The sequence below is a fragment of the Pseudomonas sp. YuFO8 genome (assembly GCF_035065025.1).
GTDB lineage: Bacteria > Pseudomonadota > Gammaproteobacteria > Pseudomonadales > Pseudomonadaceae > Aquipseudomonas > Aquipseudomonas putida_AE.
The window spans coordinates 1-56,885 of sequence record NZ_JAXDEQ010000003.1 but is presented as its reverse complement, the minus strand read 5'-3'; the positions used below and the strand labels follow the sequence as shown (position 1 = coordinate 56,885).

At 59.3% G+C, this 56,885-nt stretch carries 55 protein-coding genes and 1 pseudogene (1 of these 56 running past the window's edge); 26 read left to right on the top strand and 30 right to left on the bottom strand.

All coding sequences use genetic code 11. The annotated features are described in order from the left end of the window. The 10 genes from SOP95_RS03740 to SOP95_RS03695 all read left to right on the top strand — a co-directional run. Positions 1–899, top strand: the 3' portion of a protein-coding gene (locus SOP95_RS03740) for an AMP-binding protein (RefSeq protein ID WP_323606186.1). The gene continues 706 nt to the left of window position 1, outside the view; only the last 899 of its 1,605 coding nucleotides appear in the window; its start codon lies off the left edge, out of view; it ends in the stop codon at positions 897–899. A gap of 32 nt (positions 900–931) precedes the next feature. After that, positions 932–2,053: a saccharopine dehydrogenase family protein gene (locus SOP95_RS03735; RefSeq protein WP_323606185.1), complete on the top strand. Its 1,122-nt coding sequence runs from the start codon at positions 932–934 to the stop codon at positions 2,051–2,053. 47 nt (positions 2,054–2,100) lie between these two features. Continuing rightward, positions 2,101–2,544, top strand: coding sequence for a hypothetical protein (locus SOP95_RS03730; RefSeq protein WP_323606183.1), 444 nt, complete (start codon positions 2,101–2,103; stop codon positions 2,542–2,544). Positions 2,545–2,567: 23 nt separating this feature from the next. Further along, entirely contained in the window at positions 2,568–3,383 is an 816-nt protein-coding gene (locus SOP95_RS03725) for an SDR family NAD(P)-dependent oxidoreductase (protein WP_323606182.1), read from the top strand. A gap of 23 nt (positions 3,384–3,406) precedes the next feature. Beyond that, complete coding sequence (locus tag SOP95_RS03720; RefSeq protein ID WP_323606181.1) at positions 3,407–4,183, top strand: glucose 1-dehydrogenase; 777 nt, start codon at positions 3,407–3,409, stop codon at positions 4,181–4,183. Between the two features lie 297 nt (positions 4,184–4,480). Next, the gene (locus tag SOP95_RS03715) at positions 4,481–4,657 is read left to right on the top strand and encodes a hypothetical protein (protein WP_323606179.1); all 177 of its coding nucleotides are present in this window, start codon (positions 4,481–4,483) and stop codon (positions 4,655–4,657) included. Between the two features lie 54 nt (positions 4,658–4,711). Beyond that, entirely contained in the window at positions 4,712–6,163 is a 1,452-nt protein-coding gene (locus tag SOP95_RS03710; protein ID WP_323606178.1) for a DUF1254 domain-containing protein, read from the top strand. Positions 6,164–6,344: 181 nt separating this feature from the next. Beyond that, complete coding sequence (locus SOP95_RS03705) at positions 6,345–6,761, top strand: hypothetical protein (protein WP_274075985.1); 417 nt, start codon at positions 6,345–6,347, stop codon at positions 6,759–6,761. Positions 6,762–6,770: 9 nt separating this feature from the next. After that, a complete protein-coding gene (locus tag SOP95_RS03700) occupies positions 6,771–7,289 on the top strand; it encodes a GNAT family N-acetyltransferase (RefSeq protein ID WP_323606176.1) in 519 nt (172 codons plus the stop codon). Positions 7,290–7,495: 206 nt separating this feature from the next. Beyond that, positions 7,496–8,269: a ParA family protein gene (locus SOP95_RS03695; RefSeq protein ID WP_323606175.1), complete on the top strand. Its 774-nt coding sequence runs from the start codon at positions 7,496–7,498 to the stop codon at positions 8,267–8,269. An 87-nt stretch (positions 8,270–8,356) separates the two neighbouring features. Here SOP95_RS03695 and SOP95_RS03690 read toward each other — a convergent pair whose 3' ends face one another. Both SOP95_RS03690 and SOP95_RS03685 read right to left on the bottom strand, forming a co-directional pair. Continuing rightward, on the bottom strand, positions 8,357–8,566 hold the full coding sequence (locus tag SOP95_RS03690; protein ID WP_274075988.1) for a hypothetical protein: 210 nt from the start codon (positions 8,564–8,566) through the stop codon (positions 8,357–8,359). A 93-nt stretch (positions 8,567–8,659) separates the two neighbouring features. Continuing rightward, positions 8,660–9,496 (bottom strand): NAD(P)H-binding protein, encoded by an 837-nt coding sequence (locus SOP95_RS03685; RefSeq protein WP_323606174.1) that lies wholly within the window; start codon positions 9,494–9,496, stop codon positions 8,660–8,662. Positions 9,497–9,663: 167 nt separating this feature from the next. Here SOP95_RS03685 and SOP95_RS03680 point away from each other — a divergent pair, with 167 nt between their 5' ends. After that, on the top strand, positions 9,664–10,305 hold the full coding sequence (locus tag SOP95_RS03680) for a TetR/AcrR family transcriptional regulator (protein ID WP_274075990.1): 642 nt from the start codon (positions 9,664–9,666) through the stop codon (positions 10,303–10,305). A gap of 46 nt (positions 10,306–10,351) precedes the next feature. Here the strand turns inward: SOP95_RS03680 and SOP95_RS03675 are convergent, their stop codons facing one another. From SOP95_RS03675 to SOP95_RS03640, 8 genes are all read right to left on the bottom strand, one after another. Continuing rightward, positions 10,352–10,636, bottom strand: coding sequence for a hypothetical protein (locus SOP95_RS03675; protein ID WP_323606172.1), 285 nt, complete (start codon positions 10,634–10,636; stop codon positions 10,352–10,354). Between the two features lie 200 nt (positions 10,637–10,836). Beyond that, the gene (locus SOP95_RS03670; RefSeq protein WP_274075992.1) at positions 10,837–11,067 is read right to left on the bottom strand and encodes a hypothetical protein; all 231 of its coding nucleotides are present in this window, start codon (positions 11,065–11,067) and stop codon (positions 10,837–10,839) included. A gap of 129 nt (positions 11,068–11,196) precedes the next feature. Beyond that, positions 11,197–11,418 carry a hypothetical protein gene (locus tag SOP95_RS03665; protein WP_323606170.1) on the bottom strand — a complete coding sequence of 74 codons (222 nt, stop codon included), beginning with the start codon at positions 11,416–11,418 and terminating at the stop codon, positions 11,197–11,199. Between the two features lie 72 nt (positions 11,419–11,490). Then, a complete protein-coding gene (locus SOP95_RS03660) occupies positions 11,491–12,510 on the bottom strand; it encodes a DNA topoisomerase IB (protein WP_274075994.1) in 1,020 nt (339 codons plus the stop codon). Positions 12,511–12,586: 76 nt separating this feature from the next. Further along, a complete protein-coding gene (modC, locus tag SOP95_RS03655) occupies positions 12,587–13,666 on the bottom strand; it encodes a molybdenum ABC transporter ATP-binding protein (RefSeq protein ID WP_323606169.1) in 1,080 nt (359 codons plus the stop codon). A gap of 3 nt (positions 13,667–13,669) precedes the next feature. Continuing rightward, positions 13,670–14,350 (bottom strand): molybdate ABC transporter permease subunit, encoded by a 681-nt coding sequence (gene modB, locus SOP95_RS03650; RefSeq protein ID WP_323606167.1) that lies wholly within the window; start codon positions 14,348–14,350, stop codon positions 13,670–13,672. After that, a complete protein-coding gene (gene modA, locus SOP95_RS03645; protein ID WP_323606165.1) occupies positions 14,351–15,118 on the bottom strand; it encodes a molybdate ABC transporter substrate-binding protein in 768 nt (255 codons plus the stop codon). 132 nt (positions 15,119–15,250) lie between these two features. Beyond that, positions 15,251–16,315: an NAD(P)H-dependent flavin oxidoreductase gene (locus SOP95_RS03640; RefSeq protein WP_323606164.1), complete on the bottom strand. Its 1,065-nt coding sequence runs from the start codon at positions 16,313–16,315 to the stop codon at positions 15,251–15,253. A 121-nt stretch (positions 16,316–16,436) separates the two neighbouring features. On the opposite strand from SOP95_RS03640, the gene acuI reads away from it, so the two are divergent. Continuing rightward, complete coding sequence (acuI, locus tag SOP95_RS03635) at positions 16,437–17,420, top strand: acrylyl-CoA reductase (NADPH) (RefSeq protein ID WP_323606163.1); 984 nt, start codon at positions 16,437–16,439, stop codon at positions 17,418–17,420. Positions 17,421–17,558: 138 nt separating this feature from the next. Here acuI and ada read toward each other — a convergent pair whose 3' ends face one another. The 5 genes from ada to SOP95_RS03610 form a co-directional block, all read right to left on the bottom strand. Then, a complete protein-coding gene (gene ada / locus SOP95_RS03630; RefSeq protein ID WP_323606162.1) occupies positions 17,559–18,623 on the bottom strand; it encodes a bifunctional DNA-binding transcriptional regulator/O6-methylguanine-DNA methyltransferase Ada in 1,065 nt (354 codons plus the stop codon). An 87-nt stretch (positions 18,624–18,710) separates the two neighbouring features. Continuing rightward, entirely contained in the window at positions 18,711–19,376 is a 666-nt protein-coding gene (gene alkB / locus SOP95_RS03625; RefSeq protein WP_323606427.1) for a DNA oxidative demethylase AlkB, read from the bottom strand. A gap of 5 nt (positions 19,377–19,381) precedes the next feature. Beyond that, positions 19,382–20,086 carry a 2OG-Fe(II) oxygenase gene (locus tag SOP95_RS03620; RefSeq protein WP_323606160.1) on the bottom strand — a complete coding sequence of 235 codons (705 nt, stop codon included), beginning with the start codon at positions 20,084–20,086 and terminating at the stop codon, positions 19,382–19,384. Between the two features lie 119 nt (positions 20,087–20,205). Beyond that, a complete protein-coding gene (locus SOP95_RS03615; RefSeq protein ID WP_274077159.1) occupies positions 20,206–20,373 on the bottom strand; it encodes a hypothetical protein in 168 nt (55 codons plus the stop codon). Between the two features lie 35 nt (positions 20,374–20,408). After that, complete coding sequence (locus SOP95_RS03610) at positions 20,409–20,711, bottom strand: DUF1883 domain-containing protein (RefSeq protein WP_008065357.1); 303 nt, start codon at positions 20,709–20,711, stop codon at positions 20,409–20,411. Between the two features lie 211 nt (positions 20,712–20,922). Here SOP95_RS03610 and SOP95_RS03605 point away from each other — a divergent pair, with 211 nt between their 5' ends. Then, the gene (locus SOP95_RS03605; RefSeq protein ID WP_323606158.1) at positions 20,923–21,276 is read left to right on the top strand and encodes a hypothetical protein; all 354 of its coding nucleotides are present in this window, start codon (positions 20,923–20,925) and stop codon (positions 21,274–21,276) included. A gap of 73 nt (positions 21,277–21,349) precedes the next feature. Further along, the gene (locus SOP95_RS03600) at positions 21,350–21,580 is read left to right on the top strand and encodes a hypothetical protein (RefSeq protein ID WP_274077152.1); all 231 of its coding nucleotides are present in this window, start codon (positions 21,350–21,352) and stop codon (positions 21,578–21,580) included. A gap of 11 nt (positions 21,581–21,591) precedes the next feature. Here SOP95_RS03600 and SOP95_RS03595 read toward each other — a convergent pair whose 3' ends face one another. Continuing rightward, positions 21,592–21,873, bottom strand: coding sequence for a hypothetical protein (locus tag SOP95_RS03595; RefSeq protein WP_274077151.1), 282 nt, complete (start codon positions 21,871–21,873; stop codon positions 21,592–21,594). A gap of 129 nt (positions 21,874–22,002) precedes the next feature. Then, positions 22,003–22,191: a hypothetical protein gene (locus tag SOP95_RS03590; protein ID WP_110747774.1), complete on the bottom strand. Its 189-nt coding sequence runs from the start codon at positions 22,189–22,191 to the stop codon at positions 22,003–22,005. 292 nt (positions 22,192–22,483) lie between these two features. On the opposite strand from SOP95_RS03590, the gene galU reads away from it, so the two are divergent. Further along, positions 22,484–23,323 carry a UTP--glucose-1-phosphate uridylyltransferase GalU gene (gene galU / locus SOP95_RS03585; RefSeq protein ID WP_274077150.1) on the top strand — a complete coding sequence of 280 codons (840 nt, stop codon included), beginning with the start codon at positions 22,484–22,486 and terminating at the stop codon, positions 23,321–23,323. A 527-nt stretch (positions 23,324–23,850) separates the two neighbouring features. On the opposite strand, the gene SOP95_RS03575 is transcribed toward galU, so the two are convergent. Both SOP95_RS03575 and SOP95_RS03570 read right to left on the bottom strand, forming a co-directional pair. Beyond that, the gene (locus SOP95_RS03575; RefSeq protein WP_323606156.1) at positions 23,851–24,396 is read right to left on the bottom strand and encodes an AAA family ATPase; all 546 of its coding nucleotides are present in this window, start codon (positions 24,394–24,396) and stop codon (positions 23,851–23,853) included. A gap of 16 nt (positions 24,397–24,412) precedes the next feature. Beyond that, positions 24,413–24,724, bottom strand: a pseudogene (locus tag SOP95_RS03570) (IS66 family transposase); the annotation flags it as partial. A gap of 293 nt (positions 24,725–25,017) precedes the next feature. Between SOP95_RS03570 and gorA the strand changes: the two are divergent. Continuing rightward, entirely contained in the window at positions 25,018–26,376 is a 1,359-nt protein-coding gene (gene gorA, locus SOP95_RS03565) for a glutathione-disulfide reductase (RefSeq protein ID WP_323606154.1), read from the top strand. Here gorA and SOP95_RS03560 read toward each other — a convergent pair. After that, positions 26,373–27,386, bottom strand: coding sequence for a DNA-binding protein (locus SOP95_RS03560; RefSeq protein ID WP_323606152.1), 1,014 nt, complete (start codon positions 27,384–27,386; stop codon positions 26,373–26,375). The two genes, gorA and SOP95_RS03560, sit on opposite strands and share 4 nt — an antisense overlap. Before the next feature lie 254 nt (positions 27,387–27,640). Here SOP95_RS03560 and SOP95_RS03555 point away from each other — a divergent pair, with 254 nt between their 5' ends. The 3 genes from SOP95_RS03555 to ahpF all read left to right on the top strand — a co-directional run bounded on the left by SOP95_RS03555 (position 27,641) and on the right by ahpF (position 30,970). Then, a complete protein-coding gene (locus tag SOP95_RS03555; RefSeq protein WP_323606150.1) occupies positions 27,641–28,579 on the top strand; it encodes a site-specific integrase in 939 nt (312 codons plus the stop codon). Between the two features lie 137 nt (positions 28,580–28,716). Continuing rightward, entirely contained in the window at positions 28,717–29,280 is a 564-nt protein-coding gene (ahpC, locus tag SOP95_RS03550; RefSeq protein WP_007975937.1) for an alkyl hydroperoxide reductase subunit C, read from the top strand. Positions 29,281–29,407: 127 nt separating this feature from the next. Then, entirely contained in the window at positions 29,408–30,970 is a 1,563-nt protein-coding gene (gene ahpF, locus SOP95_RS03545; RefSeq protein ID WP_323606141.1) for an alkyl hydroperoxide reductase subunit F, read from the top strand. Positions 30,971–31,148: 178 nt separating this feature from the next. Here ahpF and gloA read toward each other — a convergent pair whose 3' ends face one another. Then, the gene (gene gloA, locus SOP95_RS03540; protein ID WP_274077143.1) at positions 31,149–31,670 is read right to left on the bottom strand and encodes a lactoylglutathione lyase; all 522 of its coding nucleotides are present in this window, start codon (positions 31,668–31,670) and stop codon (positions 31,149–31,151) included. A 145-nt stretch (positions 31,671–31,815) separates the two neighbouring features. On the opposite strand from gloA, the gene SOP95_RS03535 reads away from it, so the two are divergent. Beyond that, positions 31,816–32,340 carry a DUF4946 domain-containing protein gene (locus tag SOP95_RS03535; protein WP_323606138.1) on the top strand — a complete coding sequence of 175 codons (525 nt, stop codon included), beginning with the start codon at positions 31,816–31,818 and terminating at the stop codon, positions 32,338–32,340. Between the two features lie 178 nt (positions 32,341–32,518). Here the strand turns inward: SOP95_RS03535 and SOP95_RS03530 are convergent, their stop codons facing one another. Further along, positions 32,519–32,881, bottom strand: a complete 363-nt coding sequence (locus SOP95_RS03530) for a histone-like nucleoid-structuring protein, MvaT/MvaU family (protein ID WP_008065377.1) — start codon at positions 32,879–32,881, stop codon at positions 32,519–32,521. A gap of 227 nt (positions 32,882–33,108) precedes the next feature. Then, positions 33,109–34,641, bottom strand: a complete 1,533-nt coding sequence (locus SOP95_RS03525; RefSeq protein ID WP_323606134.1) for a cyclic diguanylate phosphodiesterase — start codon at positions 34,639–34,641, stop codon at positions 33,109–33,111. A gap of 444 nt (positions 34,642–35,085) precedes the next feature. Here SOP95_RS03525 and hppD point away from each other — a divergent pair, with 444 nt between their 5' ends. Continuing rightward, positions 35,086–36,162, top strand: coding sequence for a 4-hydroxyphenylpyruvate dioxygenase (gene hppD / locus SOP95_RS03520; protein WP_274077140.1), 1,077 nt, complete (start codon positions 35,086–35,088; stop codon positions 36,160–36,162). A 120-nt stretch (positions 36,163–36,282) separates the two neighbouring features. On the opposite strand, the gene rarD is transcribed toward hppD, so the two are convergent. Beyond that, positions 36,283–37,164, bottom strand: coding sequence for an EamA family transporter RarD (gene rarD, locus SOP95_RS03515; protein WP_274077139.1), 882 nt, complete (start codon positions 37,162–37,164; stop codon positions 36,283–36,285). A 201-nt stretch (positions 37,165–37,365) separates the two neighbouring features. Then, the gene (locus SOP95_RS03510; RefSeq protein WP_274077138.1) at positions 37,366–38,376 is read right to left on the bottom strand and encodes an aldo/keto reductase; all 1,011 of its coding nucleotides are present in this window, start codon (positions 38,374–38,376) and stop codon (positions 37,366–37,368) included. Positions 38,377–38,522: 146 nt separating this feature from the next. On the opposite strand from SOP95_RS03510, the gene SOP95_RS03505 reads away from it, so the two are divergent. The 5 genes from SOP95_RS03505 (at position 38,523) to SOP95_RS03485 (ending at position 47,328) form a co-directional block, all read left to right on the top strand. After that, complete coding sequence (locus SOP95_RS03505; protein WP_323606132.1) at positions 38,523–39,644, top strand: sugar diacid recognition domain-containing protein; 1,122 nt, start codon at positions 38,523–38,525, stop codon at positions 39,642–39,644. A 231-nt stretch (positions 39,645–39,875) separates the two neighbouring features. Further along, complete coding sequence (locus tag SOP95_RS03500; RefSeq protein ID WP_323606131.1) at positions 39,876–41,018, top strand: glycerate kinase; 1,143 nt, start codon at positions 39,876–39,878, stop codon at positions 41,016–41,018. 264 nt (positions 41,019–41,282) lie between these two features. Beyond that, positions 41,283–43,289, top strand: a complete 2,007-nt coding sequence (locus tag SOP95_RS03495; protein WP_323606129.1) for a hypothetical protein — start codon at positions 41,283–41,285, stop codon at positions 43,287–43,289. A 230-nt stretch (positions 43,290–43,519) separates the two neighbouring features. Beyond that, positions 43,520–45,730 (top strand): autotransporter outer membrane beta-barrel domain-containing protein, encoded by a 2,211-nt coding sequence (locus SOP95_RS03490; protein WP_323606128.1) that lies wholly within the window; start codon positions 43,520–43,522, stop codon positions 45,728–45,730. 125 nt (positions 45,731–45,855) lie between these two features. Further along, the gene (locus SOP95_RS03485; protein ID WP_323606126.1) at positions 45,856–47,328 is read left to right on the top strand and encodes a hypothetical protein; all 1,473 of its coding nucleotides are present in this window, start codon (positions 45,856–45,858) and stop codon (positions 47,326–47,328) included. 51 nt (positions 47,329–47,379) lie between these two features. Here the strand turns inward: SOP95_RS03485 and SOP95_RS03480 are convergent, their stop codons facing one another. The 5 genes from SOP95_RS03480 to SOP95_RS03460 all read right to left on the bottom strand — a co-directional run. Next, the gene (locus SOP95_RS03480) at positions 47,380–48,561 is read right to left on the bottom strand and encodes a fimbrial protein (protein WP_323606125.1); all 1,182 of its coding nucleotides are present in this window, start codon (positions 48,559–48,561) and stop codon (positions 47,380–47,382) included. Further along, positions 48,552–51,065, bottom strand: coding sequence for a fimbria/pilus outer membrane usher protein (locus SOP95_RS03475; RefSeq protein ID WP_323606123.1), 2,514 nt, complete (start codon positions 51,063–51,065; stop codon positions 48,552–48,554). The genes SOP95_RS03480 and SOP95_RS03475 overlap by 10 nt, the downstream gene beginning before the upstream one ends. A gap of 19 nt (positions 51,066–51,084) precedes the next feature. After that, positions 51,085–51,840, bottom strand: a complete 756-nt coding sequence (locus tag SOP95_RS03470; RefSeq protein WP_323606121.1) for a fimbrial biogenesis chaperone — start codon at positions 51,838–51,840, stop codon at positions 51,085–51,087. Between the two features lie 79 nt (positions 51,841–51,919). Continuing rightward, positions 51,920–52,471 (bottom strand): fimbrial protein, encoded by a 552-nt coding sequence (locus tag SOP95_RS03465; protein ID WP_323606120.1) that lies wholly within the window; start codon positions 52,469–52,471, stop codon positions 51,920–51,922. Between the two features lie 283 nt (positions 52,472–52,754). Beyond that, positions 52,755–56,885, bottom strand: a 4,131-nt coding sequence (locus SOP95_RS03460; RefSeq protein ID WP_323606118.1) for an RHS repeat-associated core domain-containing protein, incomplete at its 5' end; no start/stop codon positions are given.

Below are 56,885 nucleotides of genomic sequence, written 5' to 3'. Positions count from 1 at the left end.
CCCTCGGTGCGTCGCTGGCATTGGGCATGCGCTGCGTGCTGTCGCGCAAGTTCACCAAATCTCGGCTGTGGGACATCACCCGCCAGTACGGCTGCACCAGTTTCACCCTGCTGGGCGGCATGACCACGGCGCTGTATGCCGAGGCGGCCCGCCCAGACGACGCCGACAATCCGGTGCGTTTCGTGATTTCCGCCGGCATGCCCAAGGCGATCTGGAATGACTTCGAGCAACGCTTCGGCGTCCAGGTCCTGGAGTTCTACGGCGCTGCCGAGGGTGGGCTGAGCATCAAGCCGATCGGCGTGGGCCCCGTCGGCAGTATCGGCAAGCCGGCGCCGAATCTACGCCATCGCATCGTCGACGAGGCCGGCCATGACTGCGCGCCGGGCGAGCCAGGCGAGCTGCTGTTCCAGCCGGTCGATGGCAGCCCCTACAAGGTCGAGTACTTCAACAACCCCGAAGCCTCGGCAAAGAAGTGCGCGGCCGGCTGGTTGCACATGGGCGATGTGGTGACCCAGGACGCCGAGGGCTGGCTGTTCTTCCAGTACCGCAAAGGCAGCGGCATTCGCCGCAACGGTGAGTTCATCAGCAGCGCCTTCATCGAAAAAGCCATCGCCGAGTGCCCGGAGGTCGACGACGTGTACGTCTATGGCATCCCGGCCAGCAGCGGTGTCCCCGGCGAAAAAGACGTGGTTGCGGCGGTGGTGCCCAAAGACCTGGCGGGCTTCGACCCACAGCGAATCTTCCGGGTCTGCCGCGAGCAGCTTGAGTCCAACTTTGTACCGAGCTACCTGCAGGTGTTGGCGCAGATCCCCAAGACCGCCTCGGAAAAACCCCAGGATCGTTTCCTGCTCGAAGCCCTCGAGCGCGATCGAGCCAACGTGCATCTCGAAGTCCGCTGACAGTCAATTCAAACAACAAGAGGAAAATTCACATGTCCCAAGCACGCAAAGTCCTGATCTATGGCGCCAGCGGCTACACCGGCAAACTGGTAGCCGAATCCCTGGCCCAGCGCGGCATACCGTTCTACATGGCAGGGCGCACCCAGGCCCGTCTGGAAGCGGCGTTGCAGGTAGTCGAAGAACGTCATGGCCAAGCGGTCGATGCGCAAATCGTCGTCGCCAGCAACGATCTGGAATCCTTGCTGCCGCTGTTCGCCGAGGTGGACGTGGTGATCAACGTGGCCGGTCCTTTCATGCAGATCGCCTGGCCGGTGGTCGAGGCTTGCCTGGAAGCGGGCTGCCATTACCTGGATACCACTGGCGAGCAGGACTGGACCGCCACCATCGGCGAGAAATTCGGTGCCGCCTTCGCCGCCAAGGGCCTGTTGCTGTGCCCGGCCAACTCCTTCATGTGGGCCGCCGGCTCCCTGGCCGCCGAAGTGGTGCTGGAGAATCCGCTGATCGACAGCCTGGACATCTGCTACCAGATCGACAACGGCCTGCCCTCGGAAGCCTCGACCAAGTCGTTCCTGCGCATGGTCTGCAACGACGTGTCCCAGTATTACCTGGAGCAGGGTGAGTACAAATCCTGGCCCAATGACGTGGCCTACCAGGTGTCCGTGCCTTACCGCAATGCGCTGCTCAGTGCTCACCCCTGGGGTGGCGCCTGCGAGCCGGTGTGGTTCAAGAACGATCCGCGCGTGCGTAACTGCAAGGTACTGACGGCGGTCGGCGAACACATGATCGGCCCGGTCATCCAGGCGATCAAGGCCTTCAACGCGGTCGCGCCGGGCCTGACCCAGCAGCAGCGTGAAGAGTGGACCAACCACATGGGCGACCAGATGGACACGGGCGAGCCGCCGAAGGATTCGCTGGACGTGCAACGCGGTGTGATCGTGGTGCACGGGCAGGGCCGGCAGATCACCACGTCCTACGTAATGAACCTGTCCGCGGCCTACACCTGGACCGGCGACCTCTGTGCCGAAGGAGCCCTGCGCCTGCTTGAGAACCGGCAGAAGAATGTCGGCTTCCAGTCGCCTGCCAAGGCCTTTGGTCATCGCGAGCTGATCCAGTTCTTCCACGAGCGCGGCTATTGCAGCGCATTGCCGGCCTGAACAGCCAGTTGCCCAGCCTGAACGGTTCATCGCAAGCGGAGAAAGATATGCCCCCAGTCGTCCTGGATAAACCAGCCCGTACGGTTCACGCCCCGCGCGCGGCAGCACGCGATGTGCGGCTTCACGCCCGCTGGCTGTTCGGCATCGCGGCCGCCTTCAATGTGGCCGTGGCCTCGGGCCTGCTGTTTTGCCAATCCTGGCTGGCACCCCTGTTGGGGCTGACGCCGGCCTACGGCAGCAATGCCTTGTTCCTCGACCTGACGGCGATGCTGATTGCGGTGTTCGGCTACGCCTATGCGCGAGTCGCCGGCCATCCGCAGCGTTTTCGCCCTTACATCGCCTTGGGCGTGCTGGGCAAGACGCTGGTGGTGCTGCTGGTGTTCGGTCATTGGCTGCTGGGAGACATTGGCTGGCAACTGCCGCTGCTGGCCAGCGCCGACGCACTGTTCAGCCTGCTGTTCCTGGCTTTCCTGCGCCGTTTACCGGCGTGAGCAAACACGAGAGAAAAATCACGATGAATACTGTATTCGAACGATTCGCCCTGGCCGGCAAGGTCGCCCTGGTCACTGGCGCCGCGCAAGGCCTGGGTGCCGAAACTGCGCACACCCTGGCCATGGCGGGCGCCAAAGTGATGGTCAGCGACCTGCAACTCGAGCAGGCGCAAGCCACCGCCGAACGTATCCGTGCGGCAGGCGGCGAAGCCCTGGCCATGGTGCATGACGTGACCGACGAAGCCCAATGGCAGCAGGTGGTCGCCGCAACGGTCGAGGCCTTCGGCGGGCTCGACGTGCTGGTCAACAACGCGGGCATCGAGAAGATGGCGCTGTTTACCGAAGCCTGCGTCGAGGACTTCCGCCTGATGCACGAGATCAACGTCACCGGCGTGTTCCTCGGCATCAAGCACGCCGCCCGGGTCATGCGCCCGGGCGCCGCCGCGGGCAAGGGCGGTTCGATCATCAACCTGTCGTCGGTGGCCGGCCTGGTGGGTATGCCGGCGCTTGGCGGTTATTGCTCCTCCAAAGGTGCGGTGCGCCTGATGAGCAAGGCAGCGGCCGTGGAGTTCGCTCGCCTGGGCTATGGCGTTCGCGTCAACTCGATCCACCCGGCAATCATCAAGACCGACATGGGCGTCAATGTGGTGCGTGGTTTTGTCGCCATTGGCCTGGCGCCCGACGAAGCCAGCGCCGACGCGTACGCCGAGTCTCTGCACCCGCTCGGCTACGGCCAGCCGCAGGATGTTTCCAGCGCCGTGCTGTTCCTCGCGTCCGAGGCGTCGCGCTGGAGCACCGGCAGCGAAATCGTCATCGACGGCGGCGCTTGCGCCTGCTGACTGTCTGAAGAAAGGAGAAACTCATGAGTCGTCTGCACAACAAGGTTTGCCTGGTGACTGGCGCCGCGAGCGGTATCGGCCTGGCGATCGCCGAAGCCTTCCTGCGCGAAGGCGCAAAGGTCCTGTTGACCGATATCGATGTGGCGAATGGCGAAAGCGCCGTTGCCCGCTTGCAGGAAGAAGGCCTGGCGGCAGACTTCCATGTTCATGACGCCAGTTCGCAGGAGCAATGGCAGCAGGTCATGGACGCCGTCCAGCAACGCTGGGGACGCCTCGACGTATTGGTCAACAACGCGGGCATCGCCATCATCGCCGACGTGGAAACCCTGACCCTGGCGCAGTGGCGCAAGACCAACGCGGTCAACCTCGACGGTGTATTCCTTGGCACCCAACAGGCCATCGCGGCCATGAAGGGGCAGGGCAGCGGGGCGATCATCAACATCGCGTCCATCGAAGGCATCATCGGCGAGCCACTGGTGCCGTCCTACAACGCCAGCAAGGGCGGTGTGCGCATCTTCACACGCGCAGCCGCCGCCCATTGCGCGCGCCTGGGCTATGGCATCCGCATCAACAACCTATGCCCGGGTTTCATCTCGACCGCGATGTTCACTGGCGGCCTGGGCACCATCAGCGCGGAACAGGCGCAACAGTTCCAGGGTTTCCTGCAGCAGCGCATCCCCATGGGCCGCGTAGGCGCCCCTGAGGAAATCGCCAAGGCCGCGCTCTTCCTGGCATCGGACGATGCCAGCTATGTAACGGGTACTGACCTGGTGGTCGACGGAGGTTATCTGGCGCAGTGACTGCGGGTCGCTGTGCTGTGTTTTTGGGGCGGAGCCTGGGTAATCCTCGGGGTTCGCCCTTTTTTTTTGCCGCCCGGTTCCCCCCATGTGGGGGATCAATGCGCGCCGGGGGAATTTGCATAGTCCTCCTGCCTCTCGACTGCCCAGAGTCGAGCCGCCCGATAACAACAATCACAACAATCGAGGACCTGCGCATGCGCTATCCGCTTCATTCCTGGCCACGGACCCGGCGATCTTCCGCGGTGACCGTGTGTCGCCAGCCATCCGCCGTGTCAACTGAACGCGGGGGACTCAATCATGGCTTCTGAATGGATGGGCAAGGTTGCGCGTGCCCTCGAACTGATACTGCCTTCGCTAGTGATCGCCGGGGCCATCGCCTTCGCCTCATACCCGCCCGCCTGGTACGCCGTACAGGACCAACTGCGCAGCCAGTCAACCAGCTGCGTCTGGTTTTGCTGGTTCTGGTCATTCTGACCCGAACACCCTCACAGAAAGGGAAGGCCCCTCCAATACAAGGAAAACACGCTAATGTTCTCGCTCCGATTTTCACCTATTGCGGCCGCCGTCGGCCTGGCCTTGTCGATAAACCTGGGGGCCGTGGCCCAGGAAAAAACGCCGCTCAACGCTGCTGAGTCGACTCAGGTTTACCAGAAGGCCCAGGAAGATTACGCCTACCTCATCGGCAAACAGGCTTACATCTGGGGCTGGCCGGCGGTCAACCTGCATAACCGCCGCGCCGCCATGCAGCCGGTGCCACGTCCGGGGCTGGTCGGCGGCATCATTCCGGTGGCCCCGGTCAATCAGTTGAGCATGTTGACCGACTACCTCGATGCCGGGCAGCGCTTTGTGCTGACCCCTAACCAGGACGTGATCTACGGCCAGATGTTCACCGACCTCGGCAAGGGCCCGGTGGTGTTCCAGATCCCCGACTTTGGCGCACGCTACTGGGTGCTGCATTGCATGGACGCCTATACCGAAGTGTTCGCGGCCCCCGGCTCGCGGATCAAGTCCAAACCTGGTTTCTACATGATCGTCGGACCGGACTGGCAGGGTGAAAAACCGGCCGGGGTGGTCGAGATGTTGCGCTCGCCGACCAACCTGGCCTGGGTGGTGCCGCGCATCTTCATGGATGACGACATTCAGGACCGGGAGGCCGTGCGCTCGCTGGTCAACCAGGTCAACGCCTATCCGCTCAGCCAGTTCGATGGCAAACCCAGGAACGTCGATTGGCACGCCCTGCCGACATTTCCGGCCCCGGCACACAGCAAGGGAGAAGTGCGCTGGGTCAAGGACGAAACCTTCTGGGCCGACCTGGCGACAGTCCTCTTAGAGAACCAGCCACGCCCGGAGGAGGCGGCACTGGTGGACACCTTCAAGCGCACGCTGGAGTTTGCCAAGACCAACCCGGCCATCCAGCGAGGCCTGGACCGGGCACTGGCGCATGGTGCACTGGTGCTCAATGCCGGGTTTTCGTTCAGCATCCACCCCAACAAATTCGGCAACCAGTGGGCGGCCGACCTGACTGCTGGCGCAGCAGGCAGCAACTACTTGCGCCGTGCCTGGGTAGCCAAGGCCTACATCGCCACCAACAAGCCGGACGACGCGCTGTATCTGGGCACCGACTACGATGGCCGCGGGGAACGGCTTGAGGGCTCGAAGCCGTACAGCCTGACATTTGCGGCCGATCAACTACCGCCGGCCGAGGCGTTCTGGTCAATATCGGCGTACGACGGTGAGCACTTTTTCGAACCCAACCCGATCAATCGCTATTCAATCGGCACCAAGAATCGGGACCTGAAGAAGAATGCCGACGGTTCGCTGACGATTTACCTGCAACACCCTTCGCCAGGGGCTGACAAGGAAAGCAACTGGCTGCCGGTACCCAAGGGCGACTTCAGCTTGTTGTTGCGCCTGTACAGCCCGGGACAAAGCGTGGTCAAGGGTGAGTACATGATGCCGCCTGTGAGCACGATCATGTAAACGTTGATGGCAGCAATGTCCTGATCTTCTTGGCATCGGCAGCCAGGTGCTCGTTCGCTTCACTCACTGGGAGCGCGCCGGTTACCGCAAACATTATTAGCGCCTGAAATCGGCGGTTACTTCGTAACCCTGGGGTGTCAAGCAGTTTGTGATATTCTTGCTTCTCAACAGGAGCAACACCGTGACCAAGCAAGCAGAAAACAAACCACTGCCACCGACAGGCAGCAAGAAGGCGCATTTCGACGTCCGACTCGGCGACGATCGCATTGTGGTTGTGTCCTCGCGTGCAAGCGAAGTGGTTGAGCGACAAGCCGCAAAGGCTTTTGCCGGCAGTGGTCTGAGTCAGTCGGGTGTATACAAAGCCCCTCGTACTCCACGAGTCCCGCACCTTCAGAATCTGGAGCGGGAGCTTCGCGACCTGAAAAAAGTCGTCGATGCCCTCGCGGTCCGCTCCGTTGTGCACGATCAGTCGGCCCAGGTTTCTGACTCTGTTGATTTCGAGGGCATGACGGTGCTGGATGCTGACACTGCATACCAGCTGCTCGACAATCCTCCCGAGCCTAATCAGGCGCTGCGCAATCTGCTTGCCTTACGCTAAGGGCTTTTAATGGATTTCATCACCGTCGACTTTGATAAGTCGATAGATCGCGCTGCGTTAGACTGCGGAGTTCATCCAGCCCTCAACACATATATTGCCCAGCACGCTGGTCAGGACGAAAAGCGTAACATTTCCCGGACGTTCATGTATCTGCAGGACGGAGTTCTGCTGGGCTACTACACCCTGGCCAACACCGCTGTGGCGCTCGATCAGCTCAGTGATGAGATGAAAAAGAAGTTGCCTCGGTATCCGATGCCGGCAGTGCTGCTGAGCAGGCTTGGCGTTGACAAGCGCATGCAGAAGAAGGGGTTGGGTCAGCGGTTGATGGCTGATTTCTTTCGCCGCGTGTACGCGGTATCGAAGCACTGTGGCGTGGCTTTCATCGTTGTTGATGCAAAAGACGAGGCTGCTGCAGCTTACTACCAGAGCCTGCAGTTCATGCCCTCCAAGGACAACCCACTTCGCCTTGTTTTGTCTGCGTCGACGATCATCCAAGGTATGCGCGAGCAGGAGGCCCGGCATGGCTGAGTTTTGTTCGAGTACTTCACTAGCGCTTCGGCGAACGTTGATGTGAGATACAGGCCTTGAAGAGCTCTTTTAGGAGCCCAGCGCTCTAACTCGTGGCTTGCGCCAACCACTGTCGCAATACTGTAATAATTCAGTCATAGAATTGACACGACTTCTTACAGTTTCCCTCAGTCGGCCTCTGGCCTTTTCATGGATGAGCAAGTCCCATGCGTCGTGTCGTATTCAATCAGAAAGGCGGTGTCGGAAAATCCAGCATTGCCTGCAACCTCGCCGCCGTCAGTGCTGCCGAAGGTTACCGGACGCTGCTGGTTGATCTCGATCCCCAGGCTAATTCGACCCACTATCTCACCGGGCTGATGAACGAGAACATTCCTGCGGGGATCGCCGATTTTTTCAAGCAGACCTTGTCCAGCGGGTTCGAGGGCAGGAAGAATCGCGTGAACATCACCCGCACGCCTTACGCCAATCTCGACCTGGTGACGGCCAGTGCCGAGCTGTCCGAGCTGCAGTCAAAACTGGAGAGCAAGTTCAAGATCAACAAGCTGCGCAAGTTGCTGGTCGCACTGTCCGAGGACTACGAGCGCATCTACATCGACACACCGCCGTCACTGAATTTCTACACCTTCAGCGCGCTGGTGGCGGCGGACCGTTTGCTGATTCCGTTCGATTGCGACAGGTTTTCTCGCCAGGCGTTGTATCGTGTCATCGCCCAGGTGGAAGAGTTGCGCCTTGATCACAATGAATCACTGACAGTGGAAGGGGTGGTGGTCAACCAGTTCACCGGTCACACCGGCTTGCACCAGATGCTGGTGGATGAGCTGATGGCCGAAGGTTTGCCGGTGCTGCCGGTATACCTGAGCAGCTCGGTGAAGATGCGCGAGTCTCATGAGGTGTCGGTTCCCCTCGTGCATTTCGCCCCTCGGCATAAGCTGTCGCTGGAGTTTGCCAACTTGCTGGATGCCTTGGAACGAGCTGCTTAGGGAGCTCCCGGAGATCAAGGGTTTGCGGACTAAAGCTAATGCAAACCCTTGTGTGTTCGACTTCGTCTATTGCTGTCCTTTGCGTCGTTACTCCTGTTTGTGTTCAGCGTTCAGGTCTGCCTTGCGTCGATCGCTGCCGTTGGGATTGCCGACATCGATCAGTCTTCTTTCCAGCAGAATGGTTTGCAGGGCCTCGCGGTCCGACGGGGTCATTTGATGTTCTCGCTCCTTGAGTTCAAGCAGGATCGGGCTGGACCACTGGCGATAGGTTTGTTCGGCATTACGAGTGGATGACATCGCTTCCTCCATGGGCTGACTTCTGCCAATCAAGACGCCTTGGTTCGATACGCAAAGTGACCCTAGCCGAGGAAGGCCATTGTTGCCAATGCCTCACATCGGACGGTTCCAGGCACCCGTCGCCGCAGTGCGCCGGACGTAGTCGCTGAAGTCCCGCGCCGGACGCCCAAGCGCGTGTTGCACGCCGTCGGCGACCGCTGTGTTTCGGCCGTCGAGCACGGTGGTGAACAGGTACATGACCAGGTCGATCAGGGGCGGTGGAAGTTGTTGCTGTTCCAGCGCCTGGCGATAGTCATCGGCCGGTACGGACAGGAAGCCGATGTCGCAGTTGGTGGCTTGGGCAATCTCCGTGACGGCCTGCGCGAATGTCAGCGCGCGTGGTCCGGTCAGTTCATAGAGCTGGCCTGAATGTCCGGGTTGAGTCAGTGCCGCGACCGCGACGTCGGCGATGTCTTCTGCGTCGACAAAAGGCTCCGGGATCGGCCCGACGGGGAGGGCCAGTTCACCTTCGAGGATCGGTTCGAGAAAGTGCGCTTCGCTGAAGTTCTGGCAGAACCAACTGGCCCTGAGCAGGGTCCAGTCGACGCCACTGTTCTGCACTACGCGTTCGGCCTGTTGCGCCTCGACCTCCCCGCGGCCCGACAACAACACCAACTTGCGCACGCCTGATTGAACAGCCTGGTCGGTGAATGCCTGGATGCTCTCCAAGGCGCCTGGAACCGCAAGGTCGGGTTGATAGCTGATGTAGGCCGAGTGGACGCCTTGGAGCACCGCGGCCCAAGTCGATCGATCCTCCCAGTCAAAGGCCGGGGTCGCCCCTCGGCAACCCTGGCGAACGGGCAAGCCAAGTGCTTGCAGGCGTTGAACGATGCGCCCACCGGTTTTGCCGGTCGCGCCGAGAATCAGCAGGGTTTCTTGAGAGGTTATCATCGCGTTCATCTCCAGCCACTAATGTGAGTGATGCTCATGTTTTAAAGATGATAAACCCTCATGTTTTTCCGTCAATCGACCGAAGTGCAAAAACCGACGTATGGGCACGCCTTCACACAATGCTAAGGTGAGTCATCGTCATGTTATAGAAAAGGGGAGGAACCCAAGTGACAGACAAGGCCACTGAAACGCCCCAACAGGCAACGATTCGACGCGTCCCTGCGCAACAACGCAGTCGCGAGCGTCAGGAGCGCATACTTGCCGTGGCGACGGACTTGATTTCGAGCAAAGGCAGCGACCAGGTGAAGATGAGTGAAATCGCCGCGCTGTCGCAGATTTCAATTGGCTCGCTTTATCAATACTTCCCCGACAAGAGCTCGATCATCCGCACTTTGGCCGAGCGCTATAACGCTGAAAGTCGTCGCTGCATCGAACAGGCGCTGGGGGAGGTCGAGGATGTGCAAGGGTTGCAGGCGGCCTATTCGACGTTGCTCGACCAGTATTACGACATTGTCCTGGCGACACCGGCGATGCGTGACATCTGGTCCGGCATGCAGGCCGACAAGCAACTGCTCGAGCTGGAACTGCAGGAGAGTCGAATCGCTGGCGACTTGTTGGCCCAGGCCATGTTGCGGGTAACACCAGGCGCCGACGCCCAGCAGTTGGCGGATGCGGCTTTCTTGATCTGGCACCTGGGCGAAGCGACGATGCGGCTGGCGGTGTCGTCCGGGCCAGAGGAAGGGTGCAGGTTGGTGGAGTCCTTCAAGCGCATGTCACTGCACGAAATCCTCGGGCTGGTGTGCCATTGACCACTAAGGATCGGAGTCGACAGGATCGACCCCGATCCTGTTGCCTCTAGACAAATCCCTGCCCATGAAAACCCCGCGGCAGCCGTTGCAGGCCTGTCATGGCGGACAGTCGCTCGATCCAGTCCTGGCGCCAGTCTATGAGCACATGAGGGGTTCTTGCCTTGCGTGCGGCGCGGCGGGCGGCGTTGCGCTCGCTCTTGCGCGCCTCTTTGTAAGCGTCGGTGTTGCGACAGCTTCTGCATTTGACCCGATTCAGTTCCCGGGTTGAGGTGAGGTTGTTGCCTGTGTGTCCGCAGGCGAGGTGCCCGCTGACTTTGAAGTGGGTAACCATCTGAACGCCTCCTTCGTGGCGAGGTGATCATTGGACAACCCAGGCTTGCTGACGTTCGCCGCTTGAGGGCGTAAAAAATCCCAGCGCCGGGCTGGGTTGGGGGGCCAGAATCGCAGAGACACACACACGCGGTGACGATAGTGTCGCCGGTCATGTGTCCCGCGTCAGGTCGTGTCTGTGCAGCGGTATCCGAATCGCAATTATCTGAACCGTGGCAGCGGCGGATCGACTGGCCGCAGCGCCGACAGGGTGTTGCGGATCAGCGGCGTATCCTTTTCGATATCGTTCAGCCGGTCACGGATCCTGAGCGCAGTCGGGTGTCCGCCTTGATGATCGACCCAGTCGGCGATTTCCTTGCACGCGGCAGCCAGGCGAACCTGACGGGAGTCGAGCAGGGTGAGCAGGGTGGTGATGGACTCTTTTTCGGACATGGGGAACACCTCCGTTAAGAAACCTGAAGATTGGCAGTAAAAAGCCCGCCGCCAGCGAGCTTCCACCGATGAGGCGCTGATCCTTCAGCACTGTCTCAGTATAGACCGTAACCGCTTGGCGAATGCTCGTCAGCCTTGCCGGGCCGTCATTTGTGATCGGGCGTTGAGCTCTCGACATACGTATTGGGCATCGCGTTCAAGATCGTAGCCGTCGCCGATGAAGCCATTGGTGCGAGTATCGGCGATGCGGTACCAGACGGCGGCGTCAGCGGGTTGATGCACGGTTTCTCCAGCCCGGCGTCCATGGATGATGATCTTGTTGCAGCGCTTGACGACAAAAATGTCTTCCATGGCTTCACCGCAGCTGATTCGTGTACAGATCTACTATAGAAGCCATTTGCAATCGTGCAAAAAATAGGCAGGTCAGTTCGTCGGTTCAGACGCCATTTTCTCAAGCAGCATCGCCAGCGCGACTTCCTCGGCCCGTAGGCCTTTGCGCACCCTCGGCCTTGGCAATTGCGCCAGGGCGCCGAGGGGAAAACCCTCGAGCACCGCCGGGTGGATGTAGCACTTGCGGCAGACTGCCGGGGTGTTGCCCAACTGCCGGGCGACGTCCTTGACCATCGCCACCACATGCTGCTTGGCCTGTGATTCGGGTTGCCACTCAAGCTCGCGCAACACCGACAGGGCCAGGGCGCTGCCGGCCCAGGTTCGGTAATCCTTGGCGGTGAAGTCGGCGCCGGTCAGGTCTTGCAGGTAGGCGTTGACGTCGGCGGAAGTGATGGTGTGTCGCTCACCGTTTTCATCGAGGTACTGGAACAGGTTTTGCCCGGGAATCTCCTGGCAGCGCTTGACGATCCGCGCCAGTCGCCGGTCCTTCACGGTAATTTGATGTTCGATGCCACTCTTGCCGCGAAACTGGAACAGGATCGCACTGCCGTTGACCTCCACATGCCGGTCGCGCAGGGTGGTCAGGCCATAGGAGCGGTTGTCCCGGGCGTACTGGGCATTGCCGACACGGATCAGCGTCGCGTCGAGCAGGGTGATGACCGTGGCCATGACCTTGTCGCGACTGAAACCCGGCGCCGCCAGCAAGGCTTCCAGCTGTTTGCGCAACTTCGGCAGGGCCAGTCCGAAATCCCGCAGGCGTGAGTATTTGTCGCTGTCGCGCACTTCTCGCCAGCGCGGGTGATAGCGGTACTGCTTGCGCCCACGGGCGTCGCGGCCGGTGGCTTGCAGGTGGCCGCGCGGGTCGGTGCAGATCCACACGTCGGTGTAGGCCGGTGGGACCGCCAAGGCATTGATGCGCTGGATCTCCTCCGGGTCGACGATGCGCTGGCCCGAGGGCTCGAAATAGCAGAATTTGCCGCGCAGTTTCCGGCGGGTGATGCCCGGCTGGGTGTCATCGACGTAATGCAGGTCACGGGGCAGTGCATCGGGCATGGCGGTTGTCCTGGGCGAGGGATCGAGGGGCCGTTACAGCCATTGACCCCAGGCCGCGCCAGTCGTGCCAACGACGTTACGCCAACACGGCCACGGCCTTGATCTGGGCCCAGAGTCGTTGGCCCGGGTGCAGGTTCAAGTGATCCCGGGAATAGCGGGTGATGCGCGCCAGCAACGGGCTGCCCGCGGCATCCAGGCGCACCAGTACATGGGCGCTGTTGTCGGCGGCCATTTCACTGACCACCGTGACCGGCAGGCGATTGAGGATGCTGCTTTGTTCGTCGCCGTGCAGGCTCAGGCTGACGTCCCGCGCCTGAACCTTGCAGCGCAGCGCCTGGCCCACGGCCATCGGCGTGTGGGCCACGCGGATGTTCAGGTCGGTGTCGGGCAGTTGCAAGGTCAACAACTGGTAGTGGGCGTCATAGGCCGCGACATGCCCCTGGATCACCACGCCGGCGTCGTCCCCCAGCGCCAGCGGCAAGTCGAGGCGGGCCAGGGTCTGGCCGATGGGGCCACTGGCCAGTGCCTTGCCGTCGCTGAGCAGGACGATGTGGTCGGCCAGTTGCGCGACTTCGTCCTGGGAGTGACTGACATACAGCACCGGGATGTCCAGCTCATCGTGCAGGCGTTGCAGGTAAGGCAGGATCTCGCTTTTGCGTTGAGCGTCCAGCGCGGCCAAGGGTTCGTCCATCAACAACAGCGTCGGGCTGGTGAGCAGCGCGCGTGCCATGCCCACGCGCTGGCGTTCGCCGCCGGACAGGTGCTGCGGATGGCGATCGAGCAGGTGGCTGATGCCCAGCAGCTCGGTCGCATGGGCCATGTCGACCCGGCGCTGTTGCCGGGGGATGCGCTTGAGGCCGAACTGCAGGTTGGCCAGCACCGACAGGTGAGGAAACAGACTGGCTTCCTGAAAGACGTAACCCAGTGCGCGCTTGTGCGGCGGGACGAAAATTCCCTTGTCGCTGTCTTGCCACACTTCATCGTTGACCTGGACAAACCCCTGGTCGGCCCGTTCCAGCCCGGCGATGCAGCGCAGGCAGGTGGTCTTGCCAGACCCGGAGTGACCGTACAGCGCCGTGACCCCTCGGCCGGGCAACTGCAGGTCGACATCGAGGGCGAATCCCGAATAGCCCAACTTCAGACGCGTGTGAATCATCGATCAGCTCCAGCCTGCTTTGGTTTTACGGCTGGAGTACAGCGCCAGCAACACCGCAAAAGAGAACACCAGCATGACCCCGGCCAGCCAATGGGCCTGGGCATATTCCATGGCTTCGACGTGATCGTAGATCTGTACCGAGACCACCCGGGTCTTGTCGGGGATGTTGCCGCCGATCATCAGCACCACGCCGAACTCGCCGACGGTGTGGGCGAAGCCGAGGATGGCCGCCGTGATGAAACCGGGGCGGGCCAGGGGCAAGGTGACGCTGAAAAAGCTGTCCCAGGGACCGGCGCGCAGGGTCGCGGCCACTTCCAGAGGGCGGGTGCCAATGGCGGAAAAAGCGTTCTGCAGCGGCTGGACCACGAACGGCATCGAGTACAGCACCGAGCCGATCACCAGGCCTGCAAAACTGAACGTGAGGGTGCCCAGGCCCAGGAATTGGGTGAACTGGCCGACGAACCCGTGGGGGCCGAGCGCCAGCAACAGATAAAAACCGATCACCGTGGGCGGCAGCACCAGGGGCAGGGCGACGATCGCCCCGACCGGGCCGCGCAACCAGGATTGGGTGCGCGAAAGCCATAACGCCAGCGGAGTGCCAACCAGCAACAGGATGACGGTCGTCAGGGACGCCAGTTTCAGGGTCAGCCAGATGGCGGAAAAGTCGGCACTCGTCAGCGACATTTAGATTTGGTAACCGTAGGATTTGATGATGGCAGCGGCTTTTGGCCCCTTCAGGTAGTCAACCAGTGCCTTGGCGGCCGGATTGTCCTTGCCTTTGTTGAGGATGACCGCGTCCTGTTTGATCGGGTCGTGCAGGTTGGCCGGAACGATCCACGCCGAACCGCTGGTGATCTTGCCGTCCTTGTAGATCTGCGACAGGGCGACAAAACCCAGTTCGGCGTTGCCGGTGGACACGAACTGGTAGGCCTGGGTGATGTTCTGGCCTTCGACGATCTTGTCCTTGACCTTGTCGGTCAGGCCCTGCCTGGCCAGTACCTGGGTCGCTGCCAGGCCGTAGGGAGCGGCTTTCGGGTTGGCGATCGACAAATGCTGATACGTGTTATCGGCCAGCACTTTGCCCTTGTCATCGACGTAGCCTTCCTTGGCCGACCAAAGCGCCAGGGTGCCGACGGCGTAGGTGAAGCGCGAGCCCTTGACAGCGTCGCCTTCGGCTTCAAGTTTTTGCGCGGTGGTGTCGTCTGCCGAGAGGAACACTTCGAACGGCGCGCCATTCTTGATCTGGGTGTAGAACTGGCCGGTGGCACCGAACGCAGTCACCAGCTTGTGCCCGGTGTCCTTCTCGAAATTGGCGGCGATGGCCTGGATCGGCGCGGTGAAGTTGGCAGCGACAGCGACCTGCACCTCGTCCGCCTGGGCGGAGCCGAAGGCAAACACGGCAAGCACGCTCGCCAGGCAGGTGGGGGCAAAACGTGAGGCGCGAAGGGTCATGAAACGGCTCCGTCATGGGCAGGTGTTGCGAGGGGTGATTCGTTATATAGATGAATATATAGCGAAATGCCTGTAAACGGAATGCGTTGCAGCGCGGTTATGGCGAGTGAGGTTGTCACTCGCCACAAACCCTCAGCGATGTAGCAATTTCGCCAAGCCTTCTTCGGCCAGGCGCCGGGTCAGTTCAGCGCTGCTCAACTCGACGCCCAGGGTAAACGCCTGCCCCGCCCAGAGGTTACTGAAGTCTGCCTCGCCTTTGGCGCGCAACGGCATCAATGCACCGCCCGCGAGGGGGAAGCGCGGTGCCTGGGCGCTCATCGGTCCGAGTTCGCGCATCACCCGATTGATAATCCCTCGCGCCGGACGCCCGGTGAAAATATTGGTGAGCGCCGTCTCGCTTTCCCTGGCGGTGCGTAACGCCTTGTGATGCGAGGCACTGACCTTGGCCTCCGGCGTGAACAGGTACGCGGTGCCCACTTGCACCGCTGAAGCCCCCAACATGAACGCCGCCGCCACACCTCGCGCATCGGTTATGCCACCAGCGGCAATCACCGGCACTTTCACCGCGTCGACGACCTGCGGTACCAGGGCGAAGGTGCCAACCTGACTGCTCAGGTCATCACTGAGAAACATGCCCCGGTGTCCGCCCGCTTCGTAACCCATGGCGATGATTGCGTCGCAGCCATGCTGCTCGAGCCAGATGGCCTCTTCGACCGTGGTGGCCGAGGACAGCACTTTTGCTCCGGTGGCTTTCACTCGATCCAGCAGGGATTTTTCCGGCAGGCCAAAGTGGAAACTCACCACCTCGGGGCGTAATTCTTCAACCACTTCGCAGGCGGCCTGATCGAACGGCGCGCGGTTGGACACTGGCGTCGGCGCATCGAAGTCGACACCCAGTTCGCGGTAATAAGGTTGCAGCAGGTTCTTCCAGTCCCGGGCGCGTTGCTCGTCCACCGCCGGTGGTTGATGGCAGAAGTAGTTGACGTTGATCGGGCGCTGGCATTCTTGACGGATGCGCTTGAGCTCTTCACGCAATTGCTCGACGCTCAGCATGGCGGCAGGCATCGAGCCGAGGCCGCCGGCGTTGCTCGCCGCAATGACCATGTCCGCGGTGGTGGCGCCAGCCATGGGGGCCTGGATGATCGGCAGTTCTATCCCGAGCAGGTCAAGCAGGCGGGTATCTGGCCATTGGCTCATTTCAGCAGTCCTCCGTCGTTGATAGCGGTCCATCATATTGGCTTAAAGTCGAGTACGGTATTTTTTTTGCGATATGGTATTTAAATCCCACCACAACGGGTGATCTCACCAGGAGGCAGCAATGTTCCAAGGTATTTTGATCGACAAAGACGACAGCGGTTACCGGGCCACACTGCAACAGATCGAAGAAGACCAGCTGCCCGAGGGCGACGTGACGGTACGTGTGGCGTACAGCACGCTGAATTTCAAGGATGGCCTGGCGATCACCGGCAGCAGCCCGGTAGTGCGAAAATTCCCGATGGTGCCGGGGATCGATCTGGCAGGGACCGTCGAAGCCAGCGGGCATCCGGACTACAAGGTCGGTGACAAAGTCCTGCTCAATGGCTGGGGCGTGGGCGAAGGGCATTGGGGTGGCCTGGCGCAAAAGGCCCGGCTCAAGGGCGAGTGGCTGATTGCGCTACCCGAGGCCTTCACTGAAGCACAGGCAATGGCCATCGGCACGGCGGGCTACACGGCGATGCTGTGCATCATGGCGCTGGAGCGCAACGGTGTGACGCCCGATCAAGGTGAAGTACTGGTTACCGGTGCCAACGGCGGTGTCGGCAGTTTCGCCATCGCCTTGCTGAGCAAGCTCGGCTATCGGGTGGTCGCTTCCACCGGTCGCCTGTCGGAGCACGAATACCTCAAGCAGCTGGGCGCCAGCGAAATCATCGACCGCGCCACCTTGTCCGAGCCGGGCAAGCCCTTGGCCAAGGAGCGTTGGGCAGCGGTCATCGATTCGGTGGGCAGCCACACTTTGGCCAATGCCTGTGCCAGCACCAAGTCCGAAGGCACCGTGGCCGCCTGTGGTCTGGCCCAGGGCATGGATTTTCCGGCCTCCGTCGCGCCCTTTATCCTGCGTGGCGTGACGCTGGCCGGGATCAACAGTGTGACTCAGCCGAAAGCCCGGCGTGTAGAGGCGTGGGGGCGTTTGGCCAGGGATCTGGACTTCGACCTGTTGCCATTGATCAGCCATGAAATCGGATTGAGCGAAGCGATCGAGGCTGCACCGCGCCTGCTGGCGGGGCAATTGCGTGGGCGGGTGGTGGTGGATGTGAATCGCTGATTGGAAGATCGCCGGCTAGCGGCCAATACAAAACATTGTAGGAGCCCGGCTTGCCGGCGAAGGCGTCCGCCAAATCGCCTTCGCCGGCAAGCCGGGCTCCTACAGGTCTGCGGGCGGCCACACCACATCAACCGCCATTCACGGTTTTTCCCGTTCCAACAATTGCCGCTTGCGCTCCACCCCCCAACGATACCCCGACAAATTGCCATCACTGCGCACCACCCGGTGACAAGGAATCGCAACCGCCAGGCTGTTCGCGCCACAGGCTTGTGCCACGGCGCGAACAGCCTTGGGAGCGCCGATGCGCTGGGCGATATCGGCGTAGCTGGCGGTGCTGCCGGCGGGGATTTCCCGCAGGGCTTGCCAGACTCGCTCTTGAAACGCCGTGCCGCGCACATCCAGCGGCAAGTCCAGTCCCAGGGCCGGCGCCTCGATGAAGCCCACGACCCTGGCGATCAACTGTTCGAACGCGTGATCGGCACCTATCAGGTTGGCTCGGCGAAACTTGTCCTGCAGGTCGCACACCAATTGCTGCGGATCATCGCCCAGCAGAATCGCGCAGACGCCACGCTCGCTTTGCGCCACCAGAATCGCGCCGAGGGAACACTGGCCAACCGCAAAACGAATGTCATTGTTTTGCCCTGCACCACGGTAATCCGTGGGTTTCATGCCCAGCACCTGATCCGCCGCCTCGTAGAATCGGCTGTTGGAGTTGAAGCCGGCATCGTACAGCGCATCGGTGACCGAGCGACCATCCACCAGCCGCTCGCGCACCCGGCGCGAGCGATGGGCCGCGGCATAACCCTTGGGCGTCAGGCCGGTCACGGACTTGAACACCCGATGGAAATGAAAGCTGCTCAAACCTGCCGCTTCAGCAAGCTCGTTCAACGCGGGCAGCGCCTCGGCGGCTTCGATCTGGCGGCACGCGGCAGCGACGGTGGCGGCATGTTGCGCGGCGACCGCGCTCTGATCTTTTGCCGCGCGCTTGCTGGGGCGATAACCCGCGGCCTGGGCCAATTCGGCGCTGTCGAAGAATTCGACATTCTGCGGTTTCGGCAAGCGCGAGAGGCTGCTGGGGTTGCAGTAGATCCCGGTGGTTTTCACCGCATAGACAAACTGCCCGTCCGCCTGTGGATCGCGGGCGAGAACCGCGGCCCAGCGTGGATCGTTTTCGGTGCTGATGATTGTCGATTGGCTTGTCATGGCATTACATCCTTTGACCCGTTTGCCGCAGATTAATCGCCGGCCCCTGTGTCCACACTCCGGCGCTTGCGGTCAAACTCCACGGCGTCAGCGCGCGGTCCGAAACGTGAAGTTGATCCGCTGTTCGCCCAGGCGCGGGTGCTGGCCATCCTTGATCGGCAGGACGCCGTGATAACGCAAGCGATCGACGCCGCCCCAGACCACGATGTCGCCATGCAGCAGCGGCAGCCGTTGGCTCTTGTCGCTGCGTTCGAAGCCGCCGAACAGGAACATCGCCGGCAACCCCAGCGATACCGAAACGATAGGTGCAGCGTAGGATTTTTCATCCTTGTCCTGATGCAGGGACATTTTCGCCCCAGGCACATAACGATTGATCAGGCAGGAGTCCGGCACGAAATCTTCAAATCCTGCCTCCCGGGCCGCCGCCTGCGCCAGCTGGAAAAAAACCTCGGGCATGGGAGGCCAGGGCAGGCCGGTCTGCGGGTCGTCGCGGGTATAGCGATAACCACTGCGGTCGGTGGTCCAGCCCCAGGTTCCGCAACTGCTCAGGGCGACCGACATGGTGAAGCCGCCAGGGGTGACCATTTGCCGGAACGGTGCGGCCGCCAGCACGGCTTCCAGTGCCGGCAGCAAACGTTCCAGCCAGGGCAGGGCAAAGCCCCTGAGGACGTAGGATTGTTCGCCGATCTGCTCGCGCCGGCGCTGCTGTTCGGGCTCGAAGTCGGCAAACAGGTCTAGGGTGGTCGGGTGCATGGTGCTCATGATGCGTCGTGAAAGATGATCCCAAGGGTATGCCGTTGTCCGCTGTGCAGGCGACTGACGCCGTGGCGCAGGGTCACCCGATAGTAACCGCGCACGCCTTTGACCGGGCGCTGGTTGACCGCAAAGATCAGGCCGTCGCCTTTTTTCAGACCGATGACCTGCGGGCGCGACTGCATGCGCGGACGCTGCTCGGTGAGCACGAACTCACCGCCGGTGAAGTCTTCCCCCGGTTCTGACAGAAGAATCGCCACCTGCAGTGGGAAGACATGCTCACCATACAGATCCTGGTGCAGGCAGTTGTAGTCCTGGGGGCCATATTGTAGCAACAGCGGTGTAGGACGCTGCTGGCCGGCGGCATGACAACGCTCGAGGAAGGCCGGGTGGCTGTCGGGAAAACGGCTCGGCAGGTCCATCTGCTCATGCCAGCGATTGGCAATCGGAACCAGTCGCGGGTACAGCACACTGCGCAGGCGGGCCACCAGCGGCGGCAAGGGGTAGTCGAAATACTTGTACTCGCCACGGCCAAAACCGTGGCGGGCCATGATCACCTGCGAGCGAAAGGGTTCGGTTTGGCCGTACAAGGCGCTGATCCGGTCACAGGCCTTGTGGCTCAACAGCGACGCGATGACCGCGCAGCCGTCCTGATCGAGTTGCTGTTCCAGCAGGGGCCAGTCCAGCTTGTCCAGATATTGCTCGCTCATTGCCGAGGCCCTCAGGTCATTGAGGTGGCGAGACTAAGCGGCATTGCCGATTTGAACACTCCGACACTTGCGGTCAAATGTCGGCGGGGAGCAGACGTCCATGTTCGCTGGGAACAATGTTACAGCGCTTTGCTGACGCTGATGTCGCTGATGACGTCTTCCTGGCCATGCAGGGCGTCCAGCGCGGCTTTGGCTTCTTCTGCCGTGCCGTTTTCCAGCTGGGCGAATTCGAAGCGGCGTTCGCCATTGAGTTTGTACTTGATGACGTATTTGGTCGTCTGGGCCACGGTCATACCTGTCTGTCTGCGTAGTGAGTCGCTGCTCAGCTCAGTTTCGAGCTGGAGCGGCGGATGATCTTGATGGAGTGCGTCAGGGTCGGTTTGCGCGTCACACTGATCGGCCGGCGGTTGACCGTGTCGATGGTGATATTCCAGAACCCGGTGCTCGGCGCGGTGATGCGGGCCGGGAAGGTGTCGAACGCGCCGCCGTGATAGGTGTGACGGCCGCCATTCTTGAAGCTGCGGAAGTTGGCGTCGTTCATCAAGCGTATGTTGCACGTTTGCGAGCATTGAATGACGACGATGTCGTCTTCGTTGAGGTGCTCGCGCTGGTGGATAAATTTCATGAGGCGCCTCCAGAAGGGCTTTTTCTACAAAATCAAAACGATAGCATGGTCGATTGGCGCAGTTTATCAGCCCTGAGGCGTTATTATCCGGCTGTGCGGGCCCGGTGGAGCAATAAAAACGCAGATTGCGCGCACCCGGGAAGAAAAAAGCACTGCGCCTTGGAGAAAACCCGTGTTTGAGCTGTCGGAGGGTCTTTAACGGAGGTTTCATATGAAGTGGGGCATTTTTGGCTTGTCGGTCTTGGCAATCAGTGGTTGTGCAAGCGTCTCGGAGATCAACCAGACGTTGCCGACCATGAGTGTGATTTCAGGCAAGAAGCCCCATGAGTACGCGCAGTGCCTGAGCGAAAAACTCGCCGAGAGCCGTGGTGCCTTGCAAATCGAGGAGCAGAAAGACGGGGTGCGAGTGATCGTGCCGCAGAAGCTGTCATCCGGCCCGGCGGCGGTGTTTGATATCGAGGATCGCTCCGGCGGCAGCAGCATCAAGCTGCATGAGCGCATCTCCAACGTGCCAATTCGCCCCTTCGATGTTCGCGATGCCGCCACGGCGTGTATTTCCGGCTGATAGACTGTCGACCGTCAGCACCGATGCCGCCAAAGCAAGGCTTTTGGCGGCATTGTCATTTCTGGAGTCGAGCATGAAGCGAGAGAAGGTACGGGAGCGGCACGCAGAGGGCCACATCTGCGCCACCCATGTGATTCAGAACCCGGCGAATCCGGGTGAATGGATCGTGTTTTTCAAGAAAAGCGCCGGGCGCAGTTTTTTCCTGGTGGACGATAGCGACGAAGTCGAATCCTTCGGCAGTCTCGACGAGTTGGTCGAGACCGTACGCGGCCTGGGGATCAAGTTCGCGGAAATCCACATGTAGGGCACGCGGCCCTATTTGCAGACCACCACCACACTGCGGTTCTTGAAGTTGCCAACGTCGACGCCCAGGGTCTTGTCGCTTTCCTCAGGGGAAGGTGTGCCGTCAGTGCCGACGATCCGGTAGCCGGTACCGGCGCAGGAGGCATCGGCCTTTTCGTAACAGGTCGCCCAGGAATTGGCCTCGCCGGAGCAGTCGATCGCCAGGCCTTGTTCGCCATTGTTCAGGTAAGTGGTTTCGGAGGTTGCGCAGCCACTGAGGGCCAGCACCGCAATCAGCGGCAAAAATTTGGTCATGTCGTTGTCGTCGTCAGGAAGAGAGGGCAAAGCCTGTGACAGCGTGGGCGGCAAAAGGTTATAGCGAAAGGCCACTTCTTCCGGCATTCGCAAAAAAAGCCCTGCACAAGGGCAGGGCGTCGGGCCGGATCAGTTCTTGTCCTTGCCCCGTCGTTTCGGTGCCGGGTGTTCCAGTTGCAACACCGATGCCACTTCGATCGCCATGGCTTCGGATGGGAAAGGTCCGGCAATGTTCTCGCCGCCAACGCCGGCTACCCACCACTGGCCGTCTTTGGCCTTATTGATCAAGTACCCGTTGACGCTTTTTGCTTCTGACATCTATTTGCCTCGCTGGCTGGTTCAATGGCGCCATGATACCGCCAAATGCACCGTTCGGGTGCCGATGGGCGCACGGTGGTGCGCTTGCCCGTTGGTTGACTTGTCGTGCAAGTCTGGTGGACTCTGCTATCAATAACAGGCTGCTGATCCATTCGCGGTGCTCGCTGCGGAACTAACAGCGAGAATATTTCTCTATGATGGCATCGGTTAGCCAGTGCGGGGCATTGTAAGGTGTACGCCGCCTGATTAGACTGCGCCGAAACTCGTACACACAGCCCTTTCAAGGACTTATATGATCAAGAAATGCTTGTTTCCAGCAGCCGGTTACGGCACTCGCTTCCTGCCAGCGACCAAAGCCATGCCCAAGGAAATGCTGCCGGTGGTAAACAAGCCACTGATCCAGTACGGCGTCGAAGAAGCACTGGACGCTGGCCTGACGGAGATTTCCATCGTCACCGGTCGCGGCAAGCGCGCCTTGGAAGACCATTTCGACATCAGCTACGAGCTGGAAAACCAGATCAAGGGCACCGACAAGGAAAAGTACCTGGTCGGCATCCGCAAGCTGCTCGATAACTGCTCGTTCTCCTACACCCGCCAGACCGAAATGAAAGGCCTGGGCCACGCGATCCTGACCGGCCGTCCGCTGATCGGCGACGAACCCTTCGCCGTTGTACTGGCGGACGACCTGTGCGTCAACCTCGATGGCGACGGCGTATTGACCCAGATGGTCAAGCTGTACAAGCAGTTCCGCTGCTCGATCGTGGCCATCCAGGAAGTCGACCCGCAAGAGACCAACAAGTACGGCGTGATCGCCGGCGAGATGATCCGCGACGACATCTACCGCGTACACAGCATGGTGGAAAAACCAAAACCGGAAGATGCGCCATCGAACCTGGCCATCATCGGTCGCTACATCCTGACCCCGGACATCTTCGACCTGATCGAACAGACCGAGCCAGGCAAGGGCGGTGAAATCCAGATCACCGACGCCCTGATGAAACAGGCCCAGAACGGCTGCGTGATGGCCTACAAGTTCAAGGGCAAGCGTTTCGACTGCGGCGGCGCCGAAGGTTACATCGACGCGACCAACTTCTGCTTCGAGAACTTCTACAAGACGGGCAAGGCTTACTGATAGCGCCCCGGCCGCTTGTATTGAAAAGCGATCTTCACAGGCTTTAATCAAGCTGAAGAAGGTTTAAAGAAACGCCCCGACTTGATCGGGGCGTTTGCTTTTGTGGGAGCTGGCCTGCCGGCGATGGCGTCCTGACAACCCACCAACCTTTCGTTGCTGCACCCGATCCCCTGTAGGAGCTGGCTTGCCAGCGATAGCGGAGTGACCGCCGAAGTATCTCTCGCAGCAGTACTCGATCTACTGTGGGAGCCAGCCTGCTGGCGATGGCGGCCTGAAAGTCGACCTGGATTTTGTTGACCGAGTACATATCCATTCCTGCGGTAACGGCCACTTATGGTTTCGCTCCTACAGCGAGTCACTTGGAAAAGCCTGAAGGAGCAGCCGGTCGACGCTCGATTGCTCGCGAAGAACATGAGATCACCGCGTGGTGTCAGGATCCCCGCGTCATCGTTGACCTCCATCGCGAGCAAGCTCGCTCCTACAGGGGGATGGAGGCAGCTAAAAGTAAGCGTATAGCCAACACACGTTCACATGATTGAAGGTGTGTGGTTCAGTCCGTCGGCATCCAGTATTTGCCGTACCCGATCTGTAACGGATATGTCCCCCTCAAGCTTTAAGACACTACAGGTAAGCGTAGACAGCCATTCCTGATGCCTGGCCAAGCTACGTCCAGGGACGCCCCCCTCATCATACTGAGCTGCCCAAGCCAGAAACTCCGGCTTTGCTTGACCGAAGCGTTTTACCTCTCGACGTTTTAGTCTCTCTAATCTGAGTTCAACAGGAAGATAAAGGAACACCACAAGATCAAATTCGCTCTCAAGCGGTTGACCCCAGCCCATTACAGATCCGGCAACCACTGCACGGCTATGAGAGCGCATTTCTTGTAGCAAGCGCTCTCCTCGTTGCGTTTTGTCTGCCAGATGCTGATATGGCGGGTTACTGGGCAGCCACAAAAAATCATCTGCTTCCAGGTGAGTTGTGCTCAGTTCCTTTGCTAAAGCAGCCGCTAAGGTCGAGGTGCCGGTACCAGCCGCGCCTGTGATCAAGATGTAATGTGCAGTCTCTTTTGTCATTTTGCTTTCGGCCGCTCTAAAACGAGTTTGCTATCTCCGATAAATTAACAATGCCCCACTGATGCGGCGGCAGTCGAGCGATCTCACTCGCCCGCTGCGTTGGCAACCGAGTCAGAACATCTTTGAGATTGGCATGCGGATCATGCCCTTTCACTCGCGCCGACTGGATCAAACTCATGATCGCAGCTGCCCGCTTGCCGCTACGAAGCGATCCGGCGAACAACCAGTTGGAGCGGCCAAGCGCCCACGGCCTTATCTGATTTTCGACCGCGATATTATCGACGGGCACAGCGCCGTCCTCGACATATCGAGTCAGTGCCGTCCAGCGCTAGACGCTGTCCGGCGCCTATCATGTGGCTGCAGACTTGTCGGGTGATCAAGCAGGGGAATTGATGGCGCAGGCGGGAAGGGCATTCGAAGGTGGAATCGGTTTGGTTTCGTGGGTGACGTCCGGCTTGGCACTCATGGCAATTTTGATTGCGTGGCGCACTCTGCGGATACCGAAAACACAATCTGCAGAGAAGCGTTGACCGAAAACGGAGATTGGGCTGCGCATTTCAGCACAACGCTTGCTCAGCGGCCGTCCGCAGGTATGCTATTGGCCTGCCGAGGAGATTGAAAATGGCCTACGATTTTGACCTTTATGTGATTGGCGCCGGTTCTGGCGGTGTGCGGGCGGCTCGGTTTGCTGCCGGGTTCGGGGCGAAAGTGGCCGTGGCCGAGAGTCGCTATCTGGGCGGCACTTGTGTGAACGTCGGCTGCGTGCCGAAGAAACTGCTGGTTTATGGCGCGCACTTTGCCGAGGACTTCGAGCAGGCTTCGGGGTTTGGCTGGAGCCTGGATGAGGCGCAGTTCGACTGGGCGACGCTGATCGCCAACAAGGACCGCGAGATCAATCGCCTCAACGGCATCTACCGCAACCTGCTGGTCAACAGCGGCGTAACGTTGCACGAAGGTCACGCCAAGATCGTCGACCCGCATACCGTCGAGATCAATGGCGAGCGCCACACGGCTGAAAACATTCTGATCGCCACCGGTGGCTGGCCGCAGATTCCGGAGATTCCCGGGCACGAGCATGCGATCAGTTCCAACCAGGCGTTTTTCCTGAAAGAGCTGCCTAAGCGCGTGCTGGTGGTAGGCGGCGGTTACATCGCCGTCGAGTTCGCCGGGATCTTCCACGGCCTGGGTGCCGAGACCACGTTGCTGTATCGCGGCGAGTTGTTCCTGCGCGGCTTCGACGGTTCCGTGCGCAAGCATTTGCAGGAAGAGCTGACCAAGCGCGGCATGGACCTGCAATTCAATGCCGACATCGAGCGTATCGACAAGCAAGCCGATGGCAGCCTGAAGGTGACGCTCAAGGATGGCCGGCAGCTGGAGGCCGATTGCGTGTTCTACGCCACCGGTCGGCGGCCGATGCTGGACAACCTCGGGTTGGAAAATACCGGGGTGAAGCTCGACAAGAAAGGTTTCGTCGAGGTGGATGACCTGTACCAGACGGCCGAGCCTTCGATCCTGGCCCTGGGCGATGTGATCGGCCGGGTGCAGCTGACGCCCGTGGCGCTGGCCGAAGGCATGGCGGTGGCGCGACGCCTGTTCAAGCCTGAGCAGTATCGCCCGGTGGACTACAAGATGATCCCGACGGCGGTGTTCAGCCTGCCGAACATCGGCACGGTGGGTCTGACCGAGGAGGAAGCGCGGGAAGCTGGCCACGAGGTGCAGATTTTCGAAAGCCGTTTCCGGCCAATGAAGCTGACCCTGACCGAATGCCAGGAGCGCACGCTGATGAAGCTGGTGGTGGACGCCCAGACCGACAAGGTGCTGGGTTGCCACATGGTCGGTCCCGAGGCTGGCGAAATCGTCCAGGGCCTGGCCATCGCCTTGAAGGCCGGCGCCACCAAGCGCCACTTCGACGAAACCATCGGTGTGCACCCGACGGCCGCCGAAGAGTTCGTCACCCTGCGGACACCGGTCGGCGCTTAATCGCCCTTGGCGACGCCTGGCGCTACTGCAACGGCAGCGGCCAGGCGTACGCTTTCTTCCAGCTCTGCCTGGGTTTTCAGCAGTTCGATTTCCAGTGACTTGTTCGCCTGCGTTTGCTCCTCGACGCTCTGTTTGAGCGCCTGGCTTTCCAGCATGGCGACACGCAGGCGTTCCTGGAGGAGGGTGCGTTCGCTGTCGACCCGGTTGGCCTGGTCGAGCAGTTGATCCTGGCGGGTATTGCTTTGCTTGAGCTGCTCTTGCAATAGGCTCAGCTCGCGCAAGGTGCCGCGGTTCTCCGTCAGCAGGCGTTCGTTGTCGCGGTGCAACTGGGTGATTTCGTCCTGGCGCACCAAGGCACTCTGCTGAGCCTGGCGTAACTCCATCTGCAGTTGCTGCACCTGACCTTCGTGGCGGCTTTGCTCCTGCTCGCGCTGCTCCTTGACCGCGTTGCGGTAGTGCTCCAGGGCGTCACGGCTGTGCAGGTGTTTCTCTTCGAGCGAGCGAATCTGCTCGTCCTTGTCTCGCAAACGCAATTCGAAATCAGCCAATGCCTGGCTCTGTCCGGCATTGCGGGTCTGTTCGCCCTGAAGTTGATCGCGGGTGCTTTGCAGTGCCTCGGATTCCTGGGTCAGGGCCAGGCTTTGCAGTTCGTAGTGTTGCTGCAATTGCGTATTGGCTTGCTCGGCCTGTTGCAGCTGCAATTCCAGCGCCTTGCGTTGTTGCTCGTACTGCTCGCGGGCCTGGTCGATCGGTTCCTGCGCCTGCTCTTTAAGGCGCTGTGCCAGGCGCGTCACCAGGGCCAGCAACTCGTCGTCGATCGGCTCGGACGGCGCCTCGTCAGGGTCCGGGGTGCTGTCGTCGAGCTCTTTCATATAGCGGTGGATCGTGGTTTTCGAACCGGTATTGCCCATTTCGATGCGCACGGCATCGATGCTGGGGTTTTCGCCACGGGCAATGATCGCCAACCGCGCCGCTTGCACCACTTGTTTATTCACGCCGACACGGGCCATGAGAACTCCTGCGTTTTTACTGTGTGGTACGTACCACGTATATACACATTGTACCATTCATTTGATGAAGCTTGATATCTGATTATCCTGATACGGGATATACTGGTATTACCCCGTGTCATATCGATTTTGAGGCGTTCGCGCCTCCAGATCCGTACACAAACACCGGCACCGCGTACATCCACCTGGCCAGCGTCATCGTTAACGTCCATCGCGAGCGAGCTCGCTCCTACAGTTGAAGCAAGGTTATTTACATGAGCGAGCTGGATCGTTACCTGCAAGCCGCCACGCGCGACAACACCCGCCGTAGCTATCGGGCGGCCATCGAGCATTTCGAGGTGAGTTGGGGCGGTTTCCTGCCGGCAACCGGCGACAGCGTGGCGCGCTATCTGGTGGCCCACGCGGGTGTGCTGTCGATTAACACCTTGAAGCTGCGCTTGTCCGCGCTGGCGCAGTGGCATAACAGCCAGGGGTTTGCCGACCCCACCAAGGCGCCGGTGGTGCGCAAGGTGTTCAAGGGCATTCGGGCGCTGCATCCGGCCCAGGAAAAACAGGCCGAGCCGCTGCAGCTGCAGCATCTGGAGCAGGTGGTGGCCTGGCTCGAGCTGGAAGCGCAAACCGCCCGGGCGCAAGGCGATCGACCGGGGTTGCTGCGGGCCAGGCGCGACACGGCGTTGATCCTGCTGGGCTTCTGGCGTGGTTTTCGCAGCGATGAGTTATGCCGCGTACAGATCGAGCATGTCCAGGCGAGCGCGGGTTCCGGCATCACGCTGTACTTACCCCTCAGCAAGAGCGATCGGGAAAACCTCGGCAAGACCTACCAGACCCCCGCGTTGCAGCGGTTGTGTCCGGTGCAGGCCTACATCGACTGGATCACCGAGGCCGCGCTGGTTCGCGGGCCGGTGTTCCGTGGCATTGATCGCTGGGGGCATTTGAGCGAGGAGGGCCTGCACGCCAACAGCGTGATCCCGCTATTGCGCCAGGCGCTGGAGCGCGCCGGCATACCCGCCGAGCACTACACCAGCCACTCCCTGCGCCGTGGGTTTGCCTCGTGGGCACACCAGAGCGGATGGGACTTGAAGTCATTGATGAGCTACGTCGGCTGGAAGGACATCAAGTCCGCCATGCGCTACATCGAAGCCAGTCCCTTTCCCGGCATGGCCCGTCTCGCGGAAAAGCCAATCGAGGCGTAAATTCGCTTTTCTTCTATTAATACTGTTGGCTAATAGCGAAAGCCAATCAGCGGCATGAGGTTTGCCAATGAGCCAACCGTCCGTCGAGTGGGTAAAGTCTCTCCATCAACTTCTTAACCCCTGACGGAGAGTCAACGATGCCTATCATCAACAGCCAAGTTAAACCATTCAAAGCTGACGCATTCAAAAACGGCGACTTCGTAAAAGTTTCCGACGCCGACCTGAAAGGCAAGTGGTCCGTGGTGTTCTTCTACCCGGCCGACTTCACCTTCGTTTGCCCGACCGAACTGGAAGACCTGGCTGACAACTACGACGCTTTCCAGAAACTGGGCGTCGAGATCTACAGCGTTTCCACCGACACCCACTTCGCCCACGCTGCCTGGCACAACACTTCGCCAGCCATCGGCAAGATCCAGTACACCATGATCGGCGACCCAACCCACGCCATCTCCCGCAACTTCGACGTGCTGATCGAAGAAGCTGGCCTGGCTGACCGTGGCACCTTCGTGATCAACCCTGAAGGCCAGATCAAGATCGTCGAGCTGAACGACGGCGGTGTAGGTCGTGATGCTTCCGAGCTGCTGCGCAAGATCAAGGCGGCCCAGTACGTCGCTGCTCACCCGGGCCAGGTCTGCCCAGCCAAGTGGAAAGAAGGCGAGGCCACGCTGGCGCCGTCCCTGGACCTGGTCGGCAAGATCTAAGTCCGTGACGCGCTTCATCAGGGCGGACTTCCGCACCTTCTAAGCAAGCTGCACCGCCCACTAAAAACGCCCGGGCGAGATTCGCTCGGGCGTTTTTTTATGCCACACATTCAAGGAAATCGCCCGTATGTTGGACACCAATCTTAAAACCCAGTTGAAATCGTACCTGGAACGGGTCACCCAGCCGATCGAGATCGTTGCCTCCCTCGACGACGGTGCGAAATCCCAGGAAATGCTCGCACTGCTGAAAGACGTAAGCAGTCTTTCCACCCAGATTACCTTGCTCGACGACGGTGATGACGCCCGCAAGCCATCGTTCTCGATCAACCGCCCGGGCGCGGATATCAGCCTGCGTTTCGCCGGCATCCCGATGGGCCACGAATTCACGTCCCTGGTGCTGGCCTTGCTGCAAGTCGGCGGTCACCCCTCCAAGGCCAGTGTCGAAGTGATCGAACAGATCCGCTCGCTCAAGGGCGAGTTCAACTTCGAGACTTATTTCTCGCTGTCCTGCCAGAACTGCCCGGACGTGGTCCAGGCGTTGAACCTGATGGCGGTACTCAACCCCAACATTCGCCACGTCGCCATCGACGGCGCGCTGTTCCAGGCAGAAGTCGATGAGCGCCAGATCATGGCGGTACCGAGCATCTACCTCAACGGCGTGAACTTCGGCCAGGGCCGCATGGGCCTTGAAGAAATTCTCGCCAGGATCGATACCAGCGGCATCGAGCGCCAGGCCGAGAAGATCAGCGCCAAGGAAGCCTTTGACGTGCTGGTGGTCGGCGGTGGCCCGGCGGGCGCTGCGGCGGCGATCTATGCTGCGCGCAAAGGCATTCGCACCGGTGTCGCGGCCGAGCGTTTTGGTGGGCAGGTGCTGGACACCATGGCCATCGAAAACTTCATCTCCGTGCAGGAAACCGAAGGGCCAAAACTGGCTGTCGCCCTGGAAGAGCACGTCAAGCAGTACGACGTGGACATCATGAACCTGCAACGCGCCGACAAGCTGCTGCCGGGAAAAGACGGCGAGCTGCATGAAGTTCAGTTCGCCAGCGGCGCGAAGCTGAAAGCCAGGACCGTGATCCTGGCCACGGGTGCGCGGTGGCGCGAAATGAACGTGCCCGGTGAGCAGGAGTACCGCAACAAGGGCGTGGCCTACTGCCCGCACTGCGACGGCCCGTTGTTCAAAGGCAAGCGCGTGGCGGTGATTGGCGGCGGCAACTCCGGCGTCGAAGCGGCCATCGACCTGGCCGGTATCGTTTCCCACGTCACGCTGCTGGAGTTCGATGTACAACTGCGTGCCGATGCGGTGTTGCAGCGCAAGTTGCACAGCCTGCCGAACGTGACCGTGATCACCAGTGCGCAAACCACTGAAGTGACGGGCGACGGGCAAAAGGTCAACGGCCTGCGCTACAAGGATCGTCAAACTGACGAATTGCGCAGCGTGGAACTGGAAGGGATCTTCGTGCAGATCGGTCTGTTGCCCAACACCGATTGGCTCAAGGGCACCATCGAGCTGTCACCCCGTGGCGAGATCATCGTCGATGCCCGTGGCGAAACCTCGGTGCCGGGCATCTTCGCCGCTGGCGACGTGACCACCGTGCCGTACAAGCAGATCGTGATCGCAGTGGGCGAGGGCGCCAAGGCTTCCCTGAGCGCATTCGACCACTTGATCCGCACCTCGGCCCCGGCATAAACCGGGCGCTGAAAACACAAAACCCCATGAATGATCATGGGGTTTTTTGTGTCCGACACATTTCCAAATGTGGGAGCGGGCTTGCTCGCGAAAAGCGGTGTGTCAGCCACCATCACTGCTGAATGACACACCGTTTTCGCGAGCAAGCCCGCTCCCACAGGGGGATAGGCGGTGTGCGTTAGAGTGGGGCTGGCTGGATGATTTCAACCCAATAGGCATCCGGGTCCTTGATGAACGCCAGGCTCTTCATGCGGCCGTCGTTCAGGCGCTTCTGGAAGTCGCAGCCCAGCGCTTCGAAGCGCTCGCACGCGGCGACGATGTCCGGCACGGAGATGCAGATGTGGCCGAATCCGCGCGGGTCGGTATTGCCATTGTGATAGGCAAAGTCCGGATCGTTTTCGGTGCCGTGGTTATGGGTCAGCTCGAGAATGCCGGGGATCGATTTCATCCACTGCGTACGCGCGGCGGCATCGGCCGGAATCTGGCTCTTGTCGACCAGGGCGAGGAAGTAGAGGCTGAATTCCGCTTCCGGAAAATCGCGTTTCTCCACCAGCGAGAAACCGAGGATGCGCGTGTAGAAGTCCAGGGACTTGGTGATGTCCTTGACCCGCAACATGGTGTGGTTGAAGACGAATTGCCGGGTGGCGGTGTCAGGCTGTGCGGTCACGCCGGGGAAGGTGTTCAGTTCGTGCAGGCTCATGGGCCCTCCGGAAAATAATTGGGGCTGACGAATGACGACAATGATACGCATGGACGGCGTCATCACCAAACTCGAAGCGCCTGCTATTGCCTGACCGCCGGTCGAGGATCAGACTTCAGGGCTAACTGGCCGGGTGTTGATTGCAATGATTGGTTTGTGCAGGGCGTTGATTCTCTTGAGTGGTGTGCTTTCAGTCGCGGCGCAGGCTGATACCGATGAGCCGGTGGTGACCTGGCCGCCAGGCTGGCAGGTCGAAGAGGTTGCCCAGGGCGATGCTGGCGCCAGTGTCAGTCGCCAGCGTGCGGTCAAGAATGATGCGCAAGGCACGCCGGTGATGGTGATGGAACTGACCATGACCCGGGTGCAAAGCGGTCATCAGGTGAACCTGGAAGCGGTGTTGCTGGAGATGCGCAAGTCGGTGCAGAAAGACTTTTTCCAGGGTGGTTATCAAAGCGTTTGCAACCGGATTCACTCGACCACCTTGAGTCGCCTGGCGGCCCTGGAAACCACCTGCACCATCACCCAGAACGGCCGGCATGTGCTGTCTCAAACATTGGTCGCGGCGGTGGATGCCGATAAGGCGTACGTTCTTTCCTACGCCGGGCAGGCTGAGGCTTATAAGGCCAGCCAGAATGAAATAGAGGCGGCTCGTAACGGCTTGCAACTTTAGTTGAAGGCTTCAATGAGCGCCGTTTTCATGCAGTGCCGAGAGTGTTGGATAGCCAAAAGGATTAAGCAGAAAGTTGCCCGGAAAGTACCGGTTGATCGGCCGAGATGCTTGCATTTAGATGCTATCAATGAAAAAAGCCCTGCATGTGCAGGGCTTTGTTTTTTTTCAGTACGAAGGTTTAGCCACGCAGCCAGGAATCGACGGTGGCGGCACCGTATTGTTCCTTCCAGGCCTTCAGCCCGCGATGGTTGCCACCCTTGGTTTCAATCAGCTCGCCGGTATGCGGGTTCTGATAAACCTTGACCACGCGAGCGCGGCGAGTTTTCGGCGCGGCCTGTTGCAGACCGGATTTTGCCGGGTTCGGGTCGAGGATGGCGATGATGTCGCGCAGGCTCTTGCCGTAGGTTTTCATCAGCCCCTGGAGCTTTTCTTCGAATTCGATTTCTTTCTTGAGCCCGGCATCGTTCTTCAGGGATTCAAGCTGCTTGAGCTGCTCTTGAAGGGCCTTTTCAGCTGCACGAAATTCAGCGAGTCTGGACAATATCTTTACTCCAATAGTGTGTTTGGCTGATACCAACCGCAAACAAAGCTATAAGCCAAGAGCCTTGAAGCGACTCGGTGATAAATGGCTCACCTGCCAATCTAGCGCAGGCATGAAAAATTGTAGTAGTTAATTGATCAAGAGTAAATCATGTCTTTTTCTTCATGTAACAAGAGTTGTGCCTTGATACATTTTGGAGAGAGTGGTTGGCTGCTAAAGGCCACTAGTTAATGATCACTTAATGCGTTAATGAAGTCTGCCGCAGGCATCGGTCGGCCAAATAGATAACCTTGCAGGTAGTTCACATGGTGGGCGGTCAGGTAGTCACTTTGTTCCGGGGTTTCCACCCCTTCGGCAACCATGGCCAGATTGAGCTTGGCCGCCAGCTCGATGATGCTGTCCAGGATGTGGCTGGAGAGGGTGTCGACGCCGATCATGGCGACAAAGCTCTGGTCGATCTTCAGGAAGTCCACGTTGAACTGGCGCAGGTATCCCAGGCTCGAGTGGCCTGTACCGAAGTCGTCGATGGCGATCATCACGCCAAGGTCATGCAACTGCTCGAACAGTTGATGGGTAATGGCCGTGGGCTCGATCAGCTTGCGCTCGGTCAACTCCAGGACCAGGTGGATGGAGCCGGGGGCAAACGCGTCGAGGAACTGGCGGCAATCCTCGACCAGTGCAAGATCACGGCAATGATCGGCGGTGATATTGATGCCGATGTGAAACGGCTCGGTAAAGGACGCCGACCGCGGTGCCAGCAGCCGGGCGGTCTGTTCCATGATCGAGCGGGTCATGGGCACGATCAGTCCGCAGTGTTCGGCAAACGGAATGAACAGATCGGCGCGCACCAGGCCTTCCTTGGGATGGTTCCAGCGCATCAGCACCTCGACCCCCTTGCACTTTTTACTGTGCGCCTGCACCACCGGCTGGAAATATGGCACGAACTCTCCCGCGTCCAGTGCGCGTTGCATCTCAAGGGTCGGGGACGACGAACGTTTCTGGATGACATGCGCGATAAAACCGGAGATCACACCGAAAAACAGCAACAAGCTGAACAGTGGCGGATATTCACTGCTCATGTACCGCCACACTTCGCCTGCGGGGAAACCGGCCTTCACACTGAAGGGATAACGCGAAGAGGTCAGACTGTTTTCTGCGACGGGGAACTCGGGTGGGTCGCCAACGTGAAAACTACCGTCGGCGGACAACCAGTTAGGTCCTACTTGCAACAACAGCAGTTTCTGTCGCCCGATCAGGCGCAAGAGATTACTCAGGTGGTATCCGTCCAGCGTGCTCATGGCGCCCCGTTTGCCGTCGCTGATTCTATAGACCAGTAAGGCGGTGTCGGGCGTTACCGGGTTGCCCTTCATCAGCAACAGCTGGCCGTTGGCAAAGTCTCCCGAAGCGATTTTTTCGTGATAATCGCCGAACAGGGAACTGCAATAGATAGTGTCGTCCCACAGCAGGTTGGTTGAGCGCACGAATGGACGCTTTGTTACCTGCTCGCGCAATGCCAGGTTGACGTCAATGCAACTCTGGCCGGCCAACGGCAATAATTCGCGCGCTGCCTGGGCGGTGTTGTCGAGCATCAGTTCGAACTGGCGAAGCGCTTCCTCGGCGGTGTGCTCGGTACTGTGCCGGAGTACACGTTCGGCCTGCATATGCAGAATGGCAAAACCCAGCAGGATCGGGAGCAGTCCACTCAACAGGGTCACGGCGACCCTCATGCGGCGTTGTCGGGCTTTGGTTTTCAGTGGCATTCGCGAAACCTGTATCGATGAAGTCGGGCTCTCAAAGGCTGGCGGGGCGTGAGGCCTCCCATGAAGAGTTCAGGTACGGGGCAGGATAGTTGGCCCTTCAGGAAAAAACGATGTCTACGCGTGAACAGGGTGATCCTGGCGGGGATTTACCTGTGCAACAAACCCCTTGCACGGTGAGGGAAAAAGGGGATTTGATACAGGAGGCGGACAAATTGATTTACGCTGTGTAGAATCAGGTTACGCATACAATAATAATCGTCTTCTGGCAGCAGAAGCCTCGCCCTCAGAGCCTCGGGTCGACAATGAAGATATTCGGGTTTCAATTGATCTACGGTGACTTCCTCGCCCGCAGCGTGCGGGGCATCTCCTGTGCGCCACCCACCGGTCTCAGCATTGCTGGCAACTAACCTTTGTTAATTCCAAAAGCATGATGAGGCGCCAACCATGGCAGATTTATACGAAAACCCAATGGGCCTGATGGGCTTCGAGTTCATCGAACTGGCATCGCCGACCCCCAATACCCTGGAGCCGATCTTCGAGATCATGGGCTTCACCAAGGTCGCGACCCATCGCTCCAAGGACGTGCACCTGTATCGCCAGGGCGCGATCAACCTGATCCTCAACAACGAACCCAACAGCGTCGCCTCGTACTTCGCCGCCGAGCACGGCCCGTCGGTGTGCGGCATGGCGTTCCGCGTCAAGGATTCGCAAAAGGCCTACAACCGCGCCCTGGAACTCGGCGCCCAACCGATCCACATCGAGACCGGCCCGATGGAGCTGAACCTGCCGGCGATCAAGGGCATCGGCGGCGCGCCGCTGTACCTGATCGACCGTTTCGGTGAAGGCAGCTCGATCTATGACATCGACTTCGTGTTCCTGGAAGGCGTTGACCGTCACCCGGTCGGTGCTGGCCTTAAGATCATCGACCACCTGACCCACAACGTGTATCGCGGTCGCATGGCTTACTGGGCGAACTTCTACGAGAAGCTGTTCAACTTCCGTGAAATCCGCTACTTCGACATCAAGGGTGAGTACACCGGCCTGACCTCCAAGGCCATGACCGCCCCGGACGGCATGATCCGCATCCCGTTGAACGAAGAGTCGTCCAAGGGCGCCGGGCAGATCGAAGAGTTCCTGATGCAGTTCAACGGCGAGGGCATCCAGCACGTGGCCTTCCTGTCCGATGATCTGCTCAAGACCTGGGATCACCTGAAAAGCATCGGCATGCGCTTCATGACCGCGCCGCCGGACACTTACTACGAAATGCTCGAAGGCCGTTTGCCCAACCACGGTGAGCCAGTGGGCGAGTTGCAAGCGCGCGGCATTCTGCTGGACGGTTCGTCCGAGTCGGGCGACAAGCGCCTGCTGCTGCAGATCTTCTCGGAAACCCTGATGGGGCCGGTGTTCTTCGAATTCATCCAGCGTAAAGGGGATGACGGTTTCGGTGAAGGCAACTTCAAGGCGTTGTTTGAGTCGATTGAGCGGGATCAGGTTCGTCGTGGTGTTCTTTCCACCGACTAAACCGTTACACCGAAAAACTGTGGGAGCTAGCCTGCTAGCGATTGCGGTCTGTCAGTCAACATCAATGTTGAAACTGAAGACGCCATCGCCAGCAGGCTAGCTCCCACATTTGTGTTGGATTTAAGGTCGGCGATGCCGAACGAGATGCTTGAACCCTTCAAACACCAACACCACTACCGCCATCCAGATCGGAATATAGGTCAGCCATTCACCGGGCTTGATACTTTCCCCCAGCAACAACGCCACCCCCAGCAACAACACCGGCTCGACATAACTCAACAGCCCGAACAGACTGAACGGCAGCAAGCGACTGGCGATGATGTAGACCACCAGCGCCGACGCACTGATCAGACCAAGCAATGGAATCAGCCACGCCAGCGCCGGATGCTGATCGAAGACACCGAAACCTTGCTCGCCACCGTGCACGAACCAGTAGGCGATCGGCAGCATCAGGGTCATGTCCACCCAGAGCCCGCCAAGGTTGTCGGCCTTCAGCCATTTGCGCAGCACGAAGTACAGGGGATAGCCGATGACCACCACCAGTGTCGCCCAGGAAAATCCGCCGACCTGATACAGCTCGTTGACCACGCCGAGGCTGGCGAAGAACACCGCGACTTTTTGCAGGTAGGACAGCCGTTCGCCGTAGGCGATACGCCCGGTCAGGACCATGGCCAGCGGCAACAGGAAGTAGCCCAGGGACACATCGAGGCTGTAGCCATTGAGCGGGGCCCACATGAACAGCCAGAGTTGAACACCCAGCAGCGCTGCCGACAGTATCAGGCCGCCGATCAGCTTCGGGTGCGCGCCAATCCTGCGCAGCAGGTCGATCACCCGCCGCCATTCCCCGGATACGAGCATGAACACCGTCATGCACGGCACCGTCAACAGCATGCGCCAGCCGAAAATCTCCACGCCGCTCAAGGGCTTGAGCAACGAAGTGTAGTAATACATGACGGCAAACAGCACCGAGGCTGACACCGATAAAGCGATACCTTTAGACAAGCTGTCCTCGCGAGGTTGAACGTAAAACGGGGTGCGGAGGATACGTGGTTTTTGTGCTGAATATTGGCCGGATGATCAATATTTACAACGACCCTGTAGGAGCGAGCTTGCTCGCGATGAGCGAATGGTCACCGCGGGCATTCAGTCTCCCCGCGTTATCGTTGACCACCATCGCGAGCAAGCTCGCTCCTACAGGGGTGTTTAATTATGGGGTTTACGGCCGGACACGAAGTGGCTCACATCATTGAACCCCGGCGTCGACGCATGCCCCGGCGTCACCAGCGAATCGATGAACGCCTCATCCTCAGCCGTAATCTTCACCGCCTGCGCCTTGGTGTAGGCATCCCACTGTTCTTCGGTGCGCGGCCCGACGATGGCCGAGGTCACGGCGCTGTTGTTCAGCACCCAGGCAATCGCAAACTCGACGATGCCCACACCGCGTTCCTGGGTGTATTGCTGGATCTGCTGGGCGATGCGCAAGGACTCGGCGCGCCATTCGGTTTCCAGGATGCGTTTGTCCGAGCGACCCGCGCGGCTGTTGGCGTCCGGTTTTACGTCCGGCGCATATTTGCCGCTGAGCACACCGCGGGCCAACGGGCTGTAGGGCACCACCCCGAGACCATAATTTTGCGCGGCAGTGATCTGCTCGGTTTCGGCCTGGCGGTTGACGATGTTGTACAGCGGCTGGCTGATCACCGGCCGGTCGACACCGAGCTTGTCGGCCACGCGAATCACTTCGGCGATGCGCCAGCCACGATAGTTCGACAGCCCCCAATAGCGGATTTTTCCCTGGCGAATCAGATCGCCAATCGCTGAGACCGTAACCTCCAGCGGCGTGTTGTGATCCTCGCGGTGCAGGTAATAGATGTCGAGGTAGTCAGTGCCCAACCGCGTCAGGCTGGCGTCGATGCCATTGAACACATGCTTGCGGCTCAAACCGCTGCGGTTCGGCACACCGTCCGCCGGGCCGAAACCGACCTTGGTCGCCAGCACCCATTCGTGGCGGTTGCCGGCGATTGCTTCGCCGACGATTTCTTCCGAGCGCCCACCCGTGTAGACGTCGGCGGTGTCGATGAAGTTGATGCCCTGGTCCCAGGCCTTGTCGATGATCCGCAGGGAATCCTCGGTGCTGGTCTGTTCGCCGAACATCATGGTGCCCAGGGTCAGGGTGGACACCTGCAAACCCGACTGACCCAGTGTGCGGTAGCTCATGAGGAAATCCTTTTGCCGCAGGGAAGGGCTCAAACAAATACCAGAACCCGCCTGTGGATCAAACTGATTTATCGAACACGGTGCAGCAAAAATGTGGGAGATTCTCTGGAACTACCTGTCCCATCACGCTTTTCAGGATTACCGCTATGTTCGAACTCGATCACGACCTGGCCCAGGACATCGTCGACCGGGCGATGGCCATCCTGCCGTACAACGTCAACGTCATGGACAGCCAGGGCCTGATCCTCGGCAGCGGCGAACCGGAGCGGGTCAACACCCGGCATGAAGGCGCGCAACTGGTGCTGGCCAACAGTCGCGTGGTCGAGATCGATGCGCAGACCGCGATCCACCTCAAAGGCGTGCAGCCGGGCATCAACCTGCCGCTGATGCTCGACCAGCGCTTGATCGGCGTGCTGGGCATCACCGGCGAACCCGAGCAATTGCGCACCTACGCCGAACTGGTGCGCATGACCGCCGAGATGCTGGTGGGCCAGCGCAACCAGCAGGCCGAGCAGCAATGGCGGCGCCAGCGTTGCGATGACTTGCTGGCGCTGTTGCTCAGCGAGGCCGGCAGTTCGCCACGGCTGATCGACGAGGCGCAACAGCTGGGGCTCAAGCCGCAGATGACGCGGGTGCCATACCTGTTCGAACTGGGCACGGAGCACGGTCCTGGGCACACCGTCGAGGCGCTCAGCGCCTGGCTGATGTCGCGCTATCCGGATAGCTGGTGCGTGAGTCCGGCCAAGTCGTCGTTGCTGTGGTGCAGGCCTGCCAGCCAGAGCGTCGAAAATGATCGGCTGCTGGAGAAACTCGATGGCCTGGGCTGGAACATTCTGCGCATCGCCGTGGGCGGGCAGGCCGATGGCTTGCTGGGGTTGCGCCGCTGCTATCGTCGGGTCGGTGACTTGCTTGCCTACGGGCGCGAGGTGTTGCCGCAGTCGCGCTTGTTGACCCTTGATCGCTACCGATTGCCGGTGATGCTCTGGCGTCATCGCAACGACGATGCGCTGGACGAGCTGCTCAACCCGTTGCGCCAGGTCATCGCCAGGGACAATAACGGCCAACTGCTGGCGACCCTGCGCAGCTGGTGTGAACACGATGGGCAAAGCCAGGCCTGTGCCGACGCCTTGGGCATTCACCGCAACAGCCTGCGCTATCGGATGGAGCGCATTGCCGAACTCAGCGGCGTAGATCCACTGAAGCTGGACGGCATGCTCGCGCTCTACCTCGGCGTGCAACTGCTCCCCCAAACCGAAGCCCTCCCGTAAAGAAACGACCAGCCCCCGTAGGAGCGAGCTTGCTCGCGATGGACGTTAACGATAACGCGTAATACCTGGATAAACGCGACGCCCTTGAATCCTTCGCGAGCAAGCTCGCTCCTACAGTAGGCAGCGGGTTTGTGTGAATGAACAATAATCCTCAGTGCCGCTTGTGCAGCAGCCCGGCGTTATTGTTCCGGCCGGCTGGCAGGATGAGCGCATTGGAACTGGAGAACGCCCATGAAAATCGTCATCGCCCCCGATTCGTTCAAAGACAGTCTCAGCGCACAAGGCGTAGCCGATGCCATTGCCCTGGGTTTGGCCGAAGTCTGGCCCGATGCACAATTGATCAAATGCCCAATGGCCGACGGCGGGGAAGGGACGGTCGAGTCAGTGCTCGCGGCATGCGATGGCGAGCTGCGCCGAACCGACGTTCGCGGGCCACTGGGCGAAACGGTCAATGCCGCCTGGGGATGGTTGCCCCATAACCACACCGCGATCATCGAAATGGCCGAGGCCAGTGGTTTGCAGTTGGTCCCTCTGGCTCAGCGCGATGCCTGCATCAGCAGCACCTTCGGCACCGGCGAGTTGATTCGTGCGGCACTGGATGCGGGTGCGCAGCGGGTGATCCTGGCCATCGGCGGCAGCGCCACCAACGACGCCGGCGCAGGCGCCATGCAAGCCTTGGGCGTGAAGCTGCTCGATGCACAGGGCCAGCAATTGCAACCCGGTGGTCTGGCGCTGGCGCAGGTGGCCCGCATTGATCTGACCGGCATCGATCCGCGTCTGGCCGAAGTGCGCTTCGACATTGCAGCGGACGTGAACAATCCACTCTGCGGTCCTCACGGAGCCTCCGCCATTTTTGGCCCGCAAAAAGGCGCAACGACTGCACAGGTCGAACAGCTGGACCGAGCCCTCGGGCACTTTGCCAATCACTGCGCAAACGCCTTGGCACAAGACGTACGCGACGAACCGGGCAGCGGTGCGGCGGGCGGCCTTGGGTTTGCCGCCAAGGCGTTTCTCGGGGCGCAATTCATGGCAGGGGTTGAAGTGGTGGCGGAGCTGGTGGGTCTGGCCGAGGCGGTGGTGGGTGCCGATCTGGTGATCACCGGTGAAGGTCGTTTCGATGCGCAAACATTGCGCGGCAAGACACCGTTTGGTGTTGCCCGCATCGCTCAAGAACAGGGCGTTGCGGTCATCGTCATCGCCGGCACACTGGGTGAAGGCTACCAGGCGTTGTACGAACATGGCATCGACGCCGCGTTCGCTTTGACGAGCGGGCCAATGACACTGGAGCAGGCGTGTACCGAGGCTCCGCGTTTGTTGCGTGAACGGGCGACAGACATTGCTCGGGTCTGGCGGACGGCTACCGGCCAGCGCTGACTCAACCTGTGGCGACCGGTCGTTATCTAACTTGAACGTGCTTGGGTATCGCCGGTTGTCACGGTTTTGCAGATCCCTGTATTAATCCCCACCTGTCAACTTTGACAGTTTCGCTTTTTCTCTCATCAGCGCTTAATTCGCCCAGAGGTCAGTTCGGCCAGCTGTATGGCGAGAGTCATCCGCTTATCCGCAGCCCCCATGTTGTCGACCGACGCAGCGCCATAGCACCGTCTATGGCATCAATGGCATGGCCGGAGAGCGTAAATGACGACGCAAACAAACAAACTGCAACGACATCAGGCCAACGCGGCCTACTTAAAAAAGCGCACTGAGCATCAGGCGAACCTTGCCGATCTGGTGATTGAGATCAAGGATGAGGATTATGCCGACAAGGCGAGCGGCCTTCTCAACGGTCCCAGGCTAAAGGATGGGCTAAAAGTTTACATTCCGCTGTGGGAAAATCTGCCCCCGCCGCGTATCAGTGACAAAGTCGAACTTTTTCTGGATACCGGATCGGGGCGGTGGGATAAGGTCGCTGAACACGAGTTCACTCGCCCGGCTGACGGAGGGCCTTTTCCGGAAACCTTCCCGTATCTCATGACAATCGATACCAATTTTCTGCCGGATGATGCGACGTGCCGCCTGCAGTACGTCATTACCGATTACACCAATTACGAAACTCCTTCAGTAGTGACCACGGTGATTTGCGATCGCTTGCCGCCGTACAAGCACGCGCCGCCCGACGCATTGAAACTGATTGCCGATTATCTGGATGATTCCAACTTGCCGGTAGGGGGCAACCTGACACTTACGCTCCCCGGTTATGTGGATTGGAAAGCCACCGATAAGCTTGCCATTTACCTGGTGGATGCCGCAGAGATTCCTGACGATCCGACAAACGCCCCGTTGGTGTTCTTCGGCACTGTTCCTTCGCCCGGTGTGACCGATACACCGGTGCAGATCCCTGCCAAGACGATCCGGGACTTCGGTGATGCGGAATGCGTATTTCTTTATGTGTTGCTTGATGCGGCACAAAACCCCAGTGCAGTGTCGGTGCATAAAACCGTCGGCCTGACCTTCGGTCCGCTTCCCGATAATTTGAGACCACCGAAAGTTCCACAAGCTGTCCCCGGGCCGTTGGTGAACGAGCATGTTCGGGTGGGCGTGAGTGCCTGGATCGATATGTACGATAACTGGAAAGCCGGTGACAAGGTTCGTTTGCATTGGGGCAGCACTCGCGTACAGCCGGATCTCGACTTTCTCAACATGCTCACCATGGAAGTTAAGGTGTTACCTGCCGTCCTGATGTTGCAAGAATACGGACAAGCCACCACCGGTATCAAACCGACCGCGGTCAGTTATCAGATTATTCGCAAGGGGCGCCCGTTCGGTCCGCAATCCGCCAACTTTCCAGTCAACTTCGAAGTGCCCATTCCATGGGTGCCTTGGCCTCCCATCGACTGGCCTGATCCTGTTCATCCGGCCCTGCCCGCAGGAGAAGTCAAGAACTTCGACGAGAGCAGAACCAATGAGCTGACGAGGGACGACAAGGGGCATGACGCTAAATTCACGTTCCCCTGGTTCGCCACTGCACACAACGATGATGTCGTCGACGTTTTCTGGAATGGGCTGCGGGTCGTCGAGGCGCAGGTCATTTTTGACGATACAACCCACGTTCCTGGTGAAGATCACATCGCTGACATCCCCTGGAAATACATCAAGGCGGGAAACAACGGTGATGCCATTCCTGTGCACTATCAGGTCCACAGACCCGGTGTGGAAAATGATCTGCATTCAGAGGCTATCGAGGTTGACGTCGACGCGGTAGCGGTTGAACTGCCCCCCGCGAGCTTCCCGAAAATTCCCAATCCCACTGGGTATCCGGGTTGCCAGTCGCTGGAACCTGATGGATCGCTGAAGGTTCGGATACCCGACTTGACGGGGCTTCTGAAGGACGGAGATACCATCAGCTTCGAGTTCATCCCCATGATAGGCGACGATCTTACAAGCCCCGAGGTGCCGATTCCAGATGTGAAATTCGAGAAGGATTTTACATTGGGAGATCCGGGGTTGCCCCTCACCGGTTTCGAATTTGTTGTCACGCCTTACAGCACTTATATCCAACCACTTTATGACCAGAATCCAAATCGCAGGGGGCGCGCCAAGATCCATTATTTCTTCAATGACGGAACGGAAGATGTCTTCTCCGAGCCGTTAGTCACCCGTACGGCGTTCCATGGTCCGAGCGATCAGTGCCCGATTACCCCTTAGTTACACCTCCAGAGTCGACACAGACGTTTTCCGTCCGTGTCGAGTTCTGTTTCAAACAGCGCTTATGCACTGGGCACCTAGTTACCAGGGAGAATTCCCGCGCTCATTCGGATAAGTCCTACATCTCGGATGTAGGAAATTTCATAGGATCGCGGGCCCTTCAGACACAGATCTGAAAGATTCCGCTAGATGGTGATTTTGCCTATAGCCAACAGACTCAGGAGAGACCCATGTACGTCAGCCATTCTTTTTCAGTGTCACCGCTTGCACGGATGCTAAAGCTTTCGATACTGGCGCCGGCGCTGTTGATGGGGCCGTGTGCGCTGGCGCAATCGGTGGTTGAAAATGGTAGTTCAAAGACGATCAATGCCGAGACAGTTGGAGACAGTTGGCTGGTGCGTGACGGTTCAAGCCTGACGGCCAATGGCGCTACCACCCATCAGATTCGCGCGCAGGCGGGATCAAGTCTTGTGCTCAACGGCGCAACTACAACTGCTTTAGGTACAAGCAATGGCGTTGAGTTGTCCAACAGTGATGCAACCATTACCAATAGTCGTGTCGTCAGCGATCGCACGGGCTTGCGCCTGATAGCGACGGCAGTCGGTGGGTCCACCGCGAGGGTCGGCAACAGCCAGATCACCGGCGGCCAGTTTGGTGCAAGCCTGAGCGCACAATCGCGCTTGACGCTGGACTCCGGCACCACCGTTACCGCCACCAATGCCGATGGCATCGGCGTACAGACTTTCGGCGGCCAGGTCCTGGCAACGGGCAGCAAGATCGTCGGCGGGCTCCATGGTGTCAGCGTGTTCACCGCCAACAACCTGCCCGCGGACAATGCGCTGGTTCTCGATAGTACCCATGTCGAAGGCCTGAGCGGGTCGGCCATCATTGTCGATGGCCTGACCCAGACCAACACCGAGCGGGCCAATATTGAAGTGAACAACGGCTCCACGCTCAAGGGCGGCAACGGCACGCTACTGGAGGTCATCAACGGTTCTTCGGCGAACTTCAACGTCAATAACAGTCACCTGGTGGGCGATGTCATTGTGGCGGATGACAGCAATGCCAGCGTCGCACTCGACCAGTCTGCAACCCTGACCGGGCGCCTGGAAAACGTCCAGAACCTGTCGATCAGCAACGATGCTCGCTGGGTCATGGTCGGTGACGGTCAAGTGCAGAACCTGACGTTGAATGGCGGGGGTGTGCAGTTCGGCAATCCGGGCCAGTTCTTCAATCTGTCGGTGGAAACGCTCGCGGGCGAGGGCGGGACCTTCTACATGCACAACAATTTCACCACGGGTGAAGTGGATACCCTCACCGTGACCGGCAATGCCAGTGGCAACCATCTGGTCGCGCTCGATAGCCAGGGTACTGAGCCGGTGGGGGCAGGTTCGAAGTCCGTGGTCCATATCGGTTCGGGTGACGCCACCTTCGCCCTGGCCGGAGGCTCCGTGGATCTGGGCGCATTTTCCTATGACTTGATCCAACAGGGTAACAACGACTGGGTCCTGGACACCGCCAGCCGTGTGATCAGCCCGGGTACCCAATCGGTGATGGCGCTGTTCAATGCCGCGCCCACCGTCTGGTACGGCGAACTCAGCACCCTGCGTTCGCGCATGGGCGAAGTGCGAATGGATCACGGCAAGGCCGGTGGCTGGATCCGTGCCTATGGCAACAACAACGTCAGTGAAAGTTCCGGGGTTGCCTACAAGCAAACCCAGCAGGGCATTTCGTTGGGTGCCGATGCGCCGCTGCCCATGGGCGATGGGCGATGGCTGGTCGGCCTGTTGGGCGGTTACAGCAAGTCCGACCTGGACCTGAGCCATGGCACGACTGGCGAAGTCGACAGTTACTACCTGGGTGCCTACACCACGTGGCTGGATATGCAGAGCGGCTATTACTTCGACGGCGTGCTCAAGTACAACCGGTTCCAGAATGAATCAACGGTTCGTCTCAGTGACGGCCAAAAAACCAAAGGCAATTACGACACCAACGGCATCGGTGCATCGCTGGAGTTCGGGCGAAACATCAAATTGGCGGATGACTACTACGTCGAGCCTTATGCTCAACTGTCGGGCGTGATGATCGATGGCGCGAGTTACGACCTGGATAACGGCCTGGCCGCCGACGGGGATCGTGCGCATTCGTTGTTGGGTAAAGCCGGCGCGACTGTCGGTCGCAATTTCACCTGGGCCGAAGGCAAGACGGTACAGCCGTATTTGCGCGCCGCCTATGTCCACGAGTTCGCCAAAAACAGTGACATTGAGGTCAACGACAACCGTTTCCGCAGCGACCTGTCGGGATCTCGCGGCGAGTTGGGCGCGGGCGTGGCCATGACGGTGACTGACAAGGTTGCCATGCACCTGGACGTTGATTACAGCAATGGCGACAAGATCGAGCAGCCTTGGGGCATCAATGTGGGTGCCCGCTACAGCTGGTAACTGGCTGGCTTGATTTCTTCGAACCCTTGGCGTTGCACCAGCAGATCAATGTTCTTTTCATGACGCCAGCAAGGGAAGCCGGATTCCGGTTTCCCTTGCTGGCTTTAATTCGAGGAGTTCTGTTCATGGTCCAGTTCAAAGGTACCGGTTTTTCCAGCACTACGTTACCACCGCCTGAGATTGTCGGCTTGCTCCCGAATGTGCCAGGTGGTCAAACCAATCTGTTGCCGGAGGCATTGACCCATGCCGATCTGAAGGTCTGGTTTACAGTGCCGCTAAACTCCAGCCCCGAACTGGCGGAGGAAACCGTTGAGCTGTTCGTTGATGGTAGCGTCACTGCGTTGGTCACCCGTAAGTGGAACAAGCCCATTGAGGACTCGGACCGGTATCTTGCAGTGCCCCAAGCCTGGTTGCGCAGTAACGATGGGGAACGCCGGTTCAAATACAAGGTGACGATTTACAATGACGAAACAGAAGAATCATCCGATCTGGTGATGACGCTGGATACCCAGGCACCGATGCTGCCCACCAATAGCAAGTTGATCTTTCCTCCCGAAGTTCTCCCCCCCAACCAGATCACCGCTGCCTATCTCGCCGACCCCGCTCACCAGGACCAGGTAGTGGTAACACTCCCCGATTACAGCCCAAAAGTCGGGGATGCCATCACCACGTACTGGGAGCGCTCCCCGGGTGGACGGGAGATAGCCGGTACCAGGACCCTCGAGCCGGGTGACATAGGCAAGCCCGTGCAAGTCTTTTTCAAGGGCGACTTGCTGCGTAACAGCACCAATAATGTGGATTATTACGCGACCTATCGGGTGCGCGACAGAGCCGGTAGTGAGTCGACCCTCTCCGTTGACGAGAAACTGAGCGTCAATATCCGCCCACCCACCCCGCGCAAGTTCCCCACCATCAAGCAGGCGACCAATTCGCAAAACGGCACGGGCGTGTTGAATCCTTTCCTGGGTATATCAGGTGTGACTGTGGTGGTGGCTGGCTCGGAAGTCGATCCGGGTGAAGAGGTGACGGTGGACTTTATCGGCCTGGGCGGAGAGGGGGGTATAGGTTCTGCAATGGGGGTAAAGCCGACCACGCCGGGCGGCCTGGAGTTCGCCATTACCGCGTCGGTCGTCGCGGCCAACATTCCCGTGGGGGGAGATGGACGCACGTCAGAGGTGAGCTACCGCGCCGGACGCGACATCCAGCCCTCGGCGAAATATACGCTGGCCATCACCGAGCTCGGCGGACAGACGTTTGGTTCGGTGGGCTGCCCCGAGGCGCAGATCGGTTCACCGGCGACACTCTCCAGGAACAAGGTTGAACAGTCCGGTGCAACCATAGAGATGGAGAAATGGGCGTACCATGAGGACACCCATCTCATAAACGTGTGGGCAGTGGCGTCCAGCGTTCGAAAAGATTTCCTCGAGGGTGCACCCACACCTCTCAATGCCAACCGAAAATTCACCACGCCATTGCCCAAGGACTATGTAGCGGCACTGCCCCTCAACAGCACGTTTACCCTGCACGCCAGTGTCAGCTTTGATCAGGGGCAGAGTTATCGTGCCTTCAAACCGATGTCGATCAAGCTGGTCACCTAGTCGACCCTCTCCACTGGCTTCCCGGCAGGCCCCCCTGCCGGGCGAACAGATCTATTTATAGGTAATGGTAAACGCCAGCGACCCATCCGCGGAACCGGCCACGACATCCTTCGTGGGCGCGGTCTGATAGTAGCGAGCGTTGAACTTCAACTGCATGCCGCCGGTGACCGGAATGACGCCTTGGGCGACATCAGCCTCCAGTTCGACAGGGGTTTGGGCATCATCTTTGAGTATCTGAATGCCAATACCTTTTGCGGTGGAACTGCCGCCCAGGCTAAACAAACCCCTTCTAGTGTCAACTGTCGTCGAGCCCGCGGTGGGCTCCAGGCGAATGTGCGCGGTCGTCACTGTGCCGCCCGGCAGCGGGTCGGATATGCACGAGTTCAAATTGATGCTGAACGGCACCGGATCGGTGGTTTCGCCTTCGCCCTTGAACCGTGAGGTTGGCCAGTCTCCCAGCTTGACGGGGTCGGCGCTCACCGGAAGGGCCGACAGGCTGCACTCCGCCTGGGTGACGGAGCCGCTCAGCGCAAGGCCGAAGGCATTGGGAACACCGGTGAACGAGGCCTTGACCAGTTCGTTTCCTGACTCCAGCGTGTGCGTGCCTCGCCCGATCGTCGCGGTCTTGACCAACGTGACAGTGCCTTGCAACACAGAGTGCTGCAGGACAAAGGGGGTGCTGAAATCGATGTAGCCCTCGAAGGGGACTGTTCTGTCGGGGCCGCTCAGTTTCCAGAATCCGTTGGTGCGGCCATCGTAGGGAGTGCCGAACGTGATCTGGGCGCCGACTCCGGGAATGTTGGTCTGCAGCAACGTGCCTCGCATGTCCATGCCATTCAATCTGGGGATTGGCCCGGATACTGGCGCGGCATTGGCCGAAGCCTTGAACGTCAGTCGCCCGTCTGTGTTTTCGCAGTGGATCGTTAACCCTGAGCCACCTTGCCTGAATGATCTCTCAATCGGGCCTATCGGATCACCGACCTTGGCATCTCTGGGAATGTACAGTGCACCCACATCGGCCACATACCGAATAGGCCCCGAAGCGCCCCCCCAGTAACAGGTATTGGAGGCGGCATACGCGGCACCGAACGGCGTCAGTCCGCTGGCGGCGAGCGTGAACAGAACGCCCGGAAATAATCTGATCGACATGCTGTGTTCTATCCTGGCAAAAACAGCTCGACGCACCACGGGGTGCATCGAGCATGAGTGAACGAAGCGTTGGGTCAGCGGCAAGTCAGGTCCTGGACCCGATAACCTTGCTCCAGCGGCATGCTCGGGACATCGAGCTGCAACTGGCACTGCTCGGTGGAGGCGTTGCCCCAGCGCACATTCAGGACTTGCCGGGCATCGACAGTCCCCAGCAGTACCTGCCCGGCCTGGCCGACTATCCCGAGTACTTCCTCATCGTTGTTGCTGACCTGGGCCCCAAAGGGCAAAGGTGCGCCCTGGCTGTCACGGGTGGTCAGCACCAGCCTTTGTACCTTGCGTGCGGGGAATGTGGCCTTGACTACTGCACCGCGACGCGGAACCACCTGGGTCACGCCGTTATCGATCTCTATGTTCGGATCGAGCTGGTCGGTATCGAGGACTACCCGGTTGACCCGATAGGGTTGCAGGTAGGGGATCAGCGCATAACCACGGTCATTGGTCCTGGCGCTCGAGGCGTTGATCACCCCAACGCCGGCGATGTCCGGCACATGGGCCAGGCCACTGGTTTCACCCATATAGGGGCCGAACTCAAGGCCGTCGCCGTGGAGCAGCAGCGCACCGCTGGCGTTGAGCGAAACATTGTTGTAAGTGCTGCCTTGAGCGATACCCGCGCCCAGGCTGGCAACGGGTGTCTGGTAGGCCAGCGCCAGTTCAGCGGATTTCTGCTGGCTTTCATTGTTGGACAGGGACGCTCGATAGTTGAGTCGATCTCCCTCGCCCCGGCCAGACAAAGACGCGCGTTGATCGAGCTGGCCATGGTTTTGCCTCAGGTCGAAGGTGGCGGTGGTCGAGCGGCCGAAGTCCAGCGGCACCGAGATACTCAGGCCGATCTGGCGGTCGTTGGATTGTTTTTCATTAAGTGATTGTGATGCGTACAGGTTATAGCTGACGGTGTTGTGGCGGGTGCTGAGATTGAACTGGAATTGGCGCTGCTGATAATCGGTGCGCCAGTAGTCTTCCTGGGACAGTGTCAGGTTCAGCGAACTGTGGGTCCCGATGTTCTGGAACACCGAGGCCTCCAGCAGGCTGCGTCGACTTCCGCGATAACGCTGGTCGGCGCTGCGCTCGCGCACCGCTTCGCTGAAATCGCGATAACCCTCGGTGGAGTAGCGATAACCGGCAAAGCGCAAGTTGGTCCGGGTTTCGAATGACTTGCCGTATTTCGCCGCGTAGCTCATGCCCTGGACGCTGCGGCTGCTGTCATGGGGGTCGATATCGGCTGCGGAGCGCGTGACGTCGAACGAGAGTGCGCCGATCGCGCCGAGATTCTTGCCGATACCGAAGGTGCCGGCCTGATAGAAGTCATTGGCCATCAACCCGCCGTACAGGGTTGAGTTCCACCCCACGCCGGTGGCGAGAGTGCCTTGCCATAAAGAGGAGTCATCGCTGGCAAACGACGGGGAGTTATAACGCCCCAGGCTGGTGCTGTAGCGCCAGACGCCTTCGCGCAGCAGGTTGCTGAGGGTTGAATAGGGTTGGGTGAAACGTCGCACCTGGCCATCGGCTTCGGTCAGGATGATTTCCAGTTCACCGCTGCCACCGGCGGTCGTCAGGTCGTTGATCTCATAGGGACCGGCACTGACATAGGTGGAATATATGGGGTAACCGTTCTGGCGGATCTCGAGCCTGGCCCGGGTCTGCGCAACGCCTCGAACGATCGGCGCATACTGTTGCAGCGAGTCGGGCAACATGCTCATGTCGGAAGCAATTTGCACGCCCTTGATGGGAATGCTCCAGAATACATCGCCAGGGGTGTAGGTCTCGCCCAGTGTCAACTGCGAGTGTGTACCGGGAAGATCGCGCTGGACATAGGTATAGGCGCGCGTCCATGTGCGTTCGCCCTGTGAGTCGCTACGAAAGGCATTGTTGCTGCGCAAGCGCCAGGCGCCCAGATTCAGGCCGCTGTTCAAGTACAGGTCCTGGCTGCTGTTGTGGCCTGACGAATTTCGACCCTGTTGCGCCGATACCTGATAGTTCACAAAGGCCGAATTGATGCCATAGTCCCACAATTGCGGATCGACATAACCGGCAACATCGCGACGCATGGCAATCTGCGGGATGGAGAGCGCCAGCGTCAGCTGACCGGCATTGAACTCGATTTGCGCACCGGGAATCAGCTGCTGCAGATCGATGCAACTGTTCAGCGAGGCCTCAGTCTCCTCCAGGCTGTCGAGTTTTACGCCGATCTCCTCGATCAATTGCAGCGACAGGCAGGGGGAGAGTCCATCGCCTTGGGCATGGGGGCTGAACTCGATTTCCCGGCGGTCAAAGAAGGTGCGATTGACCTCGATACTCACCAGGTAACGTCCGGGCGCCAGATCCTGGCCACTGGACAGTGTTTTCAAGGCCAGCGCACCGGCATCGCTCGCATGGTTTTGCAGTTGGCGCATGAAGGTTGACTGAAACTCCACCGGGTTGGCGGCCTGGGCCGGCTTGGTTTGCAGCAATACAATGCCGCCGCCGGTGAATACCAGAAGGTGAAACAGACGCTGCGCGCAAGTCGAACTCTGGTGCGGGAAGAAAGGCATGGTGATAGTCCGCGCAATGTTAAAGATCAAGGCCGACGGGCACGGTCATGGGGGTCGTAAAGCCGCCGTAGTCGGTGATCGCGGAAAAACTGACCTGCATTCCCGGCACAGGCTTCAAGCCGTCCAGCTCATAGGTGCTGGAGTCCAGGGGAAGTGCCATCGGAGTGTCTTTGAGGCTGACTTTCTGCCCGTTTGCAAGGAGTTCAATGCGTACGAAAGACACGTGAAAGGGCGTGGGATTGGTCACCACCAGACGGCTTTTGCCGTCGATTGTTTTTATTGACCAGTTCAACTCTTTCAGGCTGTCCAGCGCATTGGTCTTGAGTTCCACAGGTCGGTAGAACAACTTGATGCGCGTGCGCAATGCGATATTCAACTGGTTGGCTTCATTGGCTTCCAGTTGCGGTATTTCCTGAACGTTGAAATAAAACAGCGATTCGCGGTCTTTGGGCAACTTGTTGGGCAAGCCGTTGATCTGCACCTGCTGTTCTTTACCGGCGTTTAAGCGAAACAGCGGCGGTGACGCGATAAAAGGCACGGCAGTGGTCTGGTCGTCGGCTGCGGTATTCACCCAGGTCTGCACGGCGAAGGGTTTGTTGCTGGGATTGGAAACAGTCAACGAAACATTGCGCTTGTCGCTGTCGAACACGACTCGCGTGCTGCTGATGGTTAACGCCCCGTAACTAGTTGGCAACCATGTAATAAGGGCGCCAAACAACACGCAAGACAGTGCGCCGCTCCTGACTTGGGCAGGACGTTTAATCAAGCCAAACATAGTAAAAAAATCCCTGTGTCGAGGAATCGTTCTCGAACAGCAGGCGGTGAACCTGCTGTTTTAAAACGCAGGAGCGTGATCAGTTGATGCTGAGGGTGAACTCGACATCAGAATCGGCGGGGCCCGGGGTTACTGTCGCCGCAGTGGCGATGTACATGGCGGTGAAGTCCATGAGGGTCGGTTTGGTTTCGTCAAGTTTGTAGACGGTGGAGGTCTCGCCATTCTTGATGAAACCACCGGTAACGTCCTTGATCGCCACGGCAATGCCCCTCGCGGGGTTGCCGGTCGGCTTCAGGCCGTAATGATCACCACCACCGCCGTACACCGAGTTGAATGTCACGGTGGCGTTAAGTTTGGTAGGGTCCAGGACGCAAGCGGTGCCCGGTGTAATGCGCATCTGAAAGGCCCGTTCGCCGGCAACGGCGCCGACGCTCGGGAAGGCGCTGGAATCAACCCAGCCCAGGGAAACCAGGTTGCCCACGGCACCGTTTTCCGGGTTGACGATTTCAACGGGGCAGGTGGCGCTGCTGATCTTGCCGGTGAAGTTGATCCGGCCATCGGCCGCGAAGGCCGAAGTGGCCGCCAGGCCCAGTGCCAGGCCTAACGGAAGTGCGAATAGAGATTTCTTCATGTAACAAATCCTTTGATTGATTTAATCCGGCGTTTATTTAACGAGACGGTGCCGGGATACTCACGATCGATGCGAGTGGGGGTAGTTGAGTTGTCTCGGAGGCGGGAGTTTAGAGGGTAGGGGGGGAGGGAGATATGAGATAACTCTCAGTTCTGAGTCAGGTTCGCGCAGAGTGGCAGGGCAAATAAGTCAAGAAAATGTTCGGTTGGGGGCGAATCTGTTTTGTATAAAGGCAAACTATAAAGCCCCGAGGCAATTTCGATTGCGCCCGGGGCAATCCTGTTTATGTAGATAAAGATGTGTGCATAAGTTGTTGGAGCTCTTTGTTAACCCGTCCTCCCGATGGGAGTGTTGTATCTACCTTTCTGACATTTGAAGTTTCTTGAATTACATTGGTAACGTTGGGACTCCCAGCCTCAGGTACAGGTGGGGATGGCGAACGAGGTGGAGTTGGACTTGGAGTTGTAGTCTTGGATGACGCTGGACTCCAGCCCTCAGTTGAAGATCCCGAAGAGGTACCACCGCCCTCTGAAGCAATTGAACCTGCTCTCGAGTTTACTGTTGCACCATCCCCCGTGGAACCTCGACGGGCAGTAAATAATTGCATGTCATCAGTTATTGAGCTTCTACTGGAGCCCGAAACCACAGATCCCCGACCCGAAGCCGCTTCAACCCCATTATCAACTACGCTGCCGGAAGCACGATCGACAGTACCCTGTGCTGCCTTTAGCTCGTTTACGTCAGTAACACTGCGATGTATAAGCCCATTTGTCAGGGCCGCATCGGTCGCACTTTTTTGCGTCTTCCGGACCATATTGATTGCCCTTAAAAAGAGCAAGGCGTTCACCGCCAGATCTATACCACCGCCAATCATCGCTTGTTTACCACTGGCTTCCCGATCCTCCGCTTTTACTGCCGTCGTCGCCTTTAACCCTTGGTCGATGTTCATGATTGCGAATATTAAGCTTAGAAGCTCCAGCATTATGGTAAAAAAGATTGCGAACGGCCCCGTAGGCGCCGCCAAAATCGCTGCCCAAATCGACATTGCCAGGGCACCCGCGGTCATCGTGATCCCACTGGCGCCCTCCCAGTTGACCCCCCGATTGTAGTGTCCAGTCGGGTCGACTTTGTTGATCGGATCGCTGGAGCAATACACATAGGGGTTTATCCCGCCAGCTTCGAACGGGCTGAGTGAATCCGGGCTATGGAACCGCATCAACGTCGGGTTGTAAGCCCGGTGAGCCCGTCCCAACAAATACCAGCCGCTGAGTTCGTCGCGGACTTCGCCGTTGAACCCGAGCAAGCATTGCAGTTCATCGTCCGGATTACGTTCACCGTAGGCGTTGTACACGGCTTTGCGCAGGGTACTCTGACCATTTTCCTGGCCACTTTCTGCCAATACGCTGTTTTTGCCATCGGCCATCAGCAGCAGGGTTTTCTCAGGAGCGTCTTGCTCCTGTTGGCCCAGGGGCTGATCGACGAGATACAGGTAGTGGATTTTTCGGTCGTTCTGTTCCGTACTGCTCAAGCGTTCGTTCTGATAAAAACGCAAGGTTTCGGCCTGGGCGCCACGGGTGACACCCAGCAAATGGTTGTGTGCATCGTATCGGTACTGGCTGACGACTCTGCCATCGGTGCCCGTAACGCTCATTAGTCGTCCCTGGCTGTCATAATTCAAGGTCTGGCCGTACTGATCGTGCAACAGATGGCCATCCTCGTCGTAGTCCAGTTGAAAGCTGGGCGGATAGGCGGCATGAGTGTGTTGCACTTCGATGAGCTGGCAAGGATCGTCGAGCGAGAAAGTACTTTGGGCTTCATCAAAGCTTCCATCGACAAAAAAGGTGTACAGCGTTTGGACATTGTCGAGCGCGTCGTAGATAAAGGACTGCTCACGGATCTCGTTACCGTAATGATCTTTGGGTGGCTTGGTGCCCTCGCAGTTGTACTGGACCATTCGACCGCGCATGTCATAGTCGAAGGTCTCCCGCAGTTCAGTGACGCTGCCCACCTGCAGGTGACGAGTCTTCAGTTTGCTGTCGGCACGATAGTCCTGGGTGATGGTCTGCGCCGGGTGACCATCCAGTGCCATATGCCGGGTGATTTCCCGGCCCAGATCATCGAAAGTCAGGGTGGTGACAAGTTTTTGCCGGGCGTGGTGATTGACGGTGGTAATGACGTGCGCACGTCCCAAGGCGTCGTAGTCGAAAGTGGACAGTAGATGACCCTGGCTGATCTGTTTGACCCTGGCCTGGTCGTCATAAGCATGACTACAGATCAACCCGTCGACAGTCAGGCGGGTTATCGGTCGTCCGTTCAGGGTGTGGGTATAACGGGTTTCCCACTCTTTGCCAGAATGTTGATCCTTCCAGGATTCCCTGCGCAGTTGTCCGTTATAGCTGTAGTCGAAACGATGCTCGCCCTGTGTGTTCTGCGAACGGGTGATCTGGGCGCTCTTGCTATCGTAGTTGAAGGAAGACTGCTCATCCGGCGCGGCGCTGCTCACCGGAGTGTTTACCAGCTCCGGGCTGTATTCGTAAGTGATCGTCTTGTTACTGGCGGTGATCATTTTGGATACACGGGACGATCCGCCCTGATACTCGAACTGCTGAAGCCGTGGCCCGACTTTCAATGCGGTTCGACGGCCAAGTCCATCGTAGCGCTGGATGCCCACCGTGGTGGTCGTTTGGCTATCGGTAACCTTCAGTTCGACCGGCAAATCACCGGGACTGTGGGACGCATAGGTACGATGGATTACGATAGAGTCGGGCAGGGTGGTGGTCTGCAGGCGGGAAAACAAGTCGTAGTCAAAACGCGTTGAATCGCCCATTTCGTTGATTTGTTCAACGCAGGCGCCCAGACCGTCATACAGGAATTGGCGTTCGCTGAGGACATTCCCTTGGGCATCCAGTGCCTGCGTCCGGTCTTCTTTGCCAAACGAGTTGAGAAATCTACGGCCTCTGCCGCTGATTTCTACCTGCGGCCCGGGGCTTTCGGCCCAGGTAAGAATGCGCTGACGGGACGGATCGATCTCAGTGACGTGCGCCACACCATCGGGTCCAATGACTTTGTATTGCTCACCCCAGACGTCGTACTCGAAAGTGCTGGTCAGGTGGACATCTTTTGGGCCTTCCCAATCAGTCATGGTTTCGCTGATCAACTGGCCAAGGTTATTGAACATTGCCTTGTAGGTTTGCCGGTATGCCTGCGGATCGCCACCCAGCGCATCGGCATCACGCCGGGTGATCTTGATTACCCGGTTATGGCCGTCCAGCCAACTGACGGTTTCGACGCCATTGACGTCCTTTACCGTCTGCGTCGCTTGCTGGCCGACCCCACCATTGGTGAGGGTATAGGTAAAATAGCGGCTGGCTTTGTAGTCTTTGGAATTGGGTGACACGGTTTCGATGATGGTACGGCCGAGCTTATCGTGTTGATAGTGGGTTTCGAGGTCGTCACCATCGTTAACGAGCCATTTGGCACCGTTGAACAGGTTGTGTTCCTGAGTGACGACTTTGCGTACCGGTCTGATCGGTGTGTCATCAACGCCGATCATGGTACTGACGGTGCGCAGCGCCATTGCGTTGGCACGGGCGTTAAGCGCGAGGCTATAGCTGTAAGTCGTGGTATTGAGCGTTGATGCCTGACCAGAGAACGTCTGCAGTGTCTTGTTCATCAGCCCGTGTTGTTGAGGGTTTGACGGGTCGTTGATGTATTCATGGGCAATGCATCGCAATTGCGTCTGAACGCGGCCGCCGACTAGCTGCGACAGGGTTTCGTCGCGCAATGCCAACCACGGCCCGTGACCTGTCAGGCCCGGCTGTTCGCTGTAGCGATAATGGGTTATCAACTCCGGGGCCTTGCCGTGTCGGGAGGGGGCAGGGGTCACGGTCTTGCTTTTGAGATTTCGCACAAACCCCTGAGGGTCGGGCGGGCAGCCCACCTCACCTTGCGCCTGGTACCACTCGTAGGTTTCGGTCACGCCGTCGGCGTTGACCTGGGTCAGCAAGTTGCCGAAGTCGTCGTAGGTGGTGGTTACGATTTCCTCGTGGCGTGGATTAGTGGTATTGAGCTCACGCCAGGTGCGGGTCACGGTTTTCGGCAGCTGGCAATAGGGCGGCTGGTCTTTGAACTCCAGGCCCGGGACCAGATGGTATTGGTTCTCGGTCACCAAAAGAGTGTGGTCTTTCGTGGGGTCAGTGCTGTACTGGGTCGTTGCCTCCCTGATCAGCAGATGAAAGCAGTTGAACACCCGTTCGGTTTCATTCACTGCCTTTGCGATAGTGGAGTCCCAAATTGTTTCACGAGTTGTGTACTCATAGTTGAGCGGGGCGTTGTAGAGGTTGTCCAGGCCGTCGTCGCGGAAGGTTTGGCCGCTGCCATTGCCCAGGAAGTTGTAGCCACCCTTGTCGTACGC

Coding starts and splice junctions, on each gene's coding strand:
- SOP95_RS03735 (WP_323606185.1), top strand. CDS start 932: ATGTCCCAAGCACGCAAAGTCCTGATCTATGGCGCCAGCGGCTACACC.
- SOP95_RS03730 (WP_323606183.1), top strand. CDS start 2,101: ATGCCCCCAGTCGTCCTGGATAAACCAGCCCGTACGGTTCACGCCCCG.
- SOP95_RS03725 (WP_323606182.1), top strand. CDS start 2,568: ATGAATACTGTATTCGAACGATTCGCCCTGGCCGGCAAGGTCGCCCTG.
- SOP95_RS03720 (WP_323606181.1), top strand. CDS start 3,407: ATGAGTCGTCTGCACAACAAGGTTTGCCTGGTGACTGGCGCCGCGAGC.
- SOP95_RS03715 (WP_323606179.1), top strand. CDS start 4,481: ATGGCTTCTGAATGGATGGGCAAGGTTGCGCGTGCCCTCGAACTGATA.
- SOP95_RS03710 (WP_323606178.1), top strand. CDS start 4,712: ATGTTCTCGCTCCGATTTTCACCTATTGCGGCCGCCGTCGGCCTGGCC.
- SOP95_RS03700 (WP_323606176.1), top strand. CDS start 6,771: ATGGATTTCATCACCGTCGACTTTGATAAGTCGATAGATCGCGCTGCG.
- SOP95_RS03695 (WP_323606175.1), top strand. CDS start 7,496: ATGCGTCGTGTCGTATTCAATCAGAAAGGCGGTGTCGGAAAATCCAGC.
- SOP95_RS03690 (WP_274075988.1), bottom strand. CDS start 8,566: ATGTCATCCACTCGTAATGCCGAACAAACCTATCGCCAGTGGTCCAGC.
- SOP95_RS03685 (WP_323606174.1), bottom strand. CDS start 9,496: ATGATAACCTCTCAAGAAACCCTGCTGATTCTCGGCGCGACCGGCAAA.
- SOP95_RS03675 (WP_323606172.1), bottom strand. CDS start 10,636: ATGGTTACCCACTTCAAAGTCAGCGGGCACCTCGCCTGCGGACACACA.
- SOP95_RS03670 (WP_274075992.1), bottom strand. CDS start 11,067: ATGTCCGAAAAAGAGTCCATCACCACCCTGCTCACCCTGCTCGACTCC.
- SOP95_RS03665 (WP_323606170.1), bottom strand. CDS start 11,418: ATGGAAGACATTTTTGTCGTCAAGCGCTGCAACAAGATCATCATCCAT.
- SOP95_RS03660 (WP_274075994.1), bottom strand. CDS start 12,510: ATGCCCGATGCACTGCCCCGTGACCTGCATTACGTCGATGACACCCAG.
- modC (WP_323606169.1), bottom strand. CDS start 13,666: ATGATTCACACGCGTCTGAAGTTGGGCTATTCGGGATTCGCCCTCGAT.
- modB (WP_323606167.1), bottom strand. CDS start 14,350: ATGTCGCTGACGAGTGCCGACTTTTCCGCCATCTGGCTGACCCTGAAA.
- modA (WP_323606165.1), bottom strand. CDS start 15,118: ATGACCCTTCGCGCCTCACGTTTTGCCCCCACCTGCCTGGCGAGCGTG.
- SOP95_RS03640 (WP_323606164.1), bottom strand. CDS start 16,315: ATGAGCCAATGGCCAGATACCCGCCTGCTTGACCTGCTCGGGATAGAA.
- acuI (WP_323606163.1), top strand. CDS start 16,437: ATGTTCCAAGGTATTTTGATCGACAAAGACGACAGCGGTTACCGGGCC.
- ada (WP_323606162.1), bottom strand. CDS start 18,623: ATGACAAGCCAATCGACAATCATCAGCACCGAAAACGATCCACGCTGG.
- alkB (WP_323606427.1), bottom strand. CDS start 19,376: ATGCACCCGACCACCCTAGACCTGTTTGCCGACTTCGAGCCCGAACAG.
- SOP95_RS03620 (WP_323606160.1), bottom strand. CDS start 20,086: ATGAGCGAGCAATATCTGGACAAGCTGGACTGGCCCCTGCTGGAACAG.
- SOP95_RS03610 (WP_008065357.1), bottom strand. CDS start 20,711: ATGAAATTTATCCACCAGCGCGAGCACCTCAACGAAGACGACATCGTC.
- SOP95_RS03605 (WP_323606158.1), top strand. CDS start 20,923: ATGAAGTGGGGCATTTTTGGCTTGTCGGTCTTGGCAATCAGTGGTTGT.
- SOP95_RS03600 (WP_274077152.1), top strand. CDS start 21,350: ATGAAGCGAGAGAAGGTACGGGAGCGGCACGCAGAGGGCCACATCTGC.
- SOP95_RS03595 (WP_274077151.1), bottom strand. CDS start 21,873: ATGACCAAATTTTTGCCGCTGATTGCGGTGCTGGCCCTCAGTGGCTGC.
- SOP95_RS03590 (WP_110747774.1), bottom strand. CDS start 22,191: ATGTCAGAAGCAAAAAGCGTCAACGGGTACTTGATCAATAAGGCCAAA.
- galU (WP_274077150.1), top strand. CDS start 22,484: ATGATCAAGAAATGCTTGTTTCCAGCAGCCGGTTACGGCACTCGCTTC.
- SOP95_RS03575 (WP_323606156.1), bottom strand. CDS start 24,396: ATGACAAAAGAGACTGCACATTACATCTTGATCACAGGCGCGGCTGGT.
- gorA (WP_323606154.1), top strand. CDS start 25,018: ATGGCCTACGATTTTGACCTTTATGTGATTGGCGCCGGTTCTGGCGGT.
- SOP95_RS03560 (WP_323606152.1), bottom strand. CDS start 27,386: ATGGCCCGTGTCGGCGTGAATAAACAAGTGGTGCAAGCGGCGCGGTTG.
- SOP95_RS03555 (WP_323606150.1), top strand. CDS start 27,641: ATGAGCGAGCTGGATCGTTACCTGCAAGCCGCCACGCGCGACAACACC.
- ahpC (WP_007975937.1), top strand. CDS start 28,717: ATGCCTATCATCAACAGCCAAGTTAAACCATTCAAAGCTGACGCATTC.
- ahpF (WP_323606141.1), top strand. CDS start 29,408: ATGTTGGACACCAATCTTAAAACCCAGTTGAAATCGTACCTGGAACGG.
- gloA (WP_274077143.1), bottom strand. CDS start 31,670: ATGAGCCTGCACGAACTGAACACCTTCCCCGGCGTGACCGCACAGCCT.
- SOP95_RS03535 (WP_323606138.1), top strand. CDS start 31,816: ATGATTGGTTTGTGCAGGGCGTTGATTCTCTTGAGTGGTGTGCTTTCA.
- SOP95_RS03525 (WP_323606134.1), bottom strand. CDS start 34,641: ATGCCACTGAAAACCAAAGCCCGACAACGCCGCATGAGGGTCGCCGTG.
- hppD (WP_274077140.1), top strand. CDS start 35,086: ATGGCAGATTTATACGAAAACCCAATGGGCCTGATGGGCTTCGAGTTC.
- SOP95_RS03510 (WP_274077138.1), bottom strand. CDS start 38,376: ATGAGCTACCGCACACTGGGTCAGTCGGGTTTGCAGGTGTCCACCCTG.
- SOP95_RS03505 (WP_323606132.1), top strand. CDS start 38,523: ATGTTCGAACTCGATCACGACCTGGCCCAGGACATCGTCGACCGGGCG.
- SOP95_RS03500 (WP_323606131.1), top strand. CDS start 39,876: ATGAAAATCGTCATCGCCCCCGATTCGTTCAAAGACAGTCTCAGCGCA.
- SOP95_RS03495 (WP_323606129.1), top strand. CDS start 41,283: ATGACGACGCAAACAAACAAACTGCAACGACATCAGGCCAACGCGGCC.
- SOP95_RS03490 (WP_323606128.1), top strand. CDS start 43,520: ATGTACGTCAGCCATTCTTTTTCAGTGTCACCGCTTGCACGGATGCTA.
- SOP95_RS03485 (WP_323606126.1), top strand. CDS start 45,856: ATGGTCCAGTTCAAAGGTACCGGTTTTTCCAGCACTACGTTACCACCG.
- SOP95_RS03475 (WP_323606123.1), bottom strand. CDS start 51,065: ATGCCTTTCTTCCCGCACCAGAGTTCGACTTGCGCGCAGCGTCTGTTT.
- SOP95_RS03470 (WP_323606121.1), bottom strand. CDS start 51,840: ATGTTTGGCTTGATTAAACGTCCTGCCCAAGTCAGGAGCGGCGCACTG.
- SOP95_RS03465 (WP_323606120.1), bottom strand. CDS start 52,471: ATGAAGAAATCTCTATTCGCACTTCCGTTAGGCCTGGCACTGGGCCTG.